This is a genomic window from Xanthomonas sp. WHRI 6106 (assembly GCF_040202405.1).
GTDB classification, from domain to species: domain Bacteria; phylum Pseudomonadota; class Gammaproteobacteria; order Xanthomonadales; family Xanthomonadaceae; genus Xanthomonas; species Xanthomonas cannabis.
In genome coordinates, this window is record NZ_JBEGFC010000003.1 from 272238 (window position 1) to 329908 (window position 57671).

The window sequence follows — 57671 nt, forward strand, 5'->3', positions numbered from 1 at the left end:
CGTTGCATGATCCATCGCCGTATGGCCCATCGCCGCGTGGTCGACTGCAGCGTGCTCCATCGCGGCATGATCCGTCGGCCCATGATTCATCGCGCCATGATCCATGCCCTCGTGCGCCATCTGGCGTTGCTCTGCCGACGAAGGCGATGTGGCTTGCTGCGGTGTTTGCGGGATGTCTGCATGCTGCGGGGGCACTACGCCGTGGGCATGCGCCGGGTGTCGTGCCGGAGCGTGCGTGGCAGCATCGGGCTCCGTCGAAGCGGCGTCATCGCTGGCGTGCTGCGCATGCGCATGCGTCATGTCCATCGCGGGTGTCGCATCGCGCGTAGACGACGGCGCTTCCGGAGAGGGGGGCGCCTGCGTGCCGGCTGCGCCGGGCCGGTCTGCCGCCTGCATCGCATGGGCATGATGGTCGTGCGCTGCCAGGTCCGCCGCAGCATGCACGTGCTCCTGCGCCGCCAGCGGCGCACTGAACAAGACGCTGCCTGCTACCAGCGCGGTGAGCCGAAGCGCACTCATGCCTCCACCCGCACTTCGCGCATCATGCCCGCTTCCATGTGGTACAGCAGATGGCAGTGATACGCCCAGCGGCCCAGCGCATCGGCGCGCACGCGGTAGCTGCGGCGGGTGCCGGGCGGCATGTCGATGGTGTGCTTGCGCACCTGAAAGTTGCCGTCGGCATCTTCCAGATCGCTCCACATGCCGTGCAGATGGATGGGGTGCTGCATCATGGTGTCGTTGACCAGCACGATGCGCAGCCGCTCGCCGTACTGCAGGCGCAGCGGCTCTGCAGAAGCGAAGGCGATGCCATCGAAGGACCAGGCGAATTTTTCCATATGACCGGTCAGATGCAGCTCGATCTCGCGTCCGGGATCGCGCCCATCCGGGTCGTCGAACAGGCTGTGCAGATCGCCATAGCGCAGCACGCGGCGACCATTGTCGCGCAGGCCCACGCCGGGGTCGTGCAGGCGTGGTGCGGTGGCGTTGCTGCGCATGTCGATCAGCGGGTTGCCTGCTTCGCTGGCGGCATGGTGCGGTGTAGTGTCGTGCGCCTGGGCGTGATCATGCGAGTGCATGGTGTGCATCTGGTGCGCCGCCTGCATGCCGGGTGCGCCATGCATTGCCGGAAGCGCGTGATGCATCCCATCGCCATGCCCCATGTCCTGCATGGTCAAAATCGCGCGCGGATCCAGTGCAGGAATCGGCGCCTGCAGGCCGTGCCGTACCGCCAAGGTGCCGCAGGCGAAGCCGGTACGCCCCATGTCCTGCGCAAACAACGTAAATGCATCCTGCCCGATCGGTTCGACGATGACGTCGAAGGTTTCGGCTGCGGCAATGCGCAGTTCGTCCACGCTGACCGGATGCACGTACTGGCCATCGGCAGCCACCACCGTCATGCGCAGCCCGGGGATGCGGAGGTCGAAGTAGGTCATCGACGAGCCATTGATGAAACGCAGCAACACCTTCTCGCCGGGGGTGAACAGCCCGGTCCAGTTGCCGGCCGGTGCCACGCCGTTGAGCAGGTAGGTGTAGGTGTTGGCATTGACGTCGGACAGGTCGGTGGGGGTCATGCGCATGCGCCCCCACATGCCGCGGTCTGCCAACGTTGCCCGCACACCGTCTTCGCGCGCATCGCGCAGGAAATCGCCCACCGTGCGCTGCGCGTAGTTGTCGTGGCTGGGCATCTGCTTGAGCCGGCGGAACAGCGCGGCCGGGTCCAGATCGGTCCAGTCCGACAACAGCACCACATGCTCACGGTCGTGGCGATACGGAGGTGGCGTCAGCGGGTCGATGACGATGGCGCCGTACAGGCCCGCTTGCTCCTGGAACATCGAATGGCTGTGGTACCAGTAGGTGCCGGATTGGCGCAGCGCGAAGCGGTAGTGATATTCCTGCCCCGGCGCGATGCCATCGAAGCTCATGCCCGGCACGCCATCCATGTTGGCCGGCAGCAACAACCCATGCCAATGCACCGAGGTGGGCTGGTCGGGCAGCGTGTTGCGCACGCGCACGCTCACGGTGTCGCCCTCGCGCCAGCGCAGGGTGGGCGCGGGCAGGCTCTGGTTGACGGTGATCGCCGGGCGGGTGCGTCCGGTGACGTTGACCGGCAGGCGGCCGATCTGCAGCGACTGGCTGCTGCCGCGCAGGACGGGCGCAGCCATGGCGCCGGTTGCGCGCGCATTGTTGCGCCACAGCCCGGCGGTGGCGGCAACCCCGCCCAGGGCCAGGCCCTGCACGAAGCGGCGCCGGCTCAGGCCTGGCGCGGAGGTTGGATCGAACACATGGGAATCGGAAGACATGACACCTCCGGTGCGTCTGCGCCAACTGGCGGACGCAACGCATCGCTGGGAACTCCCGCGTGCATGCACGCAGGGCGAAGGGCATAAGACGTGGCTGACAGACGATGCGGAGCCGACGTCAGGCTGCGGCGAGGGCGCGATTGCACGCGCCGCGCGCATGCACGACCTGACGACATCGGGCAACGAGCGTGCCCGCCTGCTGGTGGGCACAGGGTCCGTCGGCCGCTTAGCCGATGGGAGGTCGCACCGGTTGCTCGTGCGCCGGGCTGCTGCGGCCCTCGTCCAGGGCGGCAGGCACGGCAAAATGGCCCGGCATCGCCGTCGGCAGCGCAGGCAGCGTCAGCAGGGCCAGGCTGCAATGCTGCAGGCAGTCGCAACTGCCCAGCTTGCAGCAGTCGGCGGCATGCGGGTGGTCGCCCTTGACCTGCGCGGTCAGTGCGTCGGGCGCAGCGCTGTGCGGCGCCGCCATGGCGTCGTGGCAGGGCATGGCTTGTGCGGTCGACGGGTGCGCCGCCATCGCATGCGCCGTGGCCTGCGGCACGACCGTGTCCGGCATCGCCATGCCCACCGACGCCCACGCGCCGGCGGCCGTATTGGCGACCAGGCACAGGCACAGCAGCAGGCGGAGCAGGCAACGCAGCACGGGCAGTGGAGGCGGCGGACAGGGCCACGAGCATACCACCGGCCCGGCAACTGTCCGCCGGATGACCGCCCGCCCCGGCAGCGCACCTGGCGGCGTTAGAATTGCGTTCTTCCTTTGCATCACGTCCGTGCCCATGTCGCAGCGCCAGTGGGTGGCCGCCGCCATCCAGAAGATCGAGGCCGATTTCAACCGTTCGGCCGACACCCATCTGATCCCGATGGACCTGCCGGGTTATCCGGGCATCGACCTGTACTTCAAGGACGAGTCCAGCCACCCCACCGGCAGCCTCAAGCACCGGTTGGCGCGCTCGCTGTTCCTGTACGCGCTTACCAACGGCTGGCTGCGTGCCGGGCGGCCGGTGATCGAGGCTTCCAGCGGCTCCACCGCCATCTCCGAAGCGTATTTCGCGCGCCTGCTGGGCGTGCCCTTCATCGCGGTGATGCCGGCGTCGACCTCGCCGGAGAAGATCGCCGCGATCGAATTCCAGGGCGGCCGCTGCCATCTGGTGGAGCGCGCCTGCGACCTGGACAGCGCCTCGCATGCACTTGCGCGCGAGACCGGCGGGCACTTCATGGACCAGTTCACCTATGCCGAGCGCGCCACCGACTGGCGCGCCAACAACAATATCGCCGAATCGATCTTCAAGCAGCTGTCCGAAGAGCCGCACCCGATTCCGGACTGGATCGTCTGCAGCCCCGGCACCGGCGGCACCAGCGCCACGTTGGGCCGTTATGTGCGCTATCGCCGGCATGCCACCCGCATCCTGTGCGCAGACCCGGAAGTGTCGGTGTTCTTCGACGGCTACTGCCGTGCGGTGGACGGGCAGTGCCCCAAGGAGCTGGCCATCACCGGCGGTTCGCGCATCGAAGGCATCGGCCGGCCGCGGGTGGAATCGAGCTTCATCGCCAGCTGCGTGGATGTGATGATCAAGGTGCCCGACGCGCTGAGCCTGGCGGCCATGCGCCATGTCAGCGCCACCCTTGGCCGGCGCGTCGGCGGCTCCACCGGCACCAATTTCGTCGGCGTGCTGCAGGCGGCGCAGCGGATGCGCGAGGAGGGCCGGCAGGGCTCCATCGTCACCATCCTGTGCGATGCCGGCGAGCGCTACGCGCACAGCTATTACGACCCGGCCTGGTACGTGGCGCGCGAGATCGATGTCAGCGGCAGCGATGCCGCCATTGCGCTGGCCGTGAACGGTGGCGATCTGCCGGCCTTGCCTTGCGTCGCGCTGGAATGACCGCCATATCCACCACCCAGTGACACGCAACGTGTCGGTACGTGTCACCAGACAACGTCGTCATCCCTGATCCAGTCCCCCGCCGGAGCGCCCCATGACCAACCCGCTGCTCGACCTGTCCGGACTGCCGTCCTTCGATGCGATCCGCCCCGAACACGTGGGCCCGGCGATCGACCACTTGCTCGCCGATGCCGAAGCGGCAGTGAAAGCGGCCGAGCAGGTCAGCCTGGTGAGCTGGGACAGCTTCGTGACCCCGCTGGACGATGCCACCGAGCGGCTGTGGCGCGCCTGGGGCCAGGTCGGCCACCTGCAGGCGGTGATGAACACCCCGGAGTTGCGCGAGGCCTACAACAGCAACCTGCCCAAGGTGAGCCGCTTCGGCAGTGCCATGGGCCAGAACCTGGCGCTGTATGCGCAGTACAAGGCGTTGGCGCAGTCGCCGGAGGCGGCGTCCTACGATGAGGCACGTCGCAAGGTGCTGGACAACGCGCTGCGCGATTTCCGCCTGGGCGGTGCCGAACTCGATGACGAGGCCAAGGCGCGTTTTGCGCAGATCCAGGAAGAACTGTCGGCACTGGCAGCCAAGTTTTCGCAGAACGTGCTCGACGCCACCGATGCCTGGTCGCACGTCACTGAGGACGAAACGCAGCTCTCCGGCCTGCCGGCCGAAGTGATCGCCGCCGCGCGCGCTGCCGCAGAAAAGGACGGCGTGGCGGGCTGGAAGTTTACCTTGCAGATGCCGTGCTATCTGCCGGTGCAGAGCGATGCCGACAGCCGCGAACTGCGCGCGCTGCTGTATCGCGCCAACGCCGAGCGCGCTTCCGAATTCGGCGATGTCGCGCTGGACAACAGCGCCAATATCGACCGCATTCTTGCGCTGCGTGCGGAACTGGCGCAGCTGCTCGGCTTTGCCAGCTACGCCGACTATTCGGTGGCCACCAAGATGGCGCAGAGCCCCGATGAAGTGATGGGATTCCTGCGCGATCTGGCCGTGCACGCCAAGCCCTATGCGCAGCGCGACCGCGCCGAGCTTGAAGCCTTCGCACGCGACGAACTGGGATTGGACGAACTGCAGGCCTGGGATCTGGCCTACGTCAGTGAAAAACTCAAGCAGGCGCGGTACAGCTTTTCCGAGCAGGAAGTGAAGCAGTACTTCACCGAGCCGAAGGTGCTGGCTGGTCTGTTCGATGTGATCCACGGTCTCTACGGCTTGCGCGTCATACAGGACAGCGCGCCGGTGTGGCACCCGGATGTGCGGTTCTACCGGCTGGAAGATGCGCAAGGTGCGCTGGTTGGCCAGTTTTATCTGGATCTGTATGCACGCGAGGGCAAGCGCGGTGGCGCGTGGATGGACGACTGCCGCAATCGCCGCGAAACGGCCAACGGCGTGCAGACGCCATTGGTGTACCTGGTGTGCAACTTCGGCCGCGGCAGCGGCGACGCACCGGCCACCTTCCGCCATGGCGAAGTCACCACGCTGTTCCATGAAATGGGCCATGGCCTGCATCAGCTGCTGACGCGGATCGGCGAGCTGGGCGTGGCCGGCATCAACGGCGTGGAATGGGATGCGGTGGAGCTGCCGAGCCAGTTCATGGAGAACTTCTGCTGGGAATGGGAACGCGTGCAGGCGATGACCGCGCATGTGCAGACCGGCGAGCCGCTGCCGCGTAACCTGTTCGATCGCCTGCTGGCTGCGCGTAATTTCCAGAGCGGCATGTTCACCGTGCGCCAGCTGGAATTCGCCTTGTTCGACATGCAGCTGCACAGCAGCTTCGACCCGGCGCAGGACAGCGTGCTGCAGTTGATCGAACGCGTGCGCGACGAGGTCACAGTCAACCGGCCACCGGCGTGGAATCGCTTCCCGCACCAGTTCAGCCACATTTTTGCTGGCGGTTATGCGGCCGGTTACTACAGCTACAAATGGGCCGAAGTGCTCAGCGCCGATGCCTATGCCGCGTTCGAGGAAGCGCCCGAGCAGGTAGCCGAGACCGGCGCCCGTTTCCGCCACGAGGTGTTGTCGCGTGGCGGCAGCCGCAGCGCGGCCGACAACTTCCGCGCCTTCCGTGGCCGCCCGCCCCGGATCGATGCGTTGCTGCGGCATAACGGCATGGCCGGGTGAACCGGGAGTGGGGAATCGGGATCGGGGAGTGGCAAGAGCGATCTCCCGCCACACCGATTCCCCATTCCCAATTCCGCGCGGCGTCCATCGCCGCGTAGTTACACCCGGCCGAACACCAGCGTGCCGTTGGTGCCGCCAAAGCCGAAGCTGTTGGACATCACCGTGTTCAAGCTGGCGTCCTGGGTTTGCCGCAGGATCGGGAAACCTTCCGCGCGCGGGTCCAGTTCTTCGATATGCGCCGAGCCGGCCATGAACCCATCGCGCAACATCAACAGGCTGAAGATCGCTTCGTGCACGCTGGCCGATCCCAGCGAATGGCCGGACAACGCCTTGGTCGAAGACAGCGGTGGCACGGTGTCGCCGAACACCTCGCGCACTGCGCCCAGTTCGGTGACATCGCCCAGCGGTGTCGAGGTGCCGTGCGTGTTGAGGTAATCGATGGGGCGATCCAGCCCCTGCATGGCCATATGCATGCAACGCACCGCGCCCTCGCCGCTGGGGGCGACCATGTCTGCGCCATCGGACGTCACGCCGTAGCCCAGCAATTCGGCATGGATGCGTGCACCGCGCGCGATGGCGTGGTCGTAGTCTTCCAGCACCAGCATGCCGCCGCCGCTGCTGATGACGAAGCCGTCGCGCTGCGCGTCGTACGGGCGCGATGCCACCGCCGGGCGATCGTTGAAGCCGGTGGACAGCGCACCCATCGCATCGAACATCACGCTCATGGTCCAGTGCAGTTCTTCGCCGGCGCCGGCGAACATCACGTCCTGCGCGCCATGGCGGATCAGATCCGCTGCCGCACCGATGCAATGCGCCGAGGTTGCACACGCGGCTGACAACGAATAGCTCAGCCCACGGATCTTGAACGCGGTGGCCAGCGAGGCCGATACCGCCGAGCACATCGTGCGCGGCACCATGTACGGGCCGACCTTGCGCACGCCACGGTTGCGCAGCAGATCGGCGGTTTCCACCTGCCACTGGCTGGAGCCGCCGCCGGAGCCGGCGATCACGCCGGTGCGCAGATCGCTGACCTGTTCGGCACTCAAGCCAGCATCGGCGATCGCATCGCGCATGGCCAGATAGGCGTACGCCGAGGCATCGCCCATGAAGCGCTTGAGCTTGCGGTCGATCAACGCATCCAGATCCAGTGTGACCGCGCCCCCCACCTGGCTGCGCAAACCGGCATCGGCATGATCGGGCAGTGCGGTGATGCCGGAGCGGCTTTGGCGCAGTGCAGTGGAGACAGTGTCCAGATCATTGCCCAGACACGAATTGATGCCCATTCCGGTAACGACAACACGGCGCATCAGAAGCTCTCCGTTGAAGTGAACATGCCCACGCGCAGATCCTTGGCGGTATAGATCTCACGCCCGTCCACGAGCATGCGTGCATCGGTCTGCGCCATCACCAGCTTGCGGTTGATCACGCGGCTGACATCGATCTCGTAGCTCACCAGGGTGGCGCTGGGCAGCACCTGTCCGGTGAACTTGACCTCCCCACAGCCCAGGGCGCGGCCGCGGCCGGGCGCGCCGATCCAGGTCAGAAAAAAGCCGGTGAGCTGCCACATCGCATCCAGGCCCAGGCAGCCGGGCATCACCGGGTCACCGATGAAGTGGCAGCCGAAGAACCACAGGTCCGGGCGGATATCCAGTTCGGCGCGAATCACCCCCTTGCCGTGTGCACCGCCGGTGTCGCTGATCTCGGTGATGCGGTCGAACATCAGCATCGGATCGTTCGGCAGCCTGCCGCTGTCGGGCCCAAACAATTCTCCACGCGCGCTGGCCAGCAATTGGTCGCGCGAGTACGCACTTTGACGAGTCATGACGAACGTGTCCTGCAAGGAGCGAGAGGCAAGGTCGGCAAGGGTGCATGAGCCTGCGCGGTTCAATCAAACGTTTTATCCGTACGCATGCGTGCTGTTTTCAGCCGTTTGCGCCGTTCATCAGGGCCGGATTGCATGTGGAACGGCAGCATGCCGACATGCCGTCTCTGGGGAGCGCATGGTTGGCTCTGCAGCTGTGCCTTCCAGGCGTGATCGCTGGTGTTCGATGGCCGGTCGCGCCCGTTTGCCGCGTACATCGTGCGCGATCGCCGCTCAAGGCATGAGACGGCACTGGCTTATCATGGATGCAGACCTGCAACAGAGAAACCAGCTTGATGCGCAAGATCGTGCACGTGGACATGGATGCGTTCTACGCATCCGTGGAGCAACGTGACGACCCGAGCCTGCGCGGCAAGCCGGTGGTGGTAGCCTGGCGCGGCGCGCGCTCGGTGGTATGCGCGGCCTCCTACGAAGCACGCACCTTCGGCATCCGCTCGGCGATGCCGGCCCTGCGCGCCGAACGCCTGTGTCCGGATGCGGTGTTCGTGCCGCCGGATTTTGCCCGCTACAAGGCGGTGTCGCGGCAGGTGCGCGAGATCTTCCATCGGCATACCGATCTGGTCGAACCGCTGTCGCTGGACGAGGCCTATCTGGATGTCACCCAGGCCAAGACCGGCCTGCAGCTGGCCACCGAAATCGCGCAGCTGATCCGCACCCAGATCCGTGAAGAAACCCAGCTCACCGCATCGGCCGGCATCGCGCCGAACAAGTTCCTGGCCAAGATCGCCTCGGACTGGCGCAAGCCCGATGGCCAGTTCGTGATCGCGCCCAGCCGCGTGGACGCGTTTCTGCTGCCGCTCAAGGTCAATCGCATTCCCGGCGTTGGCAAGGTGATGGATGGCAAGCTGGCGGCGTTGGGCATCGTCACCGTGGCCGATCTACGCCTGCGCCCGCTGGAAGAATTGCAGGCGCATTTCGGCAGCTTCGGGCAGAGCCTGTATCGCCGCGCGCGGGGCATCGACGAACGACCGGTCGAACCGGACCAGGAAGTGCAATCGGTCTCTTCGGAAGACACCTTCAGCGAAGATCTTGCGCTTGATGCGCTGGACCCGCACATCCTGCGCCTGGCCGAAAAAACCTGGCTGGCCACGCGCCGTACCGAACGCATTGGCCGGACGGTGGTGCTGAAATTGAAGACCTCCAATTTTCGTATCTTGACGCGCTCCCACACGCCCGAGCAGCCACCGGCCTCGTTCGAGGCGTTGGCGCAGATTGCGCTGGCGCTGACCCGGCGCGTGGAGCTGCCTGCCGATACGCGTTACCGCCTGGTCGGTGTCGGGCTGAGCGGTTTCAGCGATGTGGAAGAGGACGCGGTGCAGGGGCAGTTGTTCGGCGAGGTCTCGCAGGCGCCGTGAGCGCGTGCCCGCCGGCGTTGCCGCGCGCGTAGACGGGTAAAACGGCTGCGCTCGCGCGGTGACGCGGCCTGAATCCCGCACTGCGTACACTGCCGCGTTCCCCGCACGAGGCCATCCGAATGTTTGCGTATCCGCTGGTGATTTTCGATCTGGACGGCACCCTGGTGGACAGCGCGCCCAATATTGCTGAAGCCCTCAATGACACCTTGCAGGAGCTGGGGCTGGAGCAGTTCAGCGAATCCACCATCCGCGGCTGGATCGGCGAAGGGGTGCAGGCGCTGCTGGCTGCCGCACTGCGCGAAGCCGGCAGCACAGACGATGCGGCCACGGTCATGCCGGTGATGATGCGGCATTACGAAGCATGCCTGCTGCACGACCCGCAGCTGTACCCGGGTGTAGCGCAGGCATTGCACGGCCTGCGCGATGCCGGGGCGACGCTGGCGCTATGCACCAACAAGCCATCGCGATTCATCGCACCGCTGCTGGAGCATCTGGGCATCGCCGCGTCCTTCAGCAGCGTGCTTGGTGGCGATTCGTTGCCGCAGCGCAAGCCCGACCCGACGCCGCTGCTGCACCTGGCCACGCAGTTCCGGTACACGCCGCAGCAATGTTTGATGGTCGGCGATTCGGGCACTGACGCGGCAGCGGCGAATGCCGCCAATATGCCGCTGGCCATGGTGCGTTACGGTTATCTGCGCGGCTTCGACGTGCAGGGCTCCGGTGCGGTGGCCATTGTCGATGACATGCGGGAACTGCTGGCGTTGCGCTGATGCGCTTGATGCCTTCGCGCGGCGTCGCGCGATTCGTTGCGGTCTGCATGCGCGGCTACGCAGGCGCGTAGGGCCTCAACAGCGGCACCGCATCGGCAGTTCCGGCTCTGGTAGCGTCGCGAGAAAAGCGTGCACGTGCAGATTTGCAGCCAGTAGCACGTTCTGCAGTGGCGACCAATGCATTGTGCTGGGTGCTCGTTGCGGCGCATGCAAACGAAGCCTCAGTGCGCCGCGTCAGCCACAGCCGCATGCGGACCTTCAGTCGCCGTGTGCGGCGTCCATCGCCGGATCGTCATCGCGCAGGTCGCCTGTATCGGCCTGCGCGTCGTCATTGTCGGCACGCGCGTAATGCACGGTTTCCACCGGTCCGCCAACCGCGCGGCCGCGCACCGGCAATAGCGCGCTGGCCGCTTCGTATTCGGCCAATAGGGCATGGCGGCGCGCTTCCGGCACGTCCTGCCAATGGCAATCGGACAGCGCGCCTTCCAGCGAATACAGCAGATTGAGGCTGGGCTTGAAGCCGGCACGGCGTACCTTCACGAATGCGCCCACCGCACCGACGGCTTGCAGGTCCTGCTGCGTGCGCAGCCCGACCTGGCGCAGCCACGCCGCGCTCTTGGGGCCGATGTTGCGCAGCCGTTCGGTGGTCACGTCAGCGCGTCCACAAAGACCTGCGCGATCGCTTCCAGGCCGCGCTGGTCGTCCGCATCGAAGCGGTCCAGCTCCGGGCTGTCCAGATCCAGCACGCCGATCAACGCATCGCCCCTGACCAGCGGAATCACCAGCTCCGAGCGCGATGCCGAGTCGCAGGCGATATGCCCGGGAAACGCATCCACGTCGGCAATGCGCTGGCTCTGCCGGGTGCTGGCCGCTGCGCCGCACACGCCCTTGTCCAGCGGAATGCGCACGCATGCCGGAAGACCCTGGAATGGTCCCACCACCAGTTCGCGGCCGTCGTAGAAATAAAATCCGGCCCAGTTGAGCGAGGGCAGGGAGTTGAAGATCAGTGCAGCCAGATTGGCGGCATTGGCGATCCGGTCCGGCTCGCCGTGCACCAGGGCCTGGGCCTGGGCGGTGAGCTGGGCATATTGTTCCGGCTTGCTGCCGGTCAGCGAAGAGGTGGCGAACATGGCCGAAGTTTAGCAGCGGCGCTCTGTGGCGGCATGGCCCGCCAGTGCAGGGCGGCGCTGGCGGCGCTTGCCCGCATGGCAGCCGTGCGACTCGGCGCTTCGCGGCGCCACGCCTGCCGCAACAACTGCTTGCCGGCTCAGCGTCGAGTACGGATGCGCACGCTATGCTGCGCGCCCTCACGGCAATGGCGGCGCGGCCGCAGGACCTGACCGATGCAGCATCCGGCGTTTTATGTCACCGGCACCGATACCGGAATCGGCAAGACCATGGGCAGCACCGCGTTGCTGCACGCCTTACGGGCGCGGGGGCGCACGGCGGTGGGCATGAAGCCGGTGGCCAGCGGGTGCGAGCGCACCGCGCAGGGCTGGCGCAACGAAGACGCGCTGGCCCTGCAGGCTGCCAGCGACCCGCAGCCGGACTACGCCACCCTCAACCCCTACGCCTTGCCCGCACCGCTGGCACCGGAACTGGCGGCAGCCGATGTCGGCGTGACGCTGTCGCTGGACCCGATCACCCAGGCGTTTGCGCAACTGCGCGCGCAGGCCGACGTCGTGGTGGTGGAAGGCGTCGGTGGCTGGGCCGCGCCGCTTAGCGCCGATCTGGATCAGGCCGACCTGGTGCGCGCGTTGCGGCTGCCAGTGGTGCTGGTGGTCGGCGTGCGGCTGGGCTGCATCAACCATGCGCGCCTGACCGCCGCTGCCATCGCCGCCGACGGCCTGGACTGCATCGGCTGGATCGCCAACGAGGTGGATCCGCAGATGGAACGCACCGAAGACAACATCCGCATGCTGCACGCGCGTCTGGCGATGCCGTGCTGGGGACGGATTCCGTGGCGGCCGGGTGCCGATGCCGCCAGCCAGGCGCAGGGGCTGCAGTTGCCGGCTTAGGTCAGACCCGGCAAGCACGCGAGCCTGCTGGCACGCAGCGTGGTGGGCATCTGGTTAGTCTGCGCCCAACGCGCGTGTTATGGCTGACCAGATAGTGCATGCACGCTTCACGCGCCGGCAGTTCGCGCGGTCACTGCGTTCCTGTAAGCAACACGCTTGCGGGGTCACCGCAGAAGCTGCGCACCTGCAGCGTCCCCGAGCCAAACCTGCGCAGCGAAAACCCAGCGATCGGACAATAAAAAAGCCCGACAGAGGGAGGGATCTGTCGGGCCGGATTGCACGGGGGGAGGGGCCCATGCAAAGACGCTGAATTTTATTGGCGGTTACTTGCGCCGGGTCTTGCCTGCTGCGCCGGCCTGCTCGCTGCCGGTGTCGAACTGCTGCTTGGCGAATTGCCCAAGCTCGCTGGACATCTTCAACCCCATTCCCACCACTTCCTGATTGACCGAAGCCAGGCGTTCCAGGTTGTCGCGGGCCAGTTGCAGTCCTTTCGGCCAGAGCGTCTGGTAGGCGCCCAGGTCGCGTGCCTGCGCAAACTCACCGAAGAAGCTGGTGGTCGCGTTGACGTTCTGTTCCAGCGTGTCCAATGCCAACTGGTTGGCACGTGCTGCGGCAGAGGCGAACTGACTGGTGAAGCTGTTTTCGAACTGCGCCGACATTGCGAACCCCTTGGGGAAGCGTGTGACCGTTTGTTGCGTTGCAGCATACGCCGATATTGTTGCGATGCAACACGTTTGCTGAAGATTTGCCAACTCTCTGCAGAAGCTTTTCTAGATCAAATGGTTAGAGAAGTTCCGAAACGACGGAAGCCGCCCAATGGGCGGCTTCCAGGCACGGGACTGCGCTAACTGATTAGCCGCGGTAGCGGCAGCCGGAGGTGCAGGTCTCATGCACCACGATCTCGCTCAGCTGCGGCAGCGCCGGCTTGAGCTGCTGCCAGATCCAGATCGCCAGCCGCTCGCTGGTGGGGTTTTCCAGTCCTTCGATGTCGTTGAGGTAATGGTGGTCCAGGCGGTCGTAGATCGGCTGGAAGGCGGCCTTGATGTCGCCGAAGTCCATGATCCAGCCGGTCTCGGCACCGGGTTCGCCGCTGACATGCAGCTCGACCCGAAACGAATGCCCGTGCAGCCGGGCGCATTTGTGCCCAGGCGGCACGTTGGGAAGACGGTGCGCGGCCTCAAGCGTAAAGACTTTGAAGATATCCATTCGCGGCATTGTAAGTGCGCCGGGCCGTCTGCAGCGACGGCCAGCGCAACGCGCAGCGATATGGCTGCGTCACGGTGCCAATCGGCGATCGCCTGGTTGCACTCCCCCACTGCAGCGCAGCGCCGAGGTTCGATGCGCTGGCCAGCGCGCCCGTGTGTGCCACCGCGCATATCCGTATGCAGATATGTAATTTTTGTTAGTAAAACGCACATGGCTCACTGCAGCCCCCTGTTCATGGATGCCGTGCGTGAAGCGCCCTACGCCTTACCTGCTGTCTCTTGCCGTGATTCCCCTTGCACACGCCGACGAGGCGACACCCGTGCCGGGTAAGACTCTGGCTACGGCTGCAGACCAGCGCCAAGCGCTATGACGCTGCACTGGCCGCCGTGGCGGCAACCTGGATGCGAACGTGCGCGGCAAGCTCAATGGCTCGCTGCAAGGCATCGATCAAACGCTGCTGGTCGCGGGCGGTTTGCCGGGCCGGCCGTGGTACCGCAACCTGATCTACGCACCGGGCCTGGCCACCGGCTACGAGGTCAAGACCTTGCCAGGTATCCGCGAAGCGCTGGAAGACCGGCGCTGGGACGATCTGCGCAACTACATCGTGCAGACCGCAGCGGTGCTGGATCGGTATCGCGAGGCCATCGATCGCAATACCGCGTTGATCGAGGGCTAGCGGAGCGCTGCAAGGCAAGACTGGCAGCACGCTAGCTCAGCGATGCCGCCGCAGCTGCCAGTCTTGCCTGATGCCTGATGCGTGCACCCGGTTTGCTACAGCGCATCCTCTGCACTGCGCACAAAAAAGCCGCCCGGAAAGGGCGGCTTTTTTAGTTCAACGCCAACCTAAGCGCCGGTCACACTGGCGCGCAGGAATCAGCGCGTGCCGCTCGGACGCTGGCCGCCACGGCCACCATCGCGACGGCCGGCGCCCGCACCGGCATTGGCCTGACGCGGCCCGCTGCTGCGCTGGCCACCCGGCTTCTTCGGGCCGGCATGCGCGTGCGCCTGGCGCGGGGCATCGCCATGCGGACGACGCGCGTGGCTCTTGCGTGGTGCGCGGTCGCCGCCCGGCTGTTCGGCACGGCCCGGCGCGCTGTTGCCCCAGCGGATCGGGGTCTGCGGCTCGTAGCCCGGCACGTCGCGGATTTCGACATCGCGGCCCAGCATGCGCACGATCTGGCGCAGCAGCTTGGCTTCGTCCTGCGCCACCAGCGAAATCGCCTCGCCGGTGGAACCGTTACGGCCGGTGCGGCCGATGCGGTGCACGTAGTCCTCGGCCACCATCGGCAGGTCGTAGTTGATGACCTTCGGCAGCTGATCGATATCGATACCGCGCGCGGCGATGTCGGTGGCCACCAGCACGGTGACGCGGCCGGCCTTGAAGTCGCTCAGTGCACGCATGCGCTGGCCCTGGCTCTTGTTGCCATGGATCGCCGCGGTCTTGATGCCGGACTTCTCCAGGAACAGCGCCAGCTTGTCGCTGCCATGTTTGGTGCGCGCGAACACCAGGGTCTGCTCGCGGCTGTCCTGCGCCAGCAGGTGCAGCAGCAGATCACGCTTGCGCGCGCCATCGACCGGGTGCACGCGGTGGGTGATGCTCTCGGCCACAGTGTTGCTCGGGGTGACCTGGATCTGCATCGGGTTGCGCATGAACTCCAGCGCCAGCTGCTTGATGTTCTCTTCGAAGGTGGCCGAGAACAGCAGGGTCTGGCGGTTCTGGCGCGGCAGCTTGGTCAGGATGCGCTTGATCGACGGCAAAAAGCCCATGTCGAGCATGCGGTCGGCTTCGTCCAGGATCAGTACTTCGATGCCGGACAGGTCCACGCTGCGACGCTCGATATGGTCGATCAGCCGGCCCGGGCAGGCGATCAGCAGGTCCACGCCACGGCGCAGCGCGTCGAGCTGGTTGCCCATGCCCACGCCGCCGTAGATCACCGCGCTGGGAATGCGCAGGTACTTGCTATAGCCGCGCAGGCTGTCATGCACCTGGGTGGCCAGCTCGCGGGTGGGGGTCAGGATCAGCGCGCGCGGCTTGCGCGGGCCGTTGACCGGCTGCGGCGAGGTGCCCAGGTGCTGCAGCAGCGGCAGGCCGAACGCGGCGGTCTTGCCTGTGCCGGTCTGTGCGCCGGCCAGCAGGTCGTGACCTTCCAGCACCAGCGGGATCGCCTGCTGCTGGATCGGGGTAGGGGTTTCATAGCCCTGCTCGGCCAAGGCGCGCAGCAGGAAGGGCGCAAGGCCCAGGGATTCAAAAGACATCAGGAAGCTCCAAGTAAAGCGTCGCCGCCAGGCACAGCCCGGAGCGCAGACGCATTGCAGATGCAAAAAGGTGAGGCTCGGAGCGTTCCCGTGAACCGCGCTGCGAGATGGTGGAACAACCCGATCAAAGAGCGATGGGTTTGTCGGCACCACGAAAGGCGTCGGGTGGGGCGGGCGAGCGGATCGATCGATCCTGGCCTCGCCGGCGGTCCCAAAGGGAAACGGACGGCCGCATGCAGACCCGGCAAGTGTACGCGGGTTTGGCGCGCTGCACAAAATTCACGTAGTGCGGTTGTGCTGCGGCTCAGTTGTTTCAGGTGTAACGGATGCCGCGGCAGGTCGTACAATCGGCCGATCCGTCACTGCAGCAGGAAGGTCATGAAGCTAGGTTCCCTGAAGGAAGGCGGCCGCGACGGCAGCCTGATCGTGGTCTCCCGCGACCTTGGCAAGGCAGTCCGCGCCACCGGCATCGCGCCGACCCTGCAGCGCGCGCTGGAGGACTGGAGCAATGTCGCGCCGCGGCTGAATGCCTTGTCGGCCTCGCTCAATGACGGCAGCGCCGACGGCGTGTTCGATCTGGATATGCAGGCCCTGGCCGCGCCGCTGCCGCGCGCCTACGAATTCGTCGACGGCAGTGCCTACCTGCCGCACGTGGAGCGCGTACGCCGCGCGCGCAACGCCGAGGTGCCGGAGAGCTTCTACACCGACCCGTTGATGTACCAGGCCACCAGCGCCGGCTTCTACGGCCCGCGCGATGCCATCAAGGCGATCAGCGAAGAGCACGGCATCGACCTGGAAGCCGAGCTGGTGGTCATCACCGATGACGTGTCGATGGGCGCTTCGCCCGAGCAGGCGGCTGGGCACATACAGTTGGTCGGCCTGGTCAACGATGTCTCGCTGCGCAACCTGATTCCGGCCGAGCTCGCCAAGGGCTTCGGTTTTGTGCAGTCCAAGCCGCGCTCGGCGCTGTCGCCGGTTTTCGTGACCCCGGACGAGCTGGGCGATGCCTGGCGCGACAGCAAGGTGCATCTGCCGTTGGTGACCCACGTCAACGGCACCTGGTTCGGTGCGCCGGAAGCCGGCAACGACATGCAGTTCGACTTCGCCCAGCTGATCGCCCATGCCGCCAAGACCCGCCCGTTGTCGGCCGGCACCATCGTCGGCTCTGGCACGATTGCCAACCAGGACACCAGCCTGGGTGCCTCGTGTTTTGCCGAACAGCGTGTGGTCGAGACCCTGCGCGACGGCAAGCCCAGCACGCCGTTCATGGCCTTCGGCGACGTGGTGCGGATCGAGATGTTCGCGGCCGACGGCGCCAGCATCTTCGGGGCGATCGAGCAGCGCGTCGAACGGCAGCCGCTGCCGTGAGCTGCGTTGCCGCGTCGCGTGATGTCGCCACCGGCGGCCGCGCATGAGCATGCCGCTGGAGCTGTTTTCGTACTGGCGCTCCAGTGCTGCCTATCGCGTGCGCATCGGCCTGCACCTGAAGGCGTTGGACTATCGTGCGCATCCGGTGCATCTGGTGCGCGGCGGTGGCGAACAGCATGCGCCGGACTATGCGCAGCTCAATCCGCAGGAACTGGTACCCACCCTGCGGCATGGCCCGGTGGTGATCGCGCAATCGCTGGCGATCCTGGAGTATCTGGAAGATGCCTTCCCCGAGACGCCTCGTCTGCTACCGGCAGCGCCTGCCGAGCGCGCCCGCGTGCGTGCGCTGGCGCAGGTCATTGCCTGCGATGTGCATCCGCTCAACAACCTGCGCGTCATGCAGTTGCTGGAGCGCGAGATCGCGCTGGATGCAGCGCAGCGCCAGCGCTGGACGCGGCACTGGATGGAGCGCGGCTTTGCCGCACTGGAACAGCAGCTGGCACGCGACCCGCTCACTGGCCGCTTCTGTCATGGCGATGTGCCAGGCCTGGCCGATGGGGTATTGATCCCGCAGCTCTACAACGCGCACCGGTTCGAGGTCGATCTGGCCCCGTATCCGACCCTGCAGCGCATCGAACAGGCCTGCCTGGCGTTACCGGCCTTCGACGCGGCACGGCCGGAGATGCAGGTGGATGCGGTGGCGTGAGGGCTGCGCATCGAGGCCCTCATCCGCCCTTCGGGCACCTTCTCCCGTGGGACGGGAGAAGGGAAAGCCGGGCGTCTGGCCAGATCCGGGCCGTTGCGATGCTGGTTGATGTTGCGACGCAAAGCTGTACGGTTCAAAGCGCAAGCCCCAAGGCACCGCACGCTCACTGGTGTCCCTTCTCCCGCGGCACGGGAGAAGGGCAGGCCGGGCGTCTGATTCGAACCGGGCCGTTGCGATGCTGGATGAAGTTGCGACGCAAAGCCGTACGTTTCAAAGCGCCAGCGCCAAGGCACTTCACTGTTGTCCCTTCTCCCGCATGCGGGAGAAGGTGGCGCGCAGCGCCGGATGAGGGCGCTCGTCGCATCGGCATCGCGAACGAGGGGCTCGTCGCAGCGTCCGCCCTGACATTTCAGGAGCCGGCAACCCGAGCGCTGCAATGACCGGCCATCGCAGCCAGACTGATCAGATGAACCCGTGACTGATCTTCGGCGAAGCCGCCGCTTCGTAATCCGCGTAAGGGTCGTGCTCGCCCGAGCCACCCTCCGACAGGCGGAATTTCAGCGCCAGGCCATCGCGTGAATCGGCCGCGCGCAGCGCCTCTTCCTGCTCGATCTCACCGGTCTTGACCATCCGGAACAGGCATTGGTCGAAGGTCTGCATGCCTTCTTCCAGCGACTCTTCCATCGCCTGCTTGACCTCGTGCACCTGCCCGCGCCGCAGCAAGTCGCGGATCATCGGCGTGTTGAGAAGCACTTCGGTCGCCGGCCGGCGGCGTCCGTCCACGCCCTTGACCAGGCGCAGCGACACCACCGCGCGCAGGTTCAGCGCCAGATTCATCAGCACGTTCTTGTGCGCGCTCTCGGGGAAGAAATTGAGGATGCGCTCGATGGTCTGGTCGGCATTGTTGGAGTGCAGCGTGGCCAGGCACAGGTGGCCGGTTTCGGCGAACGCGATGGCCGCCTCCATGGTCTCGGCGTCCAGGATCTCGCCGATCAGGATCACGTCCGGCGCCTCGCGCATCGCGTTCTTCAGCGCGCTCTGAAAGGCGTGTGTGTCCAGGCCCACCTCGCGCTGGTTCACGATCGACATCTTGTGCTTGTGCAGATATTCGATCGGGTCCTCGATGGTGAGGATGTGCCCGGTGGTGGTGCTGTTGCGGTGGTCGATCATCGAGGCCAGCGAGGTCGACTTGCCCGAGCCGGTGGACCCCACCACCAGCACCAGCCCGCGCGGGGTCATGATGACGTCCTTGAGCACCTGCGGCAGGTTGAGCTCTTCGATGCTCGGGATGCGGCTGCGGATGGCACGGATCACCATGCCCACTTCGCCGCGCTGCTTGAACACGTTGACGCGGAAGCGGCCCGCGTCGGGCAGGGCGATGGCCATGTTGAGCTCGAGCTCGCGCTCGAACTGCGGCACCTGGCCCTCGTCCATCAAGGAATAGGCGATTTTCTTGACCATTCCCGGCGGCAACCCCGTATTGCCGAGCGGGTAGAGCTTGCCTTCGATCTTGATGTACACCGGCGCGCCGGTGGTCAAGAACATGTCCGAGGCATTCTTTTCGGTCATCAGCTTCAGGAAGTAGCCGATATCCATGCGCAATGGTTCCCCAACAAACAGCAGCGTCTCGTTGCAAGTCCGCCGCAGGCTTCCGACAATGGCCGTGCTCGAGACTTCCTCGCTACGGCTCCCCTAATGACGGCTAGCTTCGCATACTTGCGGCGATCCCTGTACGGCATCGCCTGCTTCATGGTTCTTTCCTCTCCGGCCGCCGCTCAGGTGGCCCCGGAGCTCACCGCCGCCGAACAGGCGGTGCAACGCGCCACCCAGGCCGATGCCGACCAATACGCCCCGGATCTGGTCAACCTGGCCCGCCAGGAATTGATGCAGGCCCAGCAGGCGCAACTGGACAAGCGTCAGCGCAAGCAGGTGCCGCAGATCGCCCTGCGTGCTGCCGCCGACGCCGATCTGGCCAAGGCCCGCAGCGAGGAGGCGGTGGTCACCGCCCAGCTGGAACAGCGCAAGCGGGAAGTGGCGCAGTTGCAGAACAGCCTCAACACCGGGGAGGGTGGCCGATGAAACTGCGCCCACTGCTCTACATCGGCGTATTGAGCCTGGCCAGCTTGCCGCCGCTGGCGATGGCGGCCAAGGACGACCCGCAGGCTGACGCGCTCAACCGGCGCCTGGCCGCGCTGCAGAACGACCCGCAGACCAGCGACCTGGCCCGCTTCGAGCGGCTGCAGGCCCAGCAAAGCGTGGCCGCACTGGCCGAGGCCAAGCGCCGCGACCGCGACGAGCTGGTGTTCCTGGCTGACCGCCGGGTTGAAATTGCCGAGCTCACCGCCCGCACCGCATTGGCGCGGCGTGAGCTGGATCGGCTGGAAGGCACCCGTAATGATTTGCTGATCGAAGCCAGCCGCCGCGATGCCTCGCGTGCGCGCCAGGAGGCCGAGCGCCTGCGCGTGCAGGCGCAGATCCAGGCCGAAGAGGCCGAGCGCATGCGTCAGGCCGCCGAACAGGAGACCCTGGCCCGGCAGGACGCCGAGCTGGCCTTGACCAGCGTGGCCGGTAAGCAGACCGCCAAGCTCAATGCGGCCCAGCAGAAGGCCGTGCAGCTGGCACACGAGGAGGCCGAACTGGTGGCCGGGGCCAAGTTGCCGGCTGCCAAGTTCGATAGCCGCGGCGAGGTCTTTTCGCTGGGGAGCGGTGCCTTCGGTGGCAAGTCGGCGTTGTCCGGCGATGCCGCCGGGCAGGCCAAGGCCCTGGCCGAATACCTGAACATCGGCAAGAAGGGCCGGGTCAGCATCGTTGGCTTCGACAACGACGCGGCCACGGCCAAGAAGCGTGCCGAGGCGGTACGCGATGCGTTGGTGGCCGGCGGGGTGGCTGCGTCGCGGTTGCAGGTCACCGGCGCCAAGGGTGCCGCCAGCAAGACGCGGGCGGCCGAGGTCGTTGTCGCGCCCTGATGGCAAGTGGTTGGAAGTTAAGGTCTTTTAACTCCGGCATGACGCCCGGTTGAACCGCAGTCACTGATTGACGCCAAGAAGCGGCGGAGCGGCCCTTTCGGCCTTGAACCCCCTGCGCGACCGGCGTAGGGTCGTACTTCCAGGCAGCAACTCCGCTGCCTGGAAGTACGGAGGGCCGGGCCAGTGACGCAAGGGCACGCAGCGACGCAACGTGGTGGAAGAGCAGGTGGTCTCGCCAGCGCGTGTGCCGTTGTCCCCTTTGCCACCGTGACTCGTGGGTCTTCCATCCCCAAGCAGCGCCCCGTGCCGCCCGCGGCCGGGGCGTTCTTGTTTTAAGTGAAGGAGGTAACGCCATGTTCGAAGGGCAACCGCAGACCGAAATCGACGCATTGATCAAGTCCGATCCCGAGTTCAAGCAGCTGTACCAACGCCACAAGCTCTTGAACAAGAAATGCATGGATGCCGAACTTGGGGTGCTCCCCATCGACGACGTGACCTTGGGCCAGATGAAACGCGAGAAGTTGCAGGCCAAAGAAAAGCTCACCCGGATGTACGACCAGCTCACGCACTGATCCTTCCCCACCGCTAGAACAAGTTCACCGTCGCGGGCGGTGGCGGCCTCCTCGTCGGCTTGCCACCGTCCGCGTCTTTATTTGGCCAGCGCCGGTTGTTGCATGCTGCCAAGGGCGGTTGGGCACGCTTGTTCATCGGGGCGCGCAATCGCTTCACGCCTGAATGAGCATTCCCCGCCGGTTCGTCGGATAATGACCGGTCTAGCCCGCGCGGCGCAGCGACGATATCCCGATGGCGATTCATTCCTCCGTACTCGAACTGATTGGCAACACGCCGATCGTCAAGGCCCAGCGCCTGGACACCGGCGTCTGCGAGCTGTTCCTCAAGCTGGAGGCGAACAATCCCGGCGGATCGATCAAGGACCGCATCGGCCTGTCGATGATCGAGGCAGCTGAGCAGCGCGGCGACCTGAAGCCCGGCGCCACCCTGGTGGAAGGCACCGCCGGCAATACCGGCCTGGGTTTGGCCCTGGTGGCGCAGCAGAAGGGCTACCAGCTGATCCTGGTGGTGCCGGACAAGATGAGCCGCGAGAAGATCTTCAATCTCAAGGCCATGGGCGCCAACGTGGTGCTGACCCGCTCGGACGTGGCCAAGGGCCATCCGGAGTATTACCAGGACCTGGCCGCCAAGATCGCCGCCGAGACCCCGGGCGCTTACTTCATCAACCAGTTCGGCAATCCGGACAACCCGGCCGCGCACGAATTCGGCACCGGCCCGGAAATCCTGGCGCAGATGGACGGCCAGCTGGACGCGATCGTGTTCGGCTGCGGCAGCTCCGGCACCATGACCGGCCTGTCGCGTGCGTTCGCCACCGCCTCGCCGCACACCGAACTGGTGCTGGCCGACCCGGTCGGCTCGATCCTGACCCAGTACATCGAAGAGGGCACGGTCAGTGAAAAGTCCGGCAGCTGGCTGGTCGAGGGCATCGGCGAAGACTTCCTGCCGGATATTTCTGATTTTTCGCGCGTCAAGAAGGCCTATTCCATCAGCGATGCGGAAAGCTTCCACACCGCGCGCGAGTTGCTGGCCAAGGAGGGCATCCTCGGCGGCTCGTCCACCGGCACCCTGCTGGCCGCCGCGCTGAAGTACTGCCGCGAGCAGACCACGCCCAAGCGCGTGTTGGTATTCGTCTGTGACACCGGCAACAAGTACCTGTCGAAGATGTACAACGACTACTGGATGCTGGACAACGGCTTTTTGGAGCGCCCGCAGCACGGCGACCTGCGCGACCTGATCCTGCGCCCGTACAACAAGCGCGACACCGTCGTGGTCGGCCCGAAGGACCTGCTGACCACCGCGTACCAGCGCATGAAGCTGTACGACGTCTCGCAGTTGCCGGTGATCGACGACGGCGAGCTGGTCGGCATCGTCGACGAGAGCGACGTGCTGCTGCATGTGTATGGCGACGAGGCGCGCTTCCGCGACCCGATTTCCACTGCCATGGTCAGCAAGCTTGATCGCCTGGATGTCGCGTCGCCGATCGAAGCGCTGCTGCCGGTGTTCGACCGCGGGCAGGTTGCCATCGTCATGGACGGCAAGCAGTTCCTGGGCCTGATCACCCGTATCGACCTGCTCAACTACCTGCGCCGCCGCGTGCAGTGATCGCATGCAGTGATCAGCCAGCGCCGCGCGCCCGGATGAGACGCGCGGCACCGGCCATTCAGACCTGCTTGCTACAATCCGCCACTTTTTCCGGGAACCTCCATGTCCAATCGCACCACCAATAGCCATGATGGCGAGCGCGCACTGTCGCTCGCGACGCTGGCGATCCATGGAGGGCAGTCGCCGGATCCCAGCACCGGGGCGGTGATGCCGCCGATCTATGCGACGTCCACCTATGCGCAGTCCAGCCCGGGCGAGCATCAGGGCTTCGAGTACTCGCGCACCCACAACCCCACGCGCTTTGCCTATGAGCGCTGTGTTGCATCGCTGGAAGGGGGCACGCGTGCATTCGCCTTCGCCTCCGGGATGGCCGCCACCTCCACGGTAATGGAACTGCTGGATGCCGGCAGCCACGTCGTGGCGATGGACGACCTGTACGGCGGCACCTTCCGCCTGTTCGAGCGCGTGCGTCGGCGGACCGCCGGCCTGGATTTCAGCTTCGTCGATCTGACCGACCCGGCCGCATTCGAAGCCGCGATCCGCCCCGACACCAAGATGGTGTGGATCGAAACCCCGACCAACCCAATGCTCAAGCTGGTCGATATCGCCGCCATCGCCATGATCGCGCGCAAGCACGGCCTGATGATCGTGGTCGACAACACCTTCGCCTCGCCGATGCTGCAACGCCCGCTCAGCCTGGGCGCCGACATCGTCGTGCACTCGGCCACCAAGTACCTCAACGGTCACTCGGACATGGTGGGCGGCATCGCCGTGGTCGGCGACAACACCGAACTGGCCGAGCAACTAGCCTTCCTGCAGAACTCCATTGGCGGCGTGCAAGGCCCGTTCGACAGCTTCCTCGCCCTACGGGGATTAAAGACGTTGCCGCTACGCATGCGCGCGCACTGCGAAAACGCCCTGGCGCTGGCGCAGTGGCTGGAAACCCACCCAGCGATCGAGAAGGTGATCTACCCCGGCCTGCCTTCGCACCCGCAGCACGCGCTCGCGAGAAGCCAGATGTCCGGCTTCGGCGGCATTGTCTCGATCGTCCTCAAGGGCGGCTTCGACGCGGCCAAGCGTTTCTGCGAGAAGACCGAGCTGTTCACACTGGCCGAATCGCTCGGCGGCGTGGAAAGCCTGGTGAACCATCCAGCCGTCATGACGCACGCCTCCATCCCCGTGGCCCGCCGCGACCAGCTTGGTATCAGCGATGCACTGGTAAGGCTGAGCGTGGGGGTTGAGGATGTGGGGGATTTGCGGAGTGATCTGGATAGTGCGTTGAAATGACACGTTCAAACCGATTAGGCAGTTCTGTCCATACGGGCTCAAGCCCAGTTGCCCCGTATGCGTCACTTTCGCGTCACCGTCGCTTGGTGTGGGAGCTATGCAAGCGCGATATTGCTGGAAAGTACCGGGGATCTATGGGGGGCTCGCTCTGGGCTTTTTTGAACCCCCTGCTTATGTTGGCTATCTACTCGTTTGTGTTTGGCTATATCTTCAAGTCACGTTGGTCGGGAGCGGGAACGGGCGATACACATTTTGCCGTTGTTTTGTTTTCAGGTTTGATTTTCGGGAATTTATTTTCCGAATGTCTAAGTCGAGCACCTGTGCTTATCACATCTAACCCAAATTATGTAAAGAAGGTAATCTTCCCCCTGGAGGTTCTTCCCTGGGTAGTTGTGGGTACGTCAATGTTTCACGCCGTGATCAGCTTTTTGGTATTGCTGATCGCCATGCTGCTTACAGGTGCTTCGATCTCCCCCGCGGCATTGTTCTTTCCGGTTGTCATGTTGTTGTTTCTTCCAATGGTTGCAGGGGTTACTTGGTTGGTCTCTGCGTTGGGTGTTTATTTTCGCGATGCGCAGCAGATTATGATGGTGCTTACAACTGCTTTGGTTTTTTTGGCGCCCATCTTTTATCCGCGCAGCAGCCTGCCGCAGGAGTATCAGTGGCTTCAAATGCTCAATCCATTGACCTTTGTCGTTGAGGCCGGCCGTGATGCGGTGCTTTGGGATAAGCTGCCGTCGGCGGAGCACGTCTTGGTGTACCTGCTGGTGTCTTTAGTCATTTCATGGCTTGGATGGTTGAGTTTTAAGGCGACGCGCAAGGGATTTGCAGATGTCCTCTGAAAAAACAGTCATTACCGTCGATCAGGTTAGCAAGCGCTACGAAATATACGCGGAGCCTTCAGATCGATTTAAGCAGATGGCGATTTCGGCCTTGGGCAAATTTGTGCCAATGCGTGAACGCCGCTACTTCAAGGAATTTTGGGCCCTGCACGGAGTGTCTTTGCACGTGCAGCGTGGTGAGTGTGTTGCGCTTATTGGGCGCAATGGCTCGGGAAAATCCACCTTGTTGCAGATTATTGCGGGCACGGTGACGCCAACCGCTGGGACAGCATCGGTAGATGGGCGCGTTGCAGCACTGCTTGAACTTGGATCCGGCTTCAACCCCGAGTTTACTGGACTTGAAAATGTCTATCTCAATGCATCTCTTCTAGGTTTGTCTCGTCAAGAAGTCGATGCCAGGCTTGATGCGATTCTGGAGTTTGCCGACATTGGCGACTTTGTTAATCAGCCTGTCCGTACTTATTCCAGCGGGATGACCGTACGCCTAGCATTCGCCGTGCAGGCTCAGATTGACCCCGATGTGCTGATTGTCGATGAAGCTTTGGCTGTTGGCGATGCACGCTTTCAGGCGAAGTGCTTCGCTCGCCTGAAATCCTTACGTGAGCGTGGAACTTCAATTTTGCTCGTAACCCATTCAACTGAGCAGGTAGTCACTCACTGTGACCGAGCTATTCTCATCGATCATGGACAGAAAATCGAAGATGGTGCTCCGCGCCCTGTTGTGAATTTATACCTTGATCTGTTGTACGGCCGTCAAAAGGCGGCGACATCTCAAGCTTCACCCTCAGCGGTAGAGGGGCTTGACTCCCCGCTAGACGAGCAATTGGCTCAATTCGATGCAGATTTCGGAACGAGAAACGAAGCGCTTTTTGCTTCACGCCCCGCGTTCAATCCTTACGAGCATCGGTGGGGTGACGGCAAAGCAGAGTTTTTGGACTTCGCTCTTTTTTCGCAGGGGCAATCTTTTCCTTCCAGTCTCCCTGCAGGAGCAGAGATCGATCTCTACCTGCGCTATCGTTGCTCTGCCGAGTTGGTGAGGCCGATTTTGGGTATTACCTTGAAGACCAAGGAGGGGTTGACGGTATATGGGACGAATACTGAAATGGCGGCAGTGGAAGGCGCCTTCGCGAAAGACGGAAAGACCGGGATCGCGCTTTGTCGCCTTAAGCTAAATTGTGCGGCCGGCGATTACTTTATTTCCGTGGGACTAGCCAGCCGTGAAACAGATGGCGAGGTCATTCCTCATGATCGGCGTTACGATGCAATTCACTTGTGTGTCGAGACGACTCTTCCCTTTATCGGGATCACCGACCTTCGAGCTAATTTGAAACTTCTATGACACGGATTTTTGATCCCTCTACCAGCCTTGGCCACTACACGTTTGATAAAAAATCCAACTGCTGGCAGCCAGCCGGATTGGGAGCAGAGTGGTCTTATTCGGACGGCGACGCTGTCGAAGACAATCTCTATCAGCTAGTCGCTGGCTGTACGGATCGAAGTGTTCAGTCGCTCGAATTGTCCAATTGCATCACTGACTGGCCGACTAAGTACTATTTCAGTCCACGTCGCGCCAATCTGCTTAGGCCATTGGCCGAGCTGCTCAGCGGTGATGTGCTGGAGGTGGGAGCGGGGTGTGGGGCGATCACGCGTTATCTCGGCGAAACCGCCAAGAACGTGGTGGCGTTGGAACCTGCGCCACGCCGTGCGCGAGTCGCGAAAAAGCGCTGTGAGGACCTCGCCAATGTCCACTTGGTTGTGGAGAACCTTGAGGCTTTTAGAACAGAGGCGCGATTTGACGCAGTCACTTTAATCGGCGTTCTCGAATATGCGGAGCGCTTTTCAGATCGGCCGGACGCAGCAGCCCATTGGTTAGCTTGCGCTCGTAATCTGCTCAAGCCCGGCGGTGTATTGTTGGTTGCCATTGAAAACCAACTAGGCCTAAAGTATTTCGCTGGTGCGCCGGAGGATCACCTGGGTCGGCCCATGCTGGGTCTTGAGGAGGTTTACGCAGGCAGCGGGGCGCGCACCTATGGCCGTCGAGAGCTAGAGGAAATGATGCGTCTCGCAGGGTTTGCCGATGTCGCGGTGGCGCTACCATTTCCTGATTATAAACTTCCGACATCGATCTGGTTTTCAAAAGATGGCAAAGCCGTGTCAGGATTCGATGATGGGGCTGCGCTTGCGGCTGCATCGGTGACGCGCGATCCTCAAATTGGACGGCCGCCACTGTTTGCTGTCGACCGCGTCTGGAATGTGGTCGCGCGCAACGGATTGCTGCCGGAGCTGGCCAATTCGTTTCTGTTCGTAGCGCACACGCAGACGACTGAGGCAGTCTTTGGGTCTGAAAATCGTAACGTGGCTGGTTATCACTTATCCACCGAACGAGACAGGCCATTTGCGAAGATCACGCGCTTCGAATTGCGTGACAGGAAGCCTTGGGTTAGTCGTAGCTTCCTTATGCCCGGCCTCGCGCGTGAAGTTGACGGGTTTGAATGCGTTCCGAAAGACGAGCGCTATGCGGCAGGGTGCGCACTAACTGATTCGCTTTACGAAATGCTGCTGCATGATGGATGGCAGATCGGTGATGTGGGTCCATGGTTAAGGCGTTGGCTCGAGGCGGTTGCGCGCCATGTGGGTCTGGAACCGGGAGCGCTGGTCAATTCCGAGTACAACGCGGAAATATTGCTGCCTGGCGACGTGATTGATCTGGTTCCGCACAATCTGATGGAGGCGGCCGATGGGTCGCTCTGCTTCATCGATCTGGAGTGGCGTAGTGCTGAGCCCGTGGCACTCGGGTACCTTGTTTTCCGAGGCCTGCTGGAAGTGGTGTCTTCATGCGTGAGTGTGGCTCGACCTTATGATGAGCGACATCTGTACCTGATGCACTTCATCACGGATGCGATGCGTGAGTGTGGAGGCATGCTCGCGCCGTCTGTCGCAGATATTGAGCGATATATAGCTCTTGAGCGCCGTTTTCAGTGTGCTGCCTCGGGCAGGCCGGCTTCGCTTGAGTACAAGTTGCTGGTTGAAGCAAAGATGCCTGTTACATCAACTTCGACAGTAGAGGGGCCATTGGTCACGTCACTGATCGAAGCGAGAGAGGTGCGGGAGCAGCTAAACGATCTCCTCTCCCACCATAATGCTCTGCTTGCCGAACATGAGAAGGTAGCAGCGTGGGCCAAAGGCCTTGATCAGGAACTCATGGAGGACAGGACGCGACATGCTGCGTTGGTAGCCGAGCACGAAGAGGTTGCACGATGGGCCTCGGGCTTGGACGAGCAAGTATTGCGTGCCGCTAATAGTTTGGATGAGCTCATACTACAGGTCGAGCAAGACGGCAGACTTGATGCTGGAATTTTAGGTGCTTACTTGCTGGAACTTGTGACGCTCCGCCGTGAATATGGCTTGTTAAAGCGTAAGGATCAGCGGACTGCTGACGAGATGGATGCTGTTAGGGTCCAGCTGGCAGAGGCAGAGGACCGCAACGCGCAACTATTGCTTCGTGTGGAGGACGCCGAGACGCAACTCCAACGGGCATTGGCCGGTGAACAGGGAGCTTTGACACTCGTAGAGTCGCTGCAGCATCAAGAGCGCGCGTTGCAATCCGATCTCGCCAGGCTGAGGCATCTAATTGCCAACATGGAGGTAGGGCAGTCCGCGGAAAGGAATGCGGCGATGCAGCGCGAGAAGGACATTATAGAGCGCGAGAACGAAGTGTCCCAGCGCGACAAAATCTGGGCAGACAGGGAAATGGTCGCACTTGAAACACAACGCAAACTGGCCGACGAGGCGTTTTTGGCTGCGCAGTCATCCTCGGAACTGATCAGCGCCGAAAACCGGGTCCGTGCTCTTGAAACTGAGGTTGAGCTGGCTCGGGAAGAGTACGACACCGTGGTCAAGTCTCAGTCGTGGCGCATGACAAAGCCGCTCCGCTTTGCAATGCGGATCATGCGCGGGGATTGGAATGCCGTCGCTGCATCCGTACGCGGTAAGCCTTGGGCGCAATCGCCGATTCTAAATTTGGTTCGTAACCCGGCGAAACGTTTCCTCATGCAGCGCGACGCAGCTTCTCCAGCGCCGCCTGAGGGACTGCTGATGCATACTCAGGACGACCCTGCACGGTTGCTTGAGGGCGTCGCATTCCAGATTGTCGATGCACCTGAAGTCAGTATCATTATTCCCGCGTATGGGCGGCTCGACCACACCGCTGCGTGCGTCAAATCGATCTACGCAAATTTGCCGTATGTATCAATAGAGGTTCTGGTTGTCGAGGATGCGTCTGGCGACGAGCAGATTGGTGCGCTGAGTCAGGTGCCAGGTCTTCGCTACTCGGAAAATCCGATCAATTTAGGATTTTTGCGCTCATGCAATCATGCGGCGTCCCTAGCGAGAGGCCGATATATCTACTTCCTTAACAACGATACGGAAGTAACCGAAGGCTGGTTGGATGCGCTGGTGAATACGGCAAAATCCTGGCCGGAATGCGGTCTTGTAGGTTCTAAGCTGATCTATCCAGATGGACGCCTGCAGGAGGCTGGTGGCATCGTTTGGAAAGATGCAAGCGCGTGGAACTATGGAAGATTGGATGACCCATCCCGTAGCATCTACAACTATACGCGTGAGGTGGATTACATTTCCGGCGCGTCGATCATGATTGAAAAGGCGCTGTTCGATTCTTTCGGTGGTTTTGACGAACTATATCTGCCCGCTTACTTTGAAGACACCGATTTGGCATTCAAGGTGCGTGCGTCGGGGCGCAAGGTAGTGTATGAGCCGCGCTCTGTTGTCGTTCACTATGAAGGAATCTCGCACGGTACCGATACGGGCGGTGGCATTAAAGCTTTCCAGGTGGACAACCAGAAGAAGTTCTATGAGCGCTGGAAGGATGTGCTAGAGCGAGATCACCTAGAGAATGCTGACCGGCCATTCCTTGCTCGCGATCGTAGCCACCTGAAAAAGGTGATACTGGTCATTGACCACTACATTCCACAGCCAGATCGCGACGCGGGATCGCGGGCTATGTATCAATTATTGAAGTTGTTGATAGCAAACGGCTATGCGGTAAAGTTCTGGCCAGAAAACATGTGGCACGATGCTCCATATGCGCGTCCGCTGCAGGATGTTGGGGTTGACGTGATGTACGGAGCTGAGTATGTCGGTGGCTTCGAAAAATGGATCGCCGAAAATGGTGCTAGTATTGACACGGTAATACTCAGTCGTCCACATATTAGCGTCCAGTTTATCGACGCTGTTATCCAGTACTCGCCAGCCCGCCGTCTCTACTATGGTCACGACATCCATTACTTGCGCCTTGCGGAGCAGATGAAGGTGGAGCCGTCGCCTGAACTTCAAGTTGATCTTGAGCACTATCGTACAATTGAAGAGGGCCTTTGGCGAAAAATGCATGAGGTTTACTACCCAAGCGAGATCGAGACGGCTTATGTGAACTCGTGGATTGCTTCGGCGGGTGTGGGATGTAAGGCCACAACAGTGCCTCTCTACGCGTATGAAAGTGTTCCATTGCGAGTGCAGGAAAATCTCCGTTTGCGTCGCGATATCCTATTTGTAGCGGGCTTTGGGCATCCACCTAATGTCGATGGAGCAAAGTGGTTTGTAGCTGAGATCTTTCCCCTAATCCAGGTAAGGCATCCCGATGTCCATGTCATAATGGTCGGATCTAATCCGACCAGCGACGTAAAGGCACTGGCAAGTGAGTTCATTGAGGTAACTGGTTTTGTTTCCGATGAGCAGCTAGAGGCCATGTACGAGTCGGCGCGCGTTGCTATTGCGCCTTTACGGTTTGGTGGCGGAATGAAGGGAAAGGTACTTGAATCAATGCGCTACGGGCTACCGATTGTGACAACGTCGACTGGTGTGCAGGGATTATCGGCAACTCGTGACTTTGTTTACGCTGCGGACGACCCTAAGGAATTTGCTGCTGCAACAAACCTATTATTGGAAAACGACCCTGAATGGTTGCGTCGCTCCTATGACGGCCAAGCGTTTATTAATAAAGAATTTTCTGCTCAATCAGTCCTCGCCGCCATGCGACACGGATTGGGTGGGTAATATTGGATTCGCACATGAAATTTCTCCTTTTTGTTGCCAAGTTAACGGTCATATGCCTTGTGGTAGTGGTGTCAGCTGTTGTGGCGGGCTGCTACCAGAAATCCCACCACCAGCAATTGGCTGTGATCGATTACGGTCCCAAGTCTATAGATGCTGGCGCCACGTTCAACGTGCAGCCGGATGGTAGCTCGGCAGCGTGGTTCCGTATGAATCAACCTATGGACGGAAGCACGGTTTGGGTTAACCTTGGCGGAACTAATATTCGTGCCGATATTTCCGATAACTTGATCACCGTCAAAGTGCCAGCCCAGCTCTTTTCGACGCCAGACACTATCAGTGTTGTCATTACAAAAGTTACCGGTGACCGGAAAACAATTGCGCCAGCAGTTCCTGTGAAGGTGGAAGAAGTGCGATGCGAGCCTTCGGCTGACAGCGAGCGTATAGGCGAGTGTGGGTCCAAAGGAAATTCTAATGTTGCGCGTGCCGCGGTGCCGAAATACATCAAAGCTGTTACATACTTTGGTCACGCGTGGCCCATTAACTTTTGGACTTCAGATCTAACTGGTGTTGGTGAAGACATGAAACGCATGCGTGCTGACGGATTCAATTCCGTCGTGTTCGTGGTTCCCTGGGGTGAATTCCAGCCAGGTTTGGACCCGATCCGCTACGATGAGCAAATGTACAGTCGTTTACGCGATGTTTGTAAGTCTGCGAAAACTGCGGGGCTTGACGCATACTTCCGAGTTTCGTACGAATGGGATTTCGCGTCTGATGTACAGCTGCCAGCAGTCGCACGTGCTAATGAGTTGTTTACAAGTGACAAACTACAGCCGGCATGGACTGGGTACCTTTCGAAGGTTGGGGAAGCTACTTCTTCTTGTGCGAAAGGATACTTTCTTTCATGGGAAGATTACTGGCATGTTCTAGATATGGCGCAGTCTGGCAGAACTCCAGAGGAATCGGCACATATTTCTAAGCTTATTGGCTTTGATCAATGGGCTGCCTCGCATGCATCGGAGGCGTTTCGTAAAAGATTTGATGCGGATCGCAAAGTGCTAGGGGCATACCCCGTGCCTCAAACAAAAGACCCCAATTTTACTCAACTGTACGCATGGTTCGACGAACAGCTTTCGTCACGCTTGCTTGCGCGTGCGGCGCAGGTGCTTCCCAACATGAGTATTGAGGCACGCGTCGATAGTGACCCTATCTATGCGAACGGCAAAATTGCAACGTGGTACTCGCACAATGCGACGTATTCGGTCCCGTCATCAAAATACCTCATGACGTATTGGGCGCCGGCAATGGGGGCCCAGAACAAGGGTGAGATCGATACAGCCCAGAGCGCGATTGCTAGATTCGTCTATAACCAGAAAAAGATTCTTGAGCACACGGATAACCATATTTTTGTCGAACAGCTGTTGTATACCGACAACACGCCTAAGATGGCTCATAATGCGAAGATAGACCCGAAACAGATGGGTGATTTTCTTTCTGAGCTATCCGCGCCTCTCCTTCAGTTTACGTCAGGCTATGCGCTATGGGGTTACCAGAACTACCGGGCCAACCTGTTATATAACCCCGATTTCGCGCTCGGAATGAAGGGTTGGGATACCAAAGGTACGGTTGTACTGCAAGGTGCCGCACCTTTCTCGGCTACTTTAGGTGATGGAGGCACCATCAGCCAGCAAATCCCTGTTTCTCGCGATCATTATGTCAATTTCGCTGACAACGTTCGAGTGAATATGATCGCAGGTGGTGATGGCGAGATCGAAGTCTCGCTTGGTAAGAGGGCTGCACGCATGCGCGTTAGCGGTGCCGCAAAAGAGATCACCATGTTTTTACCTGAGGCTGTTACAGGAGCTGCCTTCTCTATTCGTGTCTTAGCAGGTAGCGTTACGCTCTCCCGCATTTATGCTTACCGATTCATCCAGGAATCTAGTGCCAGGGATGATTACGGGAGAGACCTGCCTGACATGACATATATTCGCAAAATGAATAGAAAACTCGAAATGCTGGATGGTCTGCCGTCGATGTACTCAAGTGAAGCGGGCAACTTAGATCGCGTCGTTGGTACCTATGGTGTTGAAAAAGACGGTCAGCGAGTGTACTCATGGGCCGGACCTAAAGTGTTAGCCTACGTGAAAGCAACAGGTCAGTATGTCGAAGTCAAGGGGACCTTAAATGTTTCCATGTTTGGAAACGCAATTTGCGGCGTTCAAGGTTCTGTAAACGGTGTTGATGTGGCGCGCCTTGAGCATCGGCACGATGGCGCGTTCTCTCTGAAGCTACCGGTACCGGCTGATCAGCTGGGTCGCCCTGTTAAGGTCGGACTCAAATCCAGTTGTCAGACTCATCCTACCCCTGGTCAAGGCGACCAACGCGTGTTGTCGTTCGTGCTAAATTCGATCGGGGTGCCGAATTAATGGGCAAGGCATTCCGGTTTAAAAGCATCCCATCTTGGTTGATACACATTGGACCTATTGCACTATTTGTCCTAGTTAATTTTGTTACCTTTCGAGAGCATTACGCAAACCACGCCACATTTCCCTGGGATTTCCTAGGTGGCTACCACTCGCAAGCATACGGTTGGTTCGACAACGGTGGGGTCTTGGCGCCGCCATCGTGGTTGCCTTGGACTAACATGGGTTTCCCCGCTTTCCTGACCCTCCAGTCGGGCTCTTGGTATATGCCACTGGCGGTTCTGCATAGTTTGGGTATCGATTATACGGTGCATGCGGCCACCGTATTCCAAATATTGCATGTTCTCTTTGGTGCTGTTGGTGCTTATCTATTCGTTCAGGCCCTGTCAGGGCATCGGCTCGTCGCCTTGTTGTTGGGTGTTGCATACCATTTCAGTGCAACTTTTTACGCAAACCAGGAGCACGTTGATATTGTGCGCGCTGCGGCATGGGCTCCATGGCTTTTGTATGGGCTGCTGCCAACTATTACAACCAAGCGCTTTGGCTGGGTTGTGGCCGCTTTCTCCACTTCACAACTAGTCATAGCAGGTTATCCAGGAGTTACGGTTGCAATGGTGTATGCCTGCGCCGCCAGTTGCCTCGTGCATTACATACATCTTGAGCCAGGGCAAAGACGAGTTGGATATGCTTGGGCCGTAGTTACGGCAGTCGTGTCCGGTTCGTTCATCTCGTTGCTAAAGTGGTTACCTTTGGCATTGAATGGATCTAAGGGGCTGAATCTTGAGCATTTTCCTAGTCAGCCATTTGGCCCAATTCACCTGTTGACCCTATTTGCTCCTTACGCCGAGCTGCAGGTGCCCGGTGACATCACGATGCGCAGTCTTTGGTTGCCGACATTAGCGCTATGGGGCTGCGCATATGCAAGCTGGCGAAGCGTTGCCACGCGGTCAGGAATATGTATTATATTTGTAGCGCTTTTAATTGGCATGTTGTCTGCTGGTAATCCAGCTATCCGTGAGATCATTCCTGGCGCTTCGGTAAGTAGGTTTCCGCTCTCCGACTGGCGACCCGTTCTGCACTTAGGGATTCTTTCAGTTGCAGCTAATGGATGGACACGGTTGTTAGCTGGTGAGCTAACGATGCGGCGAATTTTGATAGGTTCGCTGGCTTCTCTGGTTTTTTTTACCTATATCTCTGTGCGCGCGTCCAGCCTTGGGCTGTCGATTCCGCAAATTAGTCGAATGCAGGGGTCCATAGCAATTTGTGCCCTTTTATGTAGTCTATGTGCGCTCGTGTCGACTGCTTGGCGCCGGCGTGGCGCAGGGATCGTCTTAGCTCTGTGTGCTACGCTGTTTTGTTTCCGCGATGGTTATGATTTTCATAATTCTCAGTCCGCGCCTTGGGCTCCGGGGTGGAGTTTGGATGCTGAGAAAGTATGGTTAGGCGGCTCCTTTGACGAATTTCGGGCCAAGCGCGGTCCTCTCATGCCTATTGAACACCGCCCCCAAAGATTTGTCATAGGGAATTCGGCGGCTGAGGCTGTTGAAAATCGTAACAGCCAAAAATATAACCGGTGTTGGTATATGCGGACCTATTGTGTCTTTGGATATGACAATGTTCGCATGTCATTGCCGCATGCAGGCCTGCTCCAGGCACTCGGTGGTCCTGGTCAAGATGATCTGCTTGAATTTATAAGACGGCCAGGTCAACTTTTACTCTTAAATATTGATGAGGCAGGACAGGTGCCACATCTTGCTCGGGAGAGCCGCACAGCATCTGCTATAGGACGTACAGATGCGGCGCACGTTCAATACGTAAGATACAGTCCGACGGAAGTGGTATATCGCCTGTATGTGCCAAGTCCTACGTTGGTAGTTGAAAACGAAATCTCTTGGCCTGGCTGGAGTTACGATGCTTGCGACAAGGCATCCTCTTGCCTGCCTAGCCGGCAGGTGGCGTCGACCACTCAAGGCCTTCGGAGTTGGGTGATTCCAGCGGGTTATAGTGAAGTTCGCATTCATTTTAAGGGGCCGCCCGCTTGGCCCGGTTATCTGGCCGCAGCCATTGGTTTGCTTATTGCTATTTTAGTAATTTTCACCCCCCGACGAATTTTGCCATCTTATGTCAAGCAGTGCTTTCCAGCTTGAAGGCCGCATCCGCAGCTGCATCTTTGTCGACTCCCCGTAAAATTGGTCCATCCATAGTTAGAGGTCTCCGGGCACACTAGCCACCAAGGAGACCAACGACGCGCAAGAGCAAGTTCACCGAGAGTCAGATTGTCGCCACGCTGAAGCAGGTTGAGGGTGGCCGCCAGGTCAAGGATGTGTGCCGTGAGCTGGGTATTTCCGACGCGACGTACTACGCCTGGAAGTCCAAGTACGGTGGCATGGAGGCCGCTGATGTGCAGCGCCTTCGCGACCTGGAGACCGAGCACAGCAAGCTCAAACGCATGTACGCCGAGCTTGCGATGGAAAACCACGCATTGAAGGATGTCATCGCAAAAAAGCTGTAGACCCGGCGCACAAACGCCCGCTTCTTGCCTGGCTCGTCGAGCAGCATGGCTGGAGCGAGCGCCGGGCCTGTGCGGTCGTTGGCGTGGCCCGCTCGACAGCGCGCTATCGGCGCCTCCCCGATCGCGACGAGGAGGTCATTGCGCTGCTGTCCGAATTGGTCGAGCGCTTTCCCGAGCGTGGCTTTGGAAAGCTCTTTCAGATCATCCGCCGTCGCGAACACGTGTGGAATCACAAAAGGGTCTGGCGTGTGTATTGCTTGATGAAACTCAATCAACGCCGTCGCAGCAGGCGCCGGGGCCCGACCCGTCATCCGCAGCCGCTGGCATGCGGTGATCGACCCAATGCTGGATGGTCGATCGACTTCATGTCCGATGCGCTGTGGGATGGCCGACGCTTCCGTACGTTCAATGTCATCGACGACTTCAGCCGGGAAGCCTTGGCGATCGAGGTGGACTTGAATCTTCCGGCCGCCCGCGTCATCCGCACCTTGGAACGCGTCGCGGCCTGGCGCGGCTACCCGGGCAAACTTCGCTTGGACAATGGCCCTGAGTTTGTCGCATTGGCATTGGCCGAGTGGGCCGAGCGCAAGGGCATCGCCTTGGACTTCATCGAGCCGGGGCGTCCAATGCAAAACGGTTTCATCGAACGCTTTAACGGCAGCTACCGGCGCGGTGTGCTGGACCTGCATCTGTTCCGCACGTTGAGCGAGGTGCGCGAGCAGACCGAACACTGGCTGGCCGACTACAACCAGCAGATCCCGCACGACAGCCTGGGCGAGCTAACACCCGCCGAGTTCCGTGATCAACATCAACCGCAGATCTCTAGCTTTAGCCGGCATTGAATTAAGGGGAGTCGACAGCAGCGACGAATACGAGGCTATGCGCCGTCGAGGTGACGCTGACTAAAATTTCAGACGCTGCTTGGGCTGATAGGTGTTTCTTAACCTTTGTTGACTAGAGTGCCGTTGCCAAAAACGAAGCGTGACAAAATAAAGGTCAATGGAACTGTGACTAATATTGCAATCAATGGGGCGAGGGCTGCGGACATTTTGAGGTGTTCGACCCACGCAAACACCACGGCTAAGCTCGCCAAATACTGTGCAAGGTAGACAAACGGAAACATCAGCAGTGAGCGCCAGCCGCGGTGCGTCCGAAAGACGAAAAGGCGATTGATAAAGAAAGCGATGACAATGCCGAACACGTACGCAACCGTGTAGGCGACCTTGTAGGAAGTGGCCTGCAGCAATGCGAGATAGGCGGCGTAGGTAGCAACCGTGTTGATGCCGCCCGAGATGAGGAAGCGAACGAAACTGGACCCACTTACCAAGTCCCTTGCCTTTCGCAGCATGAGCATACTCATGCGTGGTTGTTACGCACCTGATCGATGAAAGCACCATACTCGCGGATGTAATCCGCCGAATCATAGAAGTGCGAGGCGAACACGAGCAGCACTGCGTCCTCGGAATATTTGTACTGAATGCCCCACGTCATGGGCGGCAGGTACAGGCCGAGGTTTGGCTTGTCGAGTACGAACTGCTCGCGCTGTTTGCCGTCGTCGGCCACTACGTGTACCGAGCCCTTTACTGCAATGAGGAACTGGTGGCACTCAAAATGCGCGTGCTCGCCACGGGTTTCGGCAGTAGGCACGTCATAAACAAGGAAATAACGTTTGGGCGCGAACGGGATCTCTTTTTCAAATTCACCAACGGAAAGGCTACCGCGCATGTCAGCGATGGCATTGAACGTGTGCATCTGCACGCCGCGGACGGACGACGGATGGATACCTGTCTTTGTTCCTTGCGGCTGAAGTTTCTCGGTCGCGACGGTACCGGTGTTGGCGTAGCCAACGATCTTGGCAGGATTACCCACCACGATTGCATTGGGGGGGACTGATCGAGTGACAACTGCGCCTGCGCCGATCATGGCGTTGCGGCCGATGCGGATGCCAGGCAGGATCGTGGCATTCGCCCCAATCGATGCGCCGGTCTCGACCACCGTGCGCAGGAATGCTTCAGGGTAGACCTTGCTTCGCGGACGAAGGTCGTTGGTGAATGTGGCATTGGGGCCAACGAACACATTATCTTCTAAGGTAACGCCATCCCACAGTTGAACACCGCACTTGACCGTGACGCTGTCGCCCACGACGACGTCATTCTCGATGAACACCCCATCGCAGATATTGCAGCCGGCGCCTAAGCGTGCGCCTGGCAGCACGTGGGCAAACGCCCAGATACGTGTACCATCGCCGATGGTGGTTGACTCGCAAAGTGCCTTTTCGTGAACGTAGAAGTTCATTGTTGTTTTCCGGGGAAATCAAGCTGCAGAGAAACGATGTTGAGGGGGCGCTGCTTGGTGTTCTCATAGGCACGCCAAGCGTAATTACCGACGATGCCGATACCCAAAGTATTGAGCGCGCCGAAAAAGAGGATCGCCAGCATCGACATGGAATAGCCTGGTACTTCATAGCTGCCCGCGAAGCGGGCGATGAGTACTGCCAGGCCGAGAAGCACGGCGACGCCGAGTCCAAGCATGCCGGCGCCCATCAAGATGCGCACTGGCAGGTCTGAGAAAGCAAAGACGCTGTCGAGCAGGTACGTGACCTTCTTCTTCAAAGTCCATGCGCTCGTGCCGTGTTCGCGTTCCAGACGTGCATAGCCGATAAACTCTCGGCGACCGCCCAGCCAGAACAAGAGCCCCAGTAAACTACTGTTGGCTTCACCAAGGGCGACGAGGCGGTCACGGAACGGCGCTGTCAGGGCGAACACATCGACCCCTCCACTAGGGACGTCGCGTTGCACCAAGCGGCGATAAGCGCCCCAGAATAGAGTAGAAGCGAGCTTGCTGAGGCCTGGATCGGCGCGGCCGATACGTCTACCAAAAACGACATCCAAAGGTCTCGTAGACAATGCAGAAAAGAATTCGCGCATCAGCGAAGGCGGCTCCTGCAAGTCGGCCGCCATGACACCAATGTACTCGCCCGTCGCTTCGGAAAGTCCACAGCGGATAGCCGCGAATGCACCGAAATTGCGCGAAAGCAATATCAAACGAGCCTGGAAAGTCGCCGTCGGGAGAGATTTTTCCAAGAGCGCAAAACTGGCATCTGGGCTGCCATCGACGACGAAGACCACCTCAAGCGGTGCTTCAAGGTCGCTGGCCAACGCGTCCAGAGCCACAAGCAACGCAGGGATGGAGCCCTCGTTCTTGTAAACAGGGATCACTACCGAATAGCGCGGCTTTACCACGAGTTGCAGGCCTCGATGACTCGGGACACTTCTGCGTCGGTGAGCTCGGGAAAACAAGGCAAAGTGACAACATGCGAGCACGAATGGTCCGTGGCCTTGAGCGCAATGTCGTCAAAGCGCCCTGCAAACAGCGGCTGGCGGTAATCGGGTGTAGGGTAGTGCACCTCGCTGCTCACGTCGGCGTCGGCGAGATGCTTCTGCAGCCCCGTGCGATTGTCGGTATGCACCACATAGAGATGGGCAACAAAATCCTCTCCACTCACTGGCGGTACCGCGATGTTGGCATGCTTAATCTCGCGCGAATAGCGGTTGGCAATAGCGCGGCGGCGCGCATTCCAGCCGTCGAGCAAGGGCAACATCACGCGCAGGAACGCCGCCTGGATTTCGTCGAGGCGGCTATTACGGCCGCCCAGCAATTCGTTGCGGTATTTCGCCGTCCAACCGTACTGGCGAAGCTTGCGAAGTGTATCGGCGATGGACGGGTCGTTAGTGGTAACGGCACCGCCATCGCCTAGCGCGCCCAAGTTCTTGGTGGGATAGAAGCTAAAGCTGGCGGCCTTGCCGAACGTGCCAGCCTTGCGGCCTTCAGCGTCGCTCGCGCCGTGCGCCTGAGCGCAGTCTTCAAAGATGGCGAAGCCATTTTTTTCCGCTAGCTTAGTGAGGGCGGCCATATCGGCTAGCTTGCCGTAGAGATGGGTCACGATGACAACGTCGATCTGACCTCGAGCTAGCTCGGCTTCCAGAGCAGCTGGTGACATGGTGCATGTAACGGGGTCGATGTCGATAAAGACTGGTTCAGCCCCACAAGCAAGTACTGCAGTCGTCCCGTACATGGCGGCATTGGCGACTACGCCCACCCGCTTTCCTTCGTCGACCCCCAGGCTACGTAAACCCAACTCAAGCGCTTCGGTACCGTTGGCGACACTGACACAGTCCCGGGCTCCGCACCACTGCGCGAATTCTTTCTCGAACGCTTTCACGTTCGGGCCAAGCACGTAATAACCACTGCCGATAGCCGTGGCAGCGGCTTCTTCGAGTTGGCGGGCTATGGGCCCGATGTGGCGGTCGAGGGCATTGACGGGGACGGGCGTAGTCATGGATATCCTGAAGTATGAAACAGGGCAGCTACCGGCCGCCCGAAATGGGGAGCTAGCTTAGTGCAGATTCGAGTTCTGGAAGAATTTTGAACAAATCCCCCGCCAACCCGATATCGGCAATCTCGAAGATCGGCGACTCCGGGTCCTTGTTGATCGCCACGATCGTGCCGGCGTCCTTGATGCCGGTCAGATGCTGGATCGCGCCGCTGATGCCGATCGCCACGTAGAGCTCGGGGGCGATGATCTTGCCGGTCTGGCCGACCTGCAGCTCGTTGGGCACGTAGCCGGCATCCACTGCAGCGCGCGAGGCGCCCACGGCGGCGCCGAGTTTGTCGGCCAGGCTGTAGATGTGCTGGAAGTTCTCCGCCGAACCGACGCCGCGGCCGCCGGAGACCACACGCTTGGCGCTCTGCAGGTCCGGGCGATCGGAGCTGCCTGCGGCCAGGCCGACGAAGCGGCTGTGGGTCGGCAGCGTGGCATCAACCGAGACGGATTCGACTGCCGCACTTCCGCCCTTGGCGGCCTCCGGCCACGACGCGCTACGAATGGTGGCAACCACGATCTGGTCGGCCGGAGCCTTGACGGTGATGATGGCGTTGCCCGCATAGATCGGACGCTTGAAGGTATACGCGTCTTCGACAGTCATCAGATCGGAGATCTGGTTGACGCCCAGCAATGCCGCCACGACCGGCATCAGATCCTTGCCAAAGGTGGTGGAGGGGCCGAAGACATGGGTGTAGCCCTGACCCGCCAGTTTGGCGATCTGCGGTCCCAGCACCTGCGCGATGGCGTGTTCGTTGGCCGCGTTGGCCACGGTCAATACGCGCGCGACGCCGGCCAGCTGCGCGGCCTGTGCGGCAACGCCTGCTGGGTCGGCGGCCAGCACGACCACATCAATGGATTCGGCCGAGATCGCCTGCGCGGCGCTCAGGGTCTTGGCAGTGGCCGCGTTGAGCTGGCCATTGAGATGTTCGGCAACGATGAGAACCTTGGCCATTACAGCAACCCCTTCTGCTTGAGTGCGGCCACCAGCTCGGCGGCATCCTTGACCATCACACCACGGCTGCGCTTGGACGGCGCTGCGTAGTGGGTAGTGGTCAGGCTGTCATGCGTCGCGACCCCGAGATCGGCAAACGCCAGCGTTTCCAGCGGCTTGCTCTTGGCCTTCATGATGTCGGGCAGCTTGATGAAGCGCGGCTCGTTCAGGCGCAGATCGGTGGTGATCACCGCCGGCAGGTCCACCTCCAGCGTTTCCAGGCCGGCGTCGACCTCGCGGGTCACCGTGGCCTTGCCATCGGCAACGACGAGCTTGCCGGCGAAGGTCGCCTGCGGGCGGCCCCACAGGGTGGCCAGCATCTGGCCAGTCTGATTGGCGTCGTCATCGATGGCCTGCTTGCCCAGGATGACCAGATCCGGCTGTTCCTTCTCGACCAGCTTAAGCAGGGTGCGCGCAGCGGTCAGCGGCTGGATCGCCGTGTCGGTGACCACATGGATGGCGCGGTTGGCGCCCATGGCCAGCCCATTGCGTAGGTGCGCGGCCGCATCGGCCGGCGCTAGGGTGGCGACCACCACCTCGGTGGCGATGCCGGCGTCGCGCAGGCGCAGCGCCTCTTCCAGGGCGATTTCGTCGAACGGGTTGGGCGAGAGCTTGACGCCCTCGGTCACCACGCCGGAGCCATCCGGCTTGACCTGAATGCGGACGTTGTAGTCCACCACGCGCTTGTAGGCGACGAGGATTTTCATCGTGTACGAGATCCTTCAGCTATTGCGGGAAGGCCCGGCCGCGGCGGCAGGCTCGGGAGTGGGGCCATTCTAACCGGGCAGGGCGCACCATGCGATGGCGTATGGATGGTGCGGTGCAATAGATCCAAAGTCTTTCATTCGAAGATATATAAGCCCAGCGCGGCTGGACCGTATATCCTGTGCGGTTTGAAACCGCAGCGCAATTCGCGCGCGATCAGGAGGGGTAAACAGTGGCGACTTGGCTAGTGACCGGCGGGGCCGGCTTTATCGGCGGAAATTTTGTTCTCGAGGCGGTCGCGCGCGGAATCCGCGTGATCAATCTCGACGCGCTCACCTATGCGGGGAACCTGAATACGCTGGCGTCGCTGGAAGGCAATGCCGACCATGTCTTCGTCAAGGGCGACATCGGCGACGGCGCGCTTATGGCCAGCCTGCTGCAGGAACATCAGCCGGACGCAGTGCTGAATTTCGCTGCCGAAAGCCACGTGGATCGCTCGATTGAAGGTCCTGGCGCGTTCATCCAAACCAACGTGGTCGGCACCCTGGCATTGCTCGAGGCCGTGCGCGATTACTGGAAAGCGCTGCCGGACGCGCGTCGCGATGCCTTTCGGTTCCTGCATGTGTCCACCGACGAGGTCTACGGCACGCTGGGCGAGACCGGTAAGTTCACTGAAACCACGCCGTACGCGCCCAATTCTCCGTACTCGGCATCCAAGGCGGCCTCGGACCATCTGGTGCGCGCGTTCCATCACACCTATGGGCTGCCGGTGCTCACCACCAATTGCTCGAACAATTACGGGCCGTACCATTTCCCGGAAAAGCTCATTCCGCTGGTGATCGCCAAGGCGCTGGCCGGCGAACCGTTGCCGGTGTATGGCGATGGCAAGCAGGTACGCGATTGGCTGTTTGTCAGCGACCACTGCGAGGCGATTCGCACCGTGCTGGCCAAGGGCAAGGTCGGCGAGACCTACAACGTGGGCGGCAACTCCGAACGCCAGAACATCGAGGTTGTGCAGGCCATCTGTGCGCTGCTGGACCAGCATCGCCCGCGTGAGGATGGCAAGCCGCGCGCGAGCCAGATCACCCATGTCACCGACCGGCCTGGGCATGACCGTCGTTACGCGATCGATGCGTCGAAGTTGAAGGACGAATTGGGTTGGGAGCCTGCTTACACCTTCGAGCAGGGCATCGCGCAGACGGTTGAGTGGTATCTGACCAACCAAGCGTGGGTGCAGGGCGTGCTTGATGGAAGCTATCGCCTTGAACGCATTGGCGCGACCGCCTGATACTCATCTCAGCGTCCGCATAATGCTGTGCGGACCTCCAAGGACGCTCTCATGACTCAACGTAAAGGCATCATCCTCGCGGGCGGTTCCGGAACGCGCTTGTATCCGATCACCAAGGGCGTCAGCAAGCAGCTGTTGCCGGTGTACGACAAGCCGATGATCTACTATCCGCTGAGCGTGCTGATGCTCGCGGGTATCCGCGATATCCTGATCATCAATACGCCGCACGAGCAGGCGCTGTTCCAGTCGCTGCTGGGCGATGGTTCCCAATGGGGCGTCAATATTCAGTATGCTGTGCAGCCCAGCCCTGACGGTCTGGCGCAGGCCTATCTGATCGGCCGCGAGTTCGTTGATGGCAAGCCGAGCTGCCTGGTATTGGGCGACAACATCTTTCATGGTCATGGTCTGACCGATACGCTGCGGCGCGCGGATGCGCGTGAGCAGGGGGCGACGGTCTTCGGATATTGGGTCAATGATCCCGAACGTTACGGCGTGGCCGAGTTCGACCAGCACGGCAAGGTGATCGACATTGCCGAAAAGCCGGAAAAACCGCGCTCCAATTATGCGGTGACCGGTCTGTATTTCTATGACGGAAAGGCCAGCGATTATGCTGCTGCCTTGACGCCTTCGCCGCGCGGCGAGCTTGAGATCACCGATCTCAATCGCTGTTATCTCGATGCCGGCGACCTGCATCTCGAGCCCTTGGGGCGCGGCTATGCGTGGTTGGACACCGGCACGCACCAATCGTTGCATGAGGCGGCCAATTTTATCGAAACCATCCAGATGCGTCAGGGTCTGCAGGTGTGCTGTCCGGAGGAGATTGCTTTTGGACAGGGATGGATTGATGCCCAGCAGTTGGAGCGCTTGGCTGCGCCCCTGTTGAAAAACGATTACGGTAAATATCTGCATGCACTGGCCAGGCGTGGGGTAGTCCCTTGAAGGTGATTGAAACGAAGTTGGCTGGCTGTGTGGTGATCGAGCCGGCGGTGTTCGGCGACGAGCGCGGATACTTCTTCGAGACGTGGAATGCCGAGCGCTTTGGTCAGCACAATCTGCCGACCCGGTTCGTGCAGAGCAACGTGTCGACCTCGGCCAAGGGCGTGCTGCGTGGTCTGCATTACCAGTGGCCGCGTCCTCAGGGCAAGCTGGTCAGCGTCCTGGAAGGGGAGGTCTATGACGTCGCTGTGGATGTTCGCCGCGGCTCGCCGACTTTCGGTCAATGGGAGGCAGTGGTACTGAGCGCGGAAAACAAGAAGCAGTTCTGGATTCCGGAAGGCTTCGCGCACGGCTTTGCCGTGCTCTCCGAGCGCGCTGTATTCAGCTATCTGTGCACGGATGTCTACGTCAAGGAAGCCGACGCGGGTGTGCGTTGGGATGATGCGGCCATCGGCATCGACTGGCCGATCAGCGATCCGGTGCTCTCGGCCAAGGATGCCGCAGCACCTTTCCTGGCAGATGTGCCGGGCGAGCGTCTGCCGGTCTTCGCACCATGACGACATTGGTACTGGGAGCCAATGGACAGGTCGGCACGGAATTGCTGCGGGCACTGGCGGATGATGGTCCGATCCTAGCCACCACCCGCAATGGCCGATTGCCGGACGGCGCCGCGTGTGAGGTGGCCGACTTCGACGCACCGCATCGCCTGAGCGAATTGCTGGATCGCCTTGCGCCCACCCGCGTCGTCAATGCGGCTGCCTACACCGCCGTCGATCGTGCCGAACAGGAGCGTGATGCGGCCTTCCGTGCCAATGCCGAGGCGCCGGCGGTCATCGCGCAGTGGTGCGCGCGCGCCGGCGTGCCGCTGGTCCATTATTCGACCGATTACGTCTTCAATGGGCAAGGCACTCGCCCCTATCGTCCGGACGACGCCACCGCGCCGCTCGGCGTCTACGGGCAGAGCAAACTGGCCGGCGAACAGGCGGTGCAGGCGGCCGGCGGCCGTCATCTGATCTTCCGCACCGCCTGGGTCTACGCGGCGCATGGAAACAATTTCCTGCGGACGATGCTGCGCGTGGGAGCCGAGCGCGACGTGCTGCGCGTGGTCGCCGACCAGATAGGCACGCCGACGCCTGCCGCGCTGATCGCCGACATCACGGCGCATGCGCTACGCCAGCCCGGTGAACCCTCCGGCCTGTGGCATCTGACCGCCGCCGGGCAGACCAGTTGGCACGGCTTCGCCGAAGCCATCTTCGCCCAGGCGCACGCGCGCGGGCTGATTGCCCGTGCGCCGCGCGTGGAGGCGATCACCACCGCCGACTATCCAACGCCGGCCACGCGCCCGGCCTATTCGCGACTGGATACCCACAGCCTGCAGGACACGTTCGGCGTCCGCCTGCCCGACTGGCAGGACGGACTGAGCCAGGTGCTGGACACGCTCGCCCAGGGTTGAGCGGCTTCAATAGCGGCCTAGATTGGGGCGGCTTCAGCACCGACTCATAGCTTGCCTCTCGCTTCGGCTACCATCGGTGACTGGTCCACGCCAGGCCGGCGACCTGCTCTGCGCAGGTCGTGGCCAACGTGGATGTGCCGCTGAAGCGGATGCGACGCGTGATGCATGGGCTGGATGCGTGCATGTGTGTGCGCTACGTCGCATCGGTTGGCACCGTGCAGGTTTTCGCGTGTCCCCCACCGGGCGCGCCGACCCATGACGGGCTCGGCCGTACCGTCATCACGCCATGACCTGCGCGCAGCGCGCTGCCTCCTCCCCCATCCAAAATCGCAAGGAATTCCAATGAAGATCGCTGTCGCGGGTACCGGCTATGTCGGTCTGTCCAATGGCGTGTTGCTCGCCAAGCACCATGAGGTCGTGGCGCTGGACATCGTCGAGGCCAAGGTCAAGCTGATCAACGAAGGCCGCTCGCCGATCGTCGACAAGGAACTCGAGGCCGCGTTGGCCGAGGGTGGCCTGAACTTCAAGGCCACGCTGGACGCCAACGAAGCGTTTGCCGGCGCCGAGTTCGTGATCATTGCCACACCCACCGACTACGATCCGGACACCAATTACTTCAACACCAGCTCGATCGAGGTGGTGATCGCCAAGGTGCTGGAGATCAACACCCAGGCGACGATGGTGATCAAGTCGACCATCCCGGTGGGCTACGTTGCCAAGCTGCGCGCGCAGTTCGGCACCGACAACATCATCTTCTCGCCCGAATTCCTGCGCGAGGGCCGGGCGTTGTACGACAACCTGTATCCGTCCCGGATCATCGTCGGTGAGCGCTCGGCGCGCGCGGAAACCTTCGCGCGGCTGCTGCAGGAAGGCGCACTCAAGCCCGACGTGCCGGTGTTGTTCACCGAGCCTACCGAGGCCGAAGCGATCAAGCTGTTCGCCAACACCTATCTGGCGATGCGGGTGTCCTACTTCAACGAACTGGACACCTACGCGCTCACCCACGGGCTGGACAGCCGCCAGATCATCGAAGGCATCTGCCTGGATCCGCGCATCGGCAGCCACTACAACAATCCGTCCTTCGGCTACGGCGGTTACTGCCTGCCCAAGGACACCAAGCAGTTGCTGGCCAACTACCAGAGCGTTCCGCAGACCATCATCCGGGCGATCGTCGATTCCAACACCACCCGCAAGGACTTCATTGCCGCCGACGTGCTGCGGCGCAATCCCAAGGTGGTTGGGATCTATCGCCTGATCATGAAAGCCGGCTCGGACAACTTCCGTTCGTCCAGCATCCAGGGCGTGATGAAGCGCCTCAAGGCCAAGGGCGTGGACATCATCGTGTACGAACCGACGCTGAGCGATCCGGAGTTCTTCCGCTCGCGCGTGGTCAACGACCTGGAGGCCTTCAAGCGCGAGGCCGACGTCATCATCAGCAACCGCATGGCCGACGCGCTGCAGGACGTGCAGGACAAGGTCTATACGCGCGATCTGTTCGGCGACAACTGAGCCCGGCAGGTCCTGCGTCTTGGCGGGTGGCGATGCCACTCGTCCAGGCCATCCATGATGTTGTCTTGGCCTACGGGGCCGTTCGCGGCCCTGCGGCGAACGCCCACGGGGCGGCAGTGGCATTGCCCGGTCGCATCCACGTGCGATGCAGCCTGCGGAAGCAGGCGACCTGTGACCTGTCTGCGCAGCGTGTTGTGATCGAAGCAAGGCAGGGATAACGCAAAACGGCGGCCATTGGCCGCCGTCGATGTTGCCGTCTACGTCGAGTGCGCGATCAGGCGCGGCCGTAGGTGTCCTCGAAACGCACGATGTCGTCTTCGCCCAGATAGCTGCCGGACTGCACTTCGATCAGTTCCAGCGGCAGCTTGCCCGGATTGCGCAGGCGATGCGTGACGCCCAGGGGGATGTAGGTACTCTGGTTTTCGGTCAGCAGCAGCACTTCCTCGCCACGGGTGACTTCGGCAGTGCCGCTCACCACGATCCAGTGTTCGGCGCGGTGGTGGTGCATCTGCAGGCTCAGCACGGCACCGGGCTTGACGGTGATGCGCTTGACCTGGTGACGCTGGCCCATGTCGATCGAGTCGTAGGCGCCCCACGGGCGATACACCTTGCGATGCCAGGTGGCTTCGGAGCGGCCGTCGGACTTGATCCGGCCGACCACATCCTTCACTTCCTGGATGCGATCACGGTGACCGACCAGCACGGCATCCGGCGTCTCGACGACGACGACGTCTTCCAGGCCGACCATGGCGATCAGGCGCGAACCGTAGGCGTAGGTATTGCGGCAATCCAGCTGGATCACATCGCCATGATGCGCGTTGCCCTGGCCATCCTGCTCGGACACGTCCAGCAGCGACGACCACGAGCCGACGTCGTTCCAGCCGGCATCCAACGGCACCACGACCGCATCGGCGGTCTTTTCCATCACCGCATAGTCGATCGAATCCGACGGGCTTGCTGCGAAGGCGTCCTTGTCCAGGCGGGTGAAGTCAGCGTCGCGCTTGCCGTTCTGCCAAGCGGTCTGGCAGGCATCAGCAATGGCCGGATGGAACCTGCGCAGTTCTTCCAGGTAGCGCGAAGCACGGAACAGGAACATGCCGCTATTCCAGTAGTACTCGCCGCTGGCCAGATAGCCTTGTGCGGTTGCCAGGTCGGGCTTCTCGACGAAGCGTTCGACCGCGCTCGCACCGGTGCCCGAACTGGCCTTGATGTAGCCGTAGCCGGTTTCCGGTGCGGTCGGCTTGATGCCGAAGGTCACCAGCTTGCCTTGCTCTGCGGCAGCGACTGCCACTGTCACCGCTGCCTGGAACGCAGCTTCGTTCTGGATGACGTGATCTGAGGGCAGGACCAACAACAAGGGGTCGGCGCCATCGCGGCTGGCTTCCAAGGCTGCGACTGCAATTGCCGGGGCAGTATTGCGGCCTTTGGGTTCAAGCAGGACGGCAGAAGGCTTGACGCCGAGCTGCTGCAGCTGCTCGGCGGCCATGAAGCGGTGCTCCTCGTTGGCCACCACGATGGGAGCATGGCCTGCGACGGGAGCCGCGCGTAGCCAGGTGGCCTGCAACATGCTCTTGTCGCCGACCAGCGGCAGGAACTGCTTGGGATAGGACTCGCGCGACAGCGGCCACAGGCGCGTGCCGGAGCCACCGGACAAGATAATCGGAAGGACGTCGCTCATGAGCGGGGGAAACTCCAGTGCGTCAAAGTGGGGAAGGAGGGTAAATCAGCCGCGCAGCAGACCGGAAATCTCTTGCGTACGGCTTTCCAGCAATGCGGCATCGCCGCGGGTTTCCACGTTCAGACGCAGTAGCGGCTCGGTATTGGAGCTGCGCAGGTTGAAGCGCCATTGGCCAAAGTCCGCGCTGATGCCGTCGGTGTAGTCCAGCTCCGGCGACAGGTCGGCGTAGTGCTCCATCACGCGGGCAACCGCGGCCTTGGCATCGGCCACCTTGAAGTTGATCTCGCCGCTGCAGGGGAACTTCTGCATGCGCGCCTCGACCAGATCGGCCAGCGAACGACCGGACTGCGACACCAGCTCGGCAATCAGCAGCCATGGAATCATGCCGGAATCGGCGTAGGCGAATTCACGGAAGTAGTGATGCGCGCTCATTTCGCCGCCGTACACGGCGTTCTCGCTGCGCATCTTTTCCTTGATGAAGGCGTGGCCGCTCTTGCACAGCACCGGAATGCCGCCGGCTTCTTCGACCTGCTCGACCGTGTTCCAGGTCAGGCGCGGGTCGTGCACGACCTTGCCGCCCGGCTGCTTGGCCAGGATGGCTTGTGCGAGCAGGCCGACCAGGTAATAGCCTTCGATGAAGCGGCCGGTGTGATCGAAGAAGAAGCAACGATCGAAGTCGCCGTCCCACGCGATACCGAAATCGGCGCCGTGGTCCTTGACCGCCTTGGCAGTGGCGTCGCGGTTTTCCGGCAGCAGCGGGTTGGGGATGCCGTTGGGAAAGTTGCCATCGGGCTCATGGAACACGCGGACGAACTCGAACGGCAGATGCGGTGCAAGCAGATCCACGATCAGGCCGGCGCCGCCGTTGCCGGCATTGACCACCAACTTGAGCGGCTTGAGCGTGCTGCGGTCCACGTAGCTGAGCAGGTGCTCCAGGTAGGCGGTCTTGTCGGTGCGGCTCTGCTCGGCGGCTGTGGGTTCACCGGGCGCGGCGGTATCGGCCGCGACGGTATCGCGGATGGCAAACAGGCCGGTATCGGAGCTGATCGGTCGCGCCTGCTCGCGGACCAGCTTCATGCCGTTGTAGTCCATCGGGTTGTGGCTGGCAGTGACCATGACGCCACCGGCGGCCTTGAGGTAATCGGTCTGGAAATAGACCTCCTCGGTGCCGCACAGGCCGATGTCGATGACCTCTCGGCCGCTGGCGCGCAGACCGGCCGAGAGCGCTTCCTGCAGCGCCGGGCTGGCCAGGCGCACGTCGTGGCCCAGGACCACCGGCCCCTGATCCAGCTGCGCCGCCAGTGCCACGCCAATGCGGCGGGCCAAGTCCTCGTTGAGTTCATCCGGCACGCGGCCGCGAATGTCGTAGGCCTTGAAGGCGGGTAGCGTCATGGGCAATTCCTGGGGTGGGGGACACCCGAGTTTAGCGGGTGCGCCGTGTCTTGGGTGTGGCGGAATTGCGACCGAGGACAGGGAACAGTCAGCGGATAGAATGGCCGCTTCACATCAGCGAGGTGAGGGCGGTGATGCGCAATGATGGACGTGATAAGGCAGCTGGCAAGCGCTACGCCGATGCCGAGGCGGCGCTCGAGGGCGTGCTGGCCGATGGCCAGACCCTGGCCGTGGGCGGCTTCGGGTTGTGCGGGATCCCGGAGGCGCTGATCGCCGCCGTGCGCGACAGCGGGGTTGGCGGGTTGACGGTGATTTCCAACAACGCCGGGGTCGATGGGTTCGGGCTTGGTCAATTATTGGCCACGCGGCAGATTCGCAAGATGATTTCGTCCTACGTGGGCGAGAACAAGGAGTTCGAGCGTCAGTATCTGGCTGGCGAGCTCGAGCTTGAGTTCAACCCACAGGGCACGCTGGCCGAGCGCCTGCGTGCGGGCGGTGCGGGAATCCCTGCGTTCTACACCGCCACCGGCTACGGCACGATCGTGGCCGAGGGCAAGGAGACCCGCGAATTCGACGGCAAGCACTACGTGCTGGAAACCGCACTGCAGGCCGACGTCGCGCTGGTCAAGGCGTGGCGAGCCGATACCGCGGGCAACCTGGTGTTCCGCAAGACGGCGCGCAATTTCAATCCGGCCTGCGCCATGGCCGGTCGTGTCTGCATTGCCGAAGTCGAAGAAATCGTGGAGCTGGGCGCCATCGACCCGGACCACGTACATCTACCCGGTATCTACGTCGACCGCTTGGTGCTCAACGCCACGCCGGAAAAACGCATCGAACAGCGCACCGTGCGCGAAGGACAGCAGTAATGGCCTGGACCCGAGACCAGATGGCCGCCCGTGCGGCGCGCGAACTGACCGATGGCGCCTACGTCAACTTGGGAATTGGACTGCCGACGCTGGTGGCCAACCACATCCCGGAAGGCGTGGACGTGTGGCTGCAATCAGAGAATGGACTGCTCGGCATCGGCCCGTTTCCCACCGAGGACGAAGTGGATGCGGACTTGATCAATGCGGGCAAGCAGACCGTCACCGCGCGCGCCGGCGCCAGTTATTTCGGCAGCCACGATTCGTTCGCGATGATCCGCGGCGGCCATATCGACCTGGCGATCCTGGGCGCAATGCAGGTCACCGACCGCGGCGACCTGGCCAACTGGATGGTGCCCGGCAAGATGGTCAAGGGCATGGGCGGCGCGATGGACCTGGTGGCCGGCGTCAAGCGCGTGGTAGTGCTGATGGAGCACGTTGCCAAGGACGGCAGCCACAAGATCCTACGCGAATGCGACCTGCCACTGACCGGCGTCGGCGTGGTGGATCGCATCATCACCGACCTGGCGGTGTTCGATGTCACCGCTGACGGCTTGGTGTTGGTGGAGGCGGCCGATGGCGTGGAGATTTCAGAATTGCGCAGCAAGACCGGCGCTGTCTTCAAGACGGCATAAATCGTCAGGGGCCTGTCCGGCCCCTGTTTTTAGAGATTCTGGTAGTTCGGGCCCGAACCACCCTCCGGTGTGACCCAGTTGATGATCTCGTAGGGGTCCTTGATGTCGCAGGTCTTGCAGTGCACGCAGTTGGCGGCATTGATCTGCAGGCGTTTGCCGGAGGGGCTGGCGGTGTCTGGGACCATCTCGTAGACGTTGGCCGGGCAGAAGCGGGTGCAGGGGTTGTCGTACTCCTCCACGCAGCGGGTGGCGCAGATGTTGGTGTCGAGCACCTGCAGATGCACCGGCTGGTCTTCGTCGTGCTCGGTGGCGGCGAAATACACCGCCTGCAGGCGGTCACGCGGGGCGAGCTCGCGGCTGACGTAGTCGCGCTTGGGTTGTTCGTAGTCGCCGATCTTGCGCAGGGCCGACCAGTCGGGCTTGTTCTTCAGGGTCCATGGCGAGGCGCCCTTGAAGGCGGTCTCCCAGGCGGCGTTGAGCAGGCCGAACCACAGCCCCTTCTTGAAACCGGGCTTGATATTGCGGACGGTCTTCAATTCGGCCATGGCATCGGAGGCGCGCAACTTGGCGTCGAAGCCCTGCGGGGCGAGCTGTGACTGCACCAGATGCTCGGCCGCCAGCATGCCGCTGCGGATCGCCTGATGGGTGCCCTTGATCTTGGGCACGTTGAGCAGGCCGGCAGTGTCGCCGATCAGCAGGGCACCCGGCATCTCCACCTTTGGCAGCGACTGCCAGCCGCCGGTGACGATGGCGCGCGCGCCTGCCGACAGGATGCTGCCACCCTCCAGCAGCGACTTGATCAGTGTGTGGTTCTTCCATTGCTGGAAGGCTTCCCACGGCTGGTATTCGGGGTCGCTGTAGTCCAGTCCGCTGACATAGCCGAGCGCAACCTGGTTGTTGTCCAGGTGATACAGAAAGCTGCCGCCGTAGGTGCGATTGTCGGCCGGCCAGCCGATGGTGTGCACGATCTTGCCTGGCGTAACGCGGCCTTCGGGCACCTGCCACAGCTCCTTGATGCCGATCGAATACCCTTGCGGGTCGCTGTCGGCAGTGAGGTCGAAGCGCTTGAGCAGCCGCTTGGTCAGGTGACCGCGCGCGCCCTCGGCCAGGACGGTGACCTTGGCGCGGATGTCGATGCCGGCGGTGTAGCCGGGCTTGTGCGACCCGTCCTTGGCCACGCCCATGTCGCCGATACGCACGCCCACCACCTGGCCGCTGTCGTCATGCAGGGTCTCGGCAGCGGCAAAGCCGGGGTAGATCTCCACGCCCAGCGCCTCGGCCTGCGGCGCGAGCCAGGCGCACATCGCGCCCAGGCTGACGATGAAGTTGCCGTGGTTGCGCATGCCCGGCGGCACCACCGGGAACTTGCGTGCGCTGTCCTTGCCGAGAAACCAGAATTCGTCGTCGGTGGCGGCCACGCAGATCGGCGGCGGGTTGTCGCGCCAGCCCGGCAGCAGGGCATCCAGCGGGCCGGGCTCGATCACCGCACCCGACAGGATGTGTGCGCCGATGGTGCTGGATTTTTCGATCACGCAGACGCTCAGCTCGGGGTTGAGCTGCTTGAGCCTGATCGCGAACGACAGCCCGGCCGGACCGGCACCGACGGTGACGACGTCGTATTCCATGACGTCACGCTCGACCGCCTCTGACGCTTGCGCGCCGATTCCCGCTTCCGACATTGCTCCGCTCCCGTTGGCTCGATGGCTGGTGCGCATTTTCCGGGATTGCATGTGATGGCGGCAAATCGCTGCGATTCATCCGCCGTGGACAGCGCCGCCAGGGGCCTGCGTGCTAGCGTTCGGAGATGAAGATTCCGGTCCCATTGCCGGGCGCGCAGGTGCAGTGGTGGCGCGGCTGGTTGCAAGCGGCGGCAGCCGATGCGCTGCTGCAGACATTGCTGGCACAGGTGCAGTGCGAGGTGCACCGCATCCGCATGTTCGGGCGGGTGGTGGATTCGCCGCGTCTGAGCAGCTGGATCGGCGATCCGGAGGCAAGCTATCGCTATTCGGGAACGCAGTTTTCGCCGCAGCCGTGGCTGGACGCATTGCAGCCGTTACGTGCTCGTCTGCAGGAAGACACCGGCCGCCCGTTCAATAGCGTGCTGGTCAATCGGTATCGCAGTGGCAATGATGCGATGGGCTGGCACAGCGACGACGAGCCGGAGTTGGGTGCCCAGCCGTTGATTGCCTCGGTGAGCCTGGGCGCAACGCGACGCTTTGCGCTCAAACATCGCGACGATGCGGCCTTGAAGCAGACGCTGGAATTGGCGCACGGCGATTTGCTGCTGATGGGTGGCGACACCCAACGCTGCTACAAGCATGCCCTGCCACGCACGGCGCGGCCGGTGGGGGAGCGGATCAATCTGACTTTTCGGCAGATTGCATCGGCTGCGGCAAGATGACGGTGGTTCGCGGCGGGCGTGAGATCAGACTTGGGGCATTGCGTGCCCTCATCCGGCGCTGCGCGCCACCTTCTCCCGCTTTCGGGAGAAGGGAGGCAGGCGGATCCCGCCGATTGCAGGGTGCTGGACCTGATGCCGGGTGAGATGCGTCCGGGGCTGCAGGTGGACGTGTCGGCTTACGGTGTGCGTGGCAGCGCCGCACTGTCCTGTTGCCCGGTGGTGAGCGTCCAGCCCACCAGGTCGGTGGTGACCTGGGTCAGCGCCTGCTCGAACGCCGCGGCAACCGCTGCCACATCGGTGCCGCTGGAAGGGCGGGCGACCAGGAAGGTCCGCGAGGCGACCACGCGCTGATCCGAGGAGTGCAGCAGCTTGGCGTTGAGCTCGATGGTGGCCGATGGCACCGACTGGCCGGCGTAATCGGACTCGAAGCGGCGCAGGTCGATCGCCAGTTTGTAGTCCGAGCGGATGCCGGTGCCGATGCGCGCGACCGCCGCGATCTTGCCGGAGTCCTCGAACCCGCGCACGACGCTGTCTTCCAGCATGTCGGTGGCCGGTTGCGCCCAGCCGGCGCCGTGGTAGATCTGCAATTCGCCTGGCGTCGGGCGCACGTTGATGCGCGGGCTGTCGATTACGCGCGCAGCGCTGGGCTTATTGATGGCCAGCTGCCAGGTGACCTGCGGCCAGGACGGATTCGGCGTCACGCGCACGGTGGGCGCGTAGATCGTGGCCGGCTTCTTGTCGCCGCCGGTGAGGACCGAGCAGCCGCTCAGCGCCAGCAATGAGATGCACAGCAGGGGACGCAACACGCGCATGGCAGTCATTTCGGTTCGAACTCCTTGGGTGCGTCGCGGCCGAGCAGGTAGCGCGCAGGGTTGTTGTCCAGTTTGTCGCTGACCCGGCGCAGGTCGCGGATCAGGCCGCGCAATTCGGTCAGCGTGGGGCCGAGCTGGCCCAGCCCGTCGTTGGCAAAACTGTTGATGGCCGCGCGATTCTCGCCCAGGATGTTGTCGGCATTGCCGGCGGCCGAATCCAGCTTGACCAATGTTGCATCGAGCTTGCTCAGGATGCCCGGCAGCTGCTGCACCAGGTTCTGATCCAGCCGCTTGATGGTGCCGTTGGTGGTGGTCAGGGTGGTGTCCAGGTTGCGTGCGGCATCGCGCGCGCTGACGATCAGCGCCTGCATGCCTTCGTCGCGATCGGCGATGCCACCGCTGATCTTTTCCAGGTTCTGCAGCGTGGCCGAAATGCTCGCCACGTTCTTGTCCGAGAGCATCTCGTCCATGCGTTCGACGATGCGGTTGGCGGTGTCGGTGATGTTCTGCAGTGCCGACGGCGTGGTCTGGATGATCGGCGCATCGCTCTTGTCGATGGTGGTCAGCGACGGCGCCTCGGGCGTGCCGCCGGAAAGCTGGATGATTGACGGGCCGGTCAGGCTGGTGATGGCCAGCTTGGCGCGGGTGTCGCTCTTGATCGGCGTGGTGGAATTCACCCGCACGTGGGCGACCACCTGGCGCGGATCGTTCGGCGCCAGGGTCAGCTCGGTTATCGAGCCGACTGCGATGCCGTTGTACTGCACCGGGCTGCCGACCGACAGGCCGGTGACCGCCTCGCGGAACACCACCCGGTATTGCTGCCAGGTGCGGTCGGAGGAGTACTTGGCGGCCCACAGCCCGAACAGCAGCAGGGCCAGGCCAGCGACGATGGTGAAGGCGCCGATCAGGACGTAATTGGCTTTGGTTTCCATGCTCAGGCGGTCTCGGTGGAGTCGGTCTTGGCCGCGCGTGCGGCGCGGGCGCGCGGACCGTGGAAATATTCCTGGATCCAGGGGTGGTCGAGTTGTTCGACCTCGGCCAGTGGCGCGTTGGCGATCACTTTGCGATCGGCCAGTACGGCGATGCGGTCGCAGATGGCGTACAGCGTATCCAGGTCGTGGGTGATCAGGAACACCGTCAGGCCCAGGGCCTGCTGCAGGGTACGGATCAGGCGGTCGAAGGCGGCCGCGCCGATCGGATCCAGCCCGGCAGTGGGTTCGTCCAGGAACAGCAGCGGCGGGTCCAGTGCGAGCGCACGCGCCAGGCCCGCGCGCTTGCGCATGCCGCCGGACAATTGCGAGGGCAGCTTGTCCAACGCATCGGCCGGCAGGCCGGCCAACTTGATCTTCAGCAGCGCCAGCTCGAAATACCAGCGCTCCGGGAACTCGCCATGATGTTCCTTCAGCGGCACCTGCACGTTCTCGCCCACGGTCATGGAAGAGAACAGCGCGCCGTCCTGGAACAGCACGCCGGTGTTGCGGGTGATCAGCTGCCGGTCGGCGAAGCTGCCCGAACGCGCATCCGCCCCCAGCACGTGGATGCTGCCGGCATCCGGCTCGCGCAGGCCCAGGATGCTGCGCATCAGCACCGACTTGCCGGTGCCAGAACCGCCGACCACGCCCAGGATCTCGCCACGACGCACGTCCAGATCCAGATCTTCGTGCACGGTCTGGCTGCCGAAACGGTTGGTAAGCCCGCGCACGGAAATCGCCAGCTGGTCGTCGTCGGCCTCTGGGGCGGGATTGGGGAGTGGGGATTCGGGATTGGTCAAAGCACAACTCTCCCCGGGCTCAGCGCGCCAGCCACGTTTCTGCTCTGCACAAATCCCAAATCCCGAATGTCCAATCCCAGCTCCATCACCACCCCATCTTCATGAACCACAACGCCGCAATGGCGTCGAGGATGATGACCAAGGAAATCGTCTGCACCACCGAGGAGGTGGTGCGTTCGCCCACCGACTGCGCGGTGCCGCTGACCTTGAGCCCTTCCAGGCAGCCGATCAGGCCGATCACCAGCGCGAACAGCGGCGCCTTCGACAGGCCGACCAGGAAGTGCCGCAACTGGATGGTCTCGTGCATGCGCGCCAGATACATCTGCGGCGGGATATCCAGGTCGAACGCGCCCACGGTGACGCCACCGGCCAGGCCGGCGATCATGGCGATGAAGGTCAGCAGCGGCAGGGTGAAGATCAGCGCCAGCAGGCGCGGGATCACCAGCAGGTCGATCGGGTCCAGGCCGAGGGTGCGGATGGCATCGACTTCCTCGCGCGATTTCATCGCACCGATCTGCGCGGTGAAGGCGCTGGCGGTGCGTCCGGCCAGCACGATGGCGGTCAGCAGCACCGCGAACTCGCGCAGGAAGGCGATGGACACCAGTTCCACCACGTAAATCTCTGCGCCGAAGTCGCGCAGGATGGTCGAGCCCAGGAACGCGATCACCGCGCCGACCAGATAGGACAGCAGCACCACCAGCGGCACCGCGTCCAGGCCCACC

General features: G+C 62.1%; 51 protein-coding genes (2 of these 51 cut by a window edge). 27 read left to right on the plus strand and 24 right to left on the minus strand.

Features of this window, described 5'->3' with window-relative positions; all coding sequences use genetic code 11:
- From ABQZ09_RS06845 to ABQZ09_RS06855, 3 genes are all read right to left on the minus strand, one after another.
- A protein-coding gene (locus tag ABQZ09_RS06845) for a copper resistance protein B (RefSeq protein ID WP_503018664.1) crosses the window boundary here: on the minus strand, positions 1-306 show its 5' end (the start). Its footprint begins 768 nt before the window's first position; 306 of the gene's 1074 nt are visible here — the first part of the coding sequence; its start codon is at positions 304-306; its stop codon lies beyond the left edge, outside the window.
- Between the two features lie 209 nt (positions 307-515).
- Entirely contained in the window at positions 516-2300 is a 1785-nt protein-coding gene (locus ABQZ09_RS06850; protein ID WP_349776464.1) for a copper resistance system multicopper oxidase, read from the minus strand.
- Positions 2301-2526: 226 nt separating this feature from the next.
- A complete protein-coding gene (locus tag ABQZ09_RS06855; protein WP_503018665.1) occupies positions 2527-2982 on the minus strand; it encodes a CopL family metal-binding regulatory protein in 456 nt (151 codons plus the stop codon).
- Between the two features lie 94 nt (positions 2983-3076).
- On the opposite strand from ABQZ09_RS06855, the gene ABQZ09_RS06860 reads away from it, so the two are divergent.
- Both ABQZ09_RS06860 and ABQZ09_RS06865 read left to right on the plus strand, forming a co-directional pair.
- Positions 3077-4180 (plus strand): PLP-dependent cysteine synthase family protein, encoded by a 1104-nt coding sequence (locus ABQZ09_RS06860; RefSeq protein WP_349776465.1) that lies wholly within the window; start codon positions 3077-3079, stop codon positions 4178-4180.
- 94 nt (positions 4181-4274) lie between these two features.
- Positions 4275-6299 (plus strand): M3 family metallopeptidase, encoded by a 2025-nt coding sequence (locus ABQZ09_RS06865; protein WP_349776466.1) that lies wholly within the window; start codon positions 4275-4277, stop codon positions 6297-6299.
- Positions 6300-6397: 98 nt separating this feature from the next.
- Here ABQZ09_RS06865 and fabB read toward each other — a convergent pair whose 3' ends face one another.
- A complete protein-coding gene (gene fabB / locus ABQZ09_RS06870) occupies positions 6398-7606 on the minus strand; it encodes a beta-ketoacyl-ACP synthase I (RefSeq protein WP_349776467.1) in 1209 nt (402 codons plus the stop codon).
- Positions 7606-8121, minus strand: a complete 516-nt coding sequence (gene fabA, locus ABQZ09_RS06875; protein ID WP_039403728.1) for a 3-hydroxyacyl-[acyl-carrier-protein] dehydratase FabA — start codon at positions 8119-8121, stop codon at positions 7606-7608. The genes fabB and fabA overlap by 1 nt, the downstream gene beginning before the upstream one ends.
- A gap of 335 nt (positions 8122-8456) precedes the next feature.
- Here fabA and dinB point away from each other — a divergent pair, with 335 nt between their 5' ends.
- Positions 8457-9536: a DNA polymerase IV gene (dinB, locus tag ABQZ09_RS06880; RefSeq protein WP_349776468.1), complete on the plus strand. Its 1080-nt coding sequence runs from the start codon at positions 8457-8459 to the stop codon at positions 9534-9536.
- 119 nt (positions 9537-9655) lie between these two features.
- Complete coding sequence (gph, locus tag ABQZ09_RS06885; RefSeq protein ID WP_228314501.1) at positions 9656-10306, plus strand: phosphoglycolate phosphatase; 651 nt, start codon at positions 9656-9658, stop codon at positions 10304-10306.
- Positions 10307-10564: 258 nt separating this feature from the next.
- Here gph and ABQZ09_RS06890 read toward each other — a convergent pair whose 3' ends face one another.
- Both ABQZ09_RS06890 and msrC read right to left on the minus strand, forming a co-directional pair.
- Positions 10565-10957, minus strand: a complete 393-nt coding sequence (locus ABQZ09_RS06890; RefSeq protein ID WP_184555941.1) for a TfoX/Sxy family protein — start codon at positions 10955-10957, stop codon at positions 10565-10567.
- Entirely contained in the window at positions 10954-11436 is a 483-nt protein-coding gene (msrC, locus tag ABQZ09_RS06895; RefSeq protein ID WP_184375394.1) for a free L-methionine (R)-S-oxide reductase MsrC, read from the minus strand. The genes ABQZ09_RS06890 and msrC overlap by 4 nt, the downstream gene beginning before the upstream one ends.
- 213 nt (positions 11437-11649) lie before the next feature.
- Here msrC and bioD point away from each other — a divergent pair, with 213 nt between their 5' ends.
- Positions 11650-12324: a dethiobiotin synthase gene (gene bioD / locus ABQZ09_RS06900; protein ID WP_039403628.1), complete on the plus strand. Its 675-nt coding sequence runs from the start codon at positions 11650-11652 to the stop codon at positions 12322-12324.
- Between the two features lie 323 nt (positions 12325-12647).
- Here the strand turns inward: bioD and ABQZ09_RS06905 are convergent, their stop codons facing one another.
- Entirely contained in the window at positions 12648-12983 is a 336-nt protein-coding gene (locus ABQZ09_RS06905; protein ID WP_039403625.1) for a phasin family protein, read from the minus strand.
- A gap of 193 nt (positions 12984-13176) precedes the next feature.
- Positions 13177-13530 carry a 6-carboxytetrahydropterin synthase QueD gene (queD, locus tag ABQZ09_RS06910; RefSeq protein WP_008576903.1) on the minus strand — a complete coding sequence of 118 codons (354 nt, stop codon included), beginning with the start codon at positions 13528-13530 and terminating at the stop codon, positions 13177-13179.
- Positions 13531-13939: 409 nt separating this feature from the next.
- Between queD and ABQZ09_RS06915 the strand changes: the two genes are divergently transcribed.
- The gene (locus ABQZ09_RS06915; RefSeq protein WP_039403622.1) at positions 13940-14206 is read left to right on the plus strand and encodes a transferrin receptor-like dimerization domain-containing protein; all 267 of its coding nucleotides are present in this window, start codon (positions 13940-13942) and stop codon (positions 14204-14206) included.
- A gap of 197 nt (positions 14207-14403) precedes the next feature.
- On the opposite strand, the gene ABQZ09_RS06920 is transcribed toward ABQZ09_RS06915, so the two are convergent.
- Complete coding sequence (locus ABQZ09_RS06920) at positions 14404-15786, minus strand: DEAD/DEAH box helicase (RefSeq protein ID WP_039403615.1); 1383 nt, start codon at positions 15784-15786, stop codon at positions 14404-14406.
- Between the two features lie 378 nt (positions 15787-16164).
- Here ABQZ09_RS06920 and ABQZ09_RS06925 point away from each other — a divergent pair, with 378 nt between their 5' ends.
- Together ABQZ09_RS06925 and maiA are read left to right on the plus strand one after the other, a co-directional pair.
- A complete protein-coding gene (locus tag ABQZ09_RS06925; RefSeq protein ID WP_349776469.1) occupies positions 16165-17154 on the plus strand; it encodes a fumarylacetoacetate hydrolase family protein in 990 nt (329 codons plus the stop codon).
- A 43-nt stretch (positions 17155-17197) separates the two neighbouring features.
- A complete protein-coding gene (gene maiA, locus ABQZ09_RS06930; RefSeq protein WP_349776470.1) occupies positions 17198-17860 on the plus strand; it encodes a maleylacetoacetate isomerase in 663 nt (220 codons plus the stop codon).
- Positions 17861-18322: 462 nt separating this feature from the next.
- On the opposite strand, the gene ABQZ09_RS06935 is transcribed toward maiA, so the two are convergent.
- Entirely contained in the window at positions 18323-19456 is a 1134-nt protein-coding gene (locus tag ABQZ09_RS06935; RefSeq protein ID WP_039403605.1) for a PilT/PilU family type 4a pilus ATPase, read from the minus strand.
- Positions 19457-19555: 99 nt separating this feature from the next.
- Here ABQZ09_RS06935 and ABQZ09_RS06940 point away from each other — a divergent pair, with 99 nt between their 5' ends.
- The 11 genes from ABQZ09_RS06940 (at position 19556) to ABQZ09_RS06990 (ending at position 36973) form a co-directional block, all read left to right on the plus strand.
- Entirely contained in the window at positions 19556-19939 is a 384-nt protein-coding gene (locus tag ABQZ09_RS06940) for a DUF4398 domain-containing protein (RefSeq protein WP_166744243.1), read from the plus strand.
- Complete coding sequence (locus tag ABQZ09_RS06945; RefSeq protein WP_349776471.1) at positions 19936-20826, plus strand: hypothetical protein; 891 nt, start codon at positions 19936-19938, stop codon at positions 20824-20826. The genes ABQZ09_RS06940 and ABQZ09_RS06945 overlap by 4 nt, the downstream gene beginning before the upstream one ends.
- A 353-nt stretch (positions 20827-21179) precedes the next feature.
- Positions 21180-21398: an HP1242/YdcH family protein gene (locus tag ABQZ09_RS06950; protein WP_005991804.1), complete on the plus strand. Its 219-nt coding sequence runs from the start codon at positions 21180-21182 to the stop codon at positions 21396-21398.
- A gap of 232 nt (positions 21399-21630) precedes the next feature.
- Positions 21631-23001: a pyridoxal-phosphate dependent enzyme gene (locus ABQZ09_RS06955; protein ID WP_349776472.1), complete on the plus strand. Its 1371-nt coding sequence runs from the start codon at positions 21631-21633 to the stop codon at positions 22999-23001.
- A 102-nt stretch (positions 23002-23103) separates the two neighbouring features.
- Positions 23104-24288, plus strand: a complete 1185-nt coding sequence (locus ABQZ09_RS06960; protein ID WP_349776473.1) for a cystathionine gamma-synthase — start codon at positions 23104-23106, stop codon at positions 24286-24288.
- Positions 24285-25130, plus strand: coding sequence for an ABC transporter permease (locus ABQZ09_RS06965; RefSeq protein WP_184555960.1), 846 nt, complete (start codon positions 24285-24287; stop codon positions 25128-25130). The genes ABQZ09_RS06960 and ABQZ09_RS06965 overlap by 4 nt, the downstream gene beginning before the upstream one ends.
- A complete protein-coding gene (locus ABQZ09_RS06970) occupies positions 25120-26469 on the plus strand; it encodes an ABC transporter ATP-binding protein (RefSeq protein WP_184555963.1) in 1350 nt (449 codons plus the stop codon). The genes ABQZ09_RS06965 and ABQZ09_RS06970 overlap by 11 nt, the downstream gene beginning before the upstream one ends.
- Positions 26466-31199 (plus strand): glycosyltransferase, encoded by a 4734-nt coding sequence (locus tag ABQZ09_RS06975; RefSeq protein ID WP_349776474.1) that lies wholly within the window; start codon positions 26466-26468, stop codon positions 31197-31199. Before ABQZ09_RS06970 ends, ABQZ09_RS06975 begins: the two co-directional genes overlap by 4 nt.
- Positions 31200-31213: 14 nt before the next feature.
- The gene (locus tag ABQZ09_RS06980; RefSeq protein WP_349776475.1) at positions 31214-33622 is read left to right on the plus strand and encodes a hypothetical protein; all 2409 of its coding nucleotides are present in this window, start codon (positions 31214-31216) and stop codon (positions 33620-33622) included.
- A gap of 218 nt (positions 33623-33840) precedes the next feature.
- Positions 33841-35766: a putative glycosyltransferase family protein gene (locus ABQZ09_RS06985; protein ID WP_349776476.1), complete on the plus strand. Its 1926-nt coding sequence runs from the start codon at positions 33841-33843 to the stop codon at positions 35764-35766.
- Between the two features lie 128 nt (positions 35767-35894).
- Positions 35895-36973, plus strand: a protein-coding gene (locus tag ABQZ09_RS06990) for an IS3 family transposase (RefSeq protein ID WP_349776549.1) whose coding sequence is annotated in 2 segments (ribosomal slippage) — positions 35895-36126 and positions 36126-36973 — 1080 coding nt in all. Because the reading frame shifts where the segments join, the coding sequence is not laid out codon by codon here.
- A 98-nt stretch (positions 36974-37071) separates the two neighbouring features.
- On the opposite strand, the gene ABQZ09_RS06995 is transcribed toward ABQZ09_RS06990, so the two are convergent.
- From ABQZ09_RS06995 to ABQZ09_RS07020, 6 genes are read right to left on the minus strand one after another with little or no spacing between them, the layout of a single operon-like run.
- A complete protein-coding gene (locus ABQZ09_RS06995; RefSeq protein WP_349776477.1) occupies positions 37072-37491 on the minus strand; it encodes a GtrA family protein in 420 nt (139 codons plus the stop codon).
- Positions 37488-38426 carry a WxcM-like domain-containing protein gene (locus ABQZ09_RS07000; protein ID WP_047692973.1) on the minus strand — a complete coding sequence of 313 codons (939 nt, stop codon included), beginning with the start codon at positions 38424-38426 and terminating at the stop codon, positions 37488-37490. Before ABQZ09_RS07000 ends, ABQZ09_RS06995 begins: the two co-directional genes overlap by 4 nt.
- Entirely contained in the window at positions 38423-39373 is a 951-nt protein-coding gene (locus tag ABQZ09_RS07005) for a glycosyltransferase (protein ID WP_349776478.1), read from the minus strand. Before ABQZ09_RS07005 ends, ABQZ09_RS07000 begins: the two co-directional genes overlap by 4 nt.
- Positions 39367-40470: a DegT/DnrJ/EryC1/StrS family aminotransferase gene (locus ABQZ09_RS07010; protein WP_039419846.1), complete on the minus strand. Its 1104-nt coding sequence runs from the start codon at positions 40468-40470 to the stop codon at positions 39367-39369. Before ABQZ09_RS07010 ends, ABQZ09_RS07005 begins: the two co-directional genes overlap by 7 nt.
- Positions 40471-40522: 52 nt before the next feature.
- Positions 40523-41467 (minus strand): electron transfer flavoprotein subunit alpha/FixB family protein, encoded by a 945-nt coding sequence (locus ABQZ09_RS07015; protein WP_039419848.1) that lies wholly within the window; start codon positions 41465-41467, stop codon positions 40523-40525.
- Positions 41467-42213: an electron transfer flavoprotein subunit beta/FixA family protein gene (locus ABQZ09_RS07020; RefSeq protein WP_349776479.1), complete on the minus strand. Its 747-nt coding sequence runs from the start codon at positions 42211-42213 to the stop codon at positions 41467-41469. The genes ABQZ09_RS07015 and ABQZ09_RS07020 overlap by 1 nt, the downstream gene beginning before the upstream one ends.
- 230 nt (positions 42214-42443) lie before the next feature.
- On the opposite strand from ABQZ09_RS07020, the gene rfbB reads away from it, so the two are divergent.
- The 5 genes from rfbB (at position 42444) to ABQZ09_RS07045 (ending at position 47397) form a co-directional block, all read left to right on the plus strand.
- A complete protein-coding gene (gene rfbB, locus ABQZ09_RS07025; RefSeq protein WP_349776480.1) occupies positions 42444-43499 on the plus strand; it encodes a dTDP-glucose 4,6-dehydratase in 1056 nt (351 codons plus the stop codon).
- 51 nt (positions 43500-43550) lie between these two features.
- A complete protein-coding gene (gene rfbA / locus ABQZ09_RS07030; protein ID WP_039419854.1) occupies positions 43551-44438 on the plus strand; it encodes a glucose-1-phosphate thymidylyltransferase RfbA in 888 nt (295 codons plus the stop codon).
- Positions 44435-44992 (plus strand): dTDP-4-dehydrorhamnose 3,5-epimerase, encoded by a 558-nt coding sequence (gene rfbC / locus ABQZ09_RS07035; RefSeq protein WP_184555984.1) that lies wholly within the window; start codon positions 44435-44437, stop codon positions 44990-44992. Before rfbA ends, rfbC begins: the two co-directional genes overlap by 4 nt.
- On the plus strand, positions 44989-45888 hold the full coding sequence (gene rfbD / locus ABQZ09_RS07040) for a dTDP-4-dehydrorhamnose reductase (RefSeq protein ID WP_184555987.1): 900 nt from the start codon (positions 44989-44991) through the stop codon (positions 45886-45888). Before rfbC ends, rfbD begins: the two co-directional genes overlap by 4 nt.
- A 342-nt stretch (positions 45889-46230) precedes the next feature.
- Positions 46231-47397, plus strand: coding sequence for a nucleotide sugar dehydrogenase (locus ABQZ09_RS07045; protein WP_039403520.1), 1167 nt, complete (start codon positions 46231-46233; stop codon positions 47395-47397).
- 274 nt (positions 47398-47671) lie between these two features.
- On the opposite strand, the gene ABQZ09_RS07050 is transcribed toward ABQZ09_RS07045, so the two are convergent.
- Positions 47672-49075: a mannose-1-phosphate guanylyltransferase/mannose-6-phosphate isomerase gene (locus tag ABQZ09_RS07050; RefSeq protein ID WP_349776481.1), complete on the minus strand. Its 1404-nt coding sequence runs from the start codon at positions 49073-49075 to the stop codon at positions 47672-47674.
- A 45-nt stretch (positions 49076-49120) separates the two neighbouring features.
- Entirely contained in the window at positions 49121-50467 is a 1347-nt protein-coding gene (locus ABQZ09_RS07055; RefSeq protein ID WP_349776482.1) for a phosphohexomutase domain-containing protein, read from the minus strand.
- 134 nt (positions 50468-50601) lie between these two features.
- Between ABQZ09_RS07055 and ABQZ09_RS07060 the strand changes: the two genes are divergently transcribed.
- Entirely contained in the window at positions 50602-51333 is a 732-nt protein-coding gene (locus tag ABQZ09_RS07060) for a CoA transferase subunit A (RefSeq protein WP_039403512.1), read from the plus strand.
- Entirely contained in the window at positions 51333-51965 is a 633-nt protein-coding gene (locus tag ABQZ09_RS07065) for a CoA transferase subunit B (RefSeq protein WP_184555993.1), read from the plus strand. The genes ABQZ09_RS07060 and ABQZ09_RS07065 overlap by 1 nt, the downstream gene beginning before the upstream one ends.
- A gap of 29 nt (positions 51966-51994) precedes the next feature.
- On the opposite strand, the gene ABQZ09_RS07070 is transcribed toward ABQZ09_RS07065, so the two are convergent.
- Positions 51995-53644 carry an electron transfer flavoprotein-ubiquinone oxidoreductase gene (locus ABQZ09_RS07070; protein ID WP_349776483.1) on the minus strand — a complete coding sequence of 550 codons (1650 nt, stop codon included), beginning with the start codon at positions 53642-53644 and terminating at the stop codon, positions 51995-51997.
- Between the two features lie 125 nt (positions 53645-53769).
- Here ABQZ09_RS07070 and ABQZ09_RS07075 point away from each other — a divergent pair, with 125 nt between their 5' ends.
- Positions 53770-54366 (plus strand): alpha-ketoglutarate-dependent dioxygenase AlkB family protein, encoded by a 597-nt coding sequence (locus ABQZ09_RS07075; protein ID WP_349776484.1) that lies wholly within the window; start codon positions 53770-53772, stop codon positions 54364-54366.
- Positions 54367-54542: 176 nt separating this feature from the next.
- Here ABQZ09_RS07075 and ABQZ09_RS07080 read toward each other — a convergent pair whose 3' ends face one another.
- From ABQZ09_RS07080 to ABQZ09_RS07095, 4 genes are all read right to left on the minus strand, one after another.
- Positions 54543-55187: an ABC-type transport auxiliary lipoprotein family protein gene (locus tag ABQZ09_RS07080; RefSeq protein ID WP_039412544.1), complete on the minus strand. Its 645-nt coding sequence runs from the start codon at positions 55185-55187 to the stop codon at positions 54543-54545.
- Positions 55184-56110 (minus strand): MlaD family protein, encoded by a 927-nt coding sequence (locus ABQZ09_RS07085; RefSeq protein ID WP_039412542.1) that lies wholly within the window; start codon positions 56108-56110, stop codon positions 55184-55186. Before ABQZ09_RS07085 ends, ABQZ09_RS07080 begins: the two co-directional genes overlap by 4 nt.
- A 2-nt stretch (positions 56111-56112) precedes the next feature.
- Positions 56113-56949, minus strand: a complete 837-nt coding sequence (locus ABQZ09_RS07090; protein WP_039412540.1) for an ABC transporter ATP-binding protein — start codon at positions 56947-56949, stop codon at positions 56113-56115.
- Positions 56950-57034: 85 nt separating this feature from the next.
- On the minus strand, positions 57035-57671 hold the 3' portion of the coding sequence (locus tag ABQZ09_RS07095; RefSeq protein ID WP_039412538.1) for an MlaE family ABC transporter permease. It continues 476 nt past the right edge of the window; only the last 637 of its 1113 coding nucleotides appear in the window; its start codon lies beyond the right edge, outside the window; it ends in the stop codon at positions 57035-57037.

Bases quoted from the DNA above. Each gene is read 5' to 3' on its own strand.
- ABQZ09_RS07060 (WP_039403512.1), top strand. From the start codon at position 50,602: ATGCGCAATGATGGACGTGATAAGGCAGCTGGCAAGCGCTACGCCGAT.
- rfbA (WP_039419854.1), top strand. From the start codon at position 43,551: ATGACTCAACGTAAAGGCATCATCCTCGCGGGCGGTTCCGGAACGCGC.
- ABQZ09_RS07015 (WP_039419848.1), bottom strand. From the start codon at position 41,467: ATGGCCAAGGTTCTCATCGTTGCCGAACATCTCAATGGCCAGCTCAAC.
- gph (WP_228314501.1), top strand. From the start codon at position 9,656: ATGTTTGCGTATCCGCTGGTGATTTTCGATCTGGACGGCACCCTGGTG.
- ABQZ09_RS06865 (WP_349776466.1), top strand. From the start codon at position 4,275: ATGACCAACCCGCTGCTCGACCTGTCCGGACTGCCGTCCTTCGATGCG.
- ABQZ09_RS06950 (WP_005991804.1), top strand. From the start codon at position 21,180: ATGTTCGAAGGGCAACCGCAGACCGAAATCGACGCATTGATCAAGTCC.
- ABQZ09_RS06850 (WP_349776464.1), bottom strand. From the start codon at position 2,300: ATGTCTTCCGATTCCCATGTGTTCGATCCAACCTCCGCGCCAGGCCTG.
- ABQZ09_RS06985 (WP_349776476.1), top strand. From the start codon at position 33,841: ATGGGTTTCCCCGCTTTCCTGACCCTCCAGTCGGGCTCTTGGTATATG.
- ABQZ09_RS07055 (WP_349776482.1), bottom strand. From the start codon at position 50,467: ATGACGCTACCCGCCTTCAAGGCCTACGACATTCGCGGCCGCGTGCCG.
- msrC (WP_184375394.1), bottom strand. From the start codon at position 11,436: ATGTTCGCCACCTCTTCGCTGACCGGCAGCAAGCCGGAACAATATGCC.
- ABQZ09_RS07065 (WP_184555993.1), top strand. From the start codon at position 51,333: ATGGCCTGGACCCGAGACCAGATGGCCGCCCGTGCGGCGCGCGAACTG.
- ABQZ09_RS07010 (WP_039419846.1), bottom strand. From the start codon at position 40,470: ATGACTACGCCCGTCCCCGTCAATGCCCTCGACCGCCACATCGGGCCC.
- ABQZ09_RS07020 (WP_349776479.1), bottom strand. From the start codon at position 42,213: ATGAAAATCCTCGTCGCCTACAAGCGCGTGGTGGACTACAACGTCCGC.
- ABQZ09_RS06975 (WP_349776474.1), top strand. From the start codon at position 26,466: ATGACACGGATTTTTGATCCCTCTACCAGCCTTGGCCACTACACGTTT.
- ABQZ09_RS07075 (WP_349776484.1), top strand. From the start codon at position 53,770: ATGAAGATTCCGGTCCCATTGCCGGGCGCGCAGGTGCAGTGGTGGCGC.
- ABQZ09_RS06955 (WP_349776472.1), top strand. From the start codon at position 21,631: ATGGCGATTCATTCCTCCGTACTCGAACTGATTGGCAACACGCCGATC.
- ABQZ09_RS06980 (WP_349776475.1), top strand. From the start codon at position 31,214: ATGAAATTTCTCCTTTTTGTTGCCAAGTTAACGGTCATATGCCTTGTG.
- fabA (WP_039403728.1), bottom strand. From the start codon at position 8,121: ATGACTCGTCAAAGTGCGTACTCGCGCGACCAATTGCTGGCCAGCGCG.
- ABQZ09_RS06960 (WP_349776473.1), top strand. From the start codon at position 23,104: ATGTCCAATCGCACCACCAATAGCCATGATGGCGAGCGCGCACTGTCG.
- ABQZ09_RS07045 (WP_039403520.1), top strand. From the start codon at position 46,231: ATGAAGATCGCTGTCGCGGGTACCGGCTATGTCGGTCTGTCCAATGGC.
- ABQZ09_RS06970 (WP_184555963.1), top strand. From the start codon at position 25,120: ATGTCCTCTGAAAAAACAGTCATTACCGTCGATCAGGTTAGCAAGCGC.
- ABQZ09_RS06935 (WP_039403605.1), bottom strand. From the start codon at position 19,456: ATGGATATCGGCTACTTCCTGAAGCTGATGACCGAAAAGAATGCCTCG.
- fabB (WP_349776467.1), bottom strand. From the start codon at position 7,606: ATGCGCCGTGTTGTCGTTACCGGAATGGGCATCAATTCGTGTCTGGGC.
- ABQZ09_RS07080 (WP_039412544.1), bottom strand. From the start codon at position 55,187: ATGACTGCCATGCGCGTGTTGCGTCCCCTGCTGTGCATCTCATTGCTG.
- ABQZ09_RS06925 (WP_349776469.1), top strand. From the start codon at position 16,165: ATGAAGCTAGGTTCCCTGAAGGAAGGCGGCCGCGACGGCAGCCTGATC.
- ABQZ09_RS06995 (WP_349776477.1), bottom strand. From the start codon at position 37,491: ATGAGTATGCTCATGCTGCGAAAGGCAAGGGACTTGGTAAGTGGGTCC.
- dinB (WP_349776468.1), top strand. From the start codon at position 8,457: ATGCGCAAGATCGTGCACGTGGACATGGATGCGTTCTACGCATCCGTG.
- maiA (WP_349776470.1), top strand. From the start codon at position 17,198: ATGAGCATGCCGCTGGAGCTGTTTTCGTACTGGCGCTCCAGTGCTGCC.
- ABQZ09_RS06920 (WP_039403615.1), bottom strand. From the start codon at position 15,786: ATGTCTTTTGAATCCCTGGGCCTTGCGCCCTTCCTGCTGCGCGCCTTG.
- ABQZ09_RS07050 (WP_349776481.1), bottom strand. From the start codon at position 49,075: ATGAGCGACGTCCTTCCGATTATCTTGTCCGGTGGCTCCGGCACGCGC.
- ABQZ09_RS06940 (WP_166744243.1), top strand. From the start codon at position 19,556: ATGACGGCTAGCTTCGCATACTTGCGGCGATCCCTGTACGGCATCGCC.
- queD (WP_008576903.1), bottom strand. From the start codon at position 13,530: ATGGATATCTTCAAAGTCTTTACGCTTGAGGCCGCGCACCGTCTTCCC.
- bioD (WP_039403628.1), top strand. From the start codon at position 11,650: ATGCAGCATCCGGCGTTTTATGTCACCGGCACCGATACCGGAATCGGC.
- ABQZ09_RS07000 (WP_047692973.1), bottom strand. From the start codon at position 38,426: ATGAACTTCTACGTTCACGAAAAGGCACTTTGCGAGTCAACCACCATC.
- ABQZ09_RS06860 (WP_349776465.1), top strand. From the start codon at position 3,077: ATGTCGCAGCGCCAGTGGGTGGCCGCCGCCATCCAGAAGATCGAGGCC.
- ABQZ09_RS07070 (WP_349776483.1), bottom strand. From the start codon at position 53,644: ATGTCGGAAGCGGGAATCGGCGCGCAAGCGTCAGAGGCGGTCGAGCGT.
- ABQZ09_RS06945 (WP_349776471.1), top strand. From the start codon at position 19,936: ATGAAACTGCGCCCACTGCTCTACATCGGCGTATTGAGCCTGGCCAGC.
- rfbD (WP_184555987.1), top strand. From the start codon at position 44,989: ATGACGACATTGGTACTGGGAGCCAATGGACAGGTCGGCACGGAATTG.
- ABQZ09_RS06965 (WP_184555960.1), top strand. From the start codon at position 24,285: ATGACACGTTCAAACCGATTAGGCAGTTCTGTCCATACGGGCTCAAGC.
- ABQZ09_RS07085 (WP_039412542.1), bottom strand. From the start codon at position 56,110: ATGGAAACCAAAGCCAATTACGTCCTGATCGGCGCCTTCACCATCGTC.
- ABQZ09_RS06905 (WP_039403625.1), bottom strand. From the start codon at position 12,983: ATGTCGGCGCAGTTCGAAAACAGCTTCACCAGTCAGTTCGCCTCTGCC.